Annotated in this window: 56 protein-coding genes (2 of these 56 cut by a window edge); 43 read left to right on the top strand and 13 right to left on the bottom strand. The window is 50.3% G+C overall.

The annotated features are described in order from the left end of the window. The 8 genes from HMPREF9473_RS22735 to HMPREF9473_RS22700 form a co-directional block, all read left to right on the top strand. Positions 1-386, top strand: the 3' portion of a protein-coding gene (locus tag HMPREF9473_RS22735; RefSeq protein WP_006782573.1) for a hypothetical protein. 271 nt of this gene lie to the left of the window's left edge; only the last 386 of its 657 coding nucleotides appear in the window; its start codon lies off the left edge, out of view; the stop codon is at positions 384-386. Further along, entirely contained in the window at positions 383-1660 is a 1278-nt protein-coding gene (locus HMPREF9473_RS22730; RefSeq protein ID WP_006782572.1) for a glycoside hydrolase family 28 protein, read from the top strand. The genes HMPREF9473_RS22735 and HMPREF9473_RS22730 overlap by 4 nt, the downstream gene beginning before the upstream one ends. A gap of 16 nt (positions 1661-1676) precedes the next feature. Next, positions 1677-3152 carry a sulfatase-like hydrolase/transferase gene (locus HMPREF9473_RS22725; RefSeq protein ID WP_006782571.1) on the top strand — a complete coding sequence of 492 codons (1476 nt, stop codon included), beginning with the start codon at positions 1677-1679 and terminating at the stop codon, positions 3150-3152. A gap of 161 nt (positions 3153-3313) precedes the next feature. After that, a complete protein-coding gene (locus HMPREF9473_RS22720; RefSeq protein ID WP_006782570.1) occupies positions 3314-3916 on the top strand; it encodes a hypothetical protein in 603 nt (200 codons plus the stop codon). A gap of 16 nt (positions 3917-3932) precedes the next feature. Next, on the top strand, positions 3933-4598 hold the full coding sequence (locus HMPREF9473_RS22715) for a DUF6709 family protein (RefSeq protein ID WP_006782569.1): 666 nt from the start codon (positions 3933-3935) through the stop codon (positions 4596-4598). 177 nt (positions 4599-4775) lie between these two features. Next, complete coding sequence (locus HMPREF9473_RS22710; protein WP_006782568.1) at positions 4776-6272, top strand: sensor histidine kinase; 1497 nt, start codon at positions 4776-4778, stop codon at positions 6270-6272. Further along, entirely contained in the window at positions 6269-6958 is a 690-nt protein-coding gene (locus HMPREF9473_RS22705; RefSeq protein WP_006782567.1) for a response regulator transcription factor, read from the top strand. Before HMPREF9473_RS22710 ends, HMPREF9473_RS22705 begins: the two co-directional genes overlap by 4 nt. Before the next feature lie 507 nt (positions 6959-7465). Next, positions 7466-9157, top strand: a complete 1692-nt coding sequence (locus HMPREF9473_RS22700) for a DEAD/DEAH box helicase (RefSeq protein ID WP_006782566.1) — start codon at positions 7466-7468, stop codon at positions 9155-9157. Positions 9158-9291: 134 nt separating this feature from the next. Here HMPREF9473_RS22700 and HMPREF9473_RS22695 read toward each other — a convergent pair whose 3' ends face one another. Continuing rightward, the gene (locus tag HMPREF9473_RS22695; protein WP_006782565.1) at positions 9292-10692 is read right to left on the bottom strand and encodes a glucosidase; all 1401 of its coding nucleotides are present in this window, start codon (positions 10690-10692) and stop codon (positions 9292-9294) included. A gap of 161 nt (positions 10693-10853) precedes the next feature. Between HMPREF9473_RS22695 and HMPREF9473_RS22690 the strand changes: the two genes are divergently transcribed. Beyond that, positions 10854-11711, top strand: a complete 858-nt coding sequence (locus HMPREF9473_RS22690) for an AraC family transcriptional regulator (protein ID WP_006782564.1) — start codon at positions 10854-10856, stop codon at positions 11709-11711. Here the strand turns inward: HMPREF9473_RS22690 and HMPREF9473_RS22685 are convergent. The 3 genes from HMPREF9473_RS22685 to HMPREF9473_RS22675 are packed head-to-tail and all read right to left on the bottom strand — an operon-like array spanning position 11708 to position 16129. Then, the gene (locus HMPREF9473_RS22685) at positions 11708-12820 is read right to left on the bottom strand and encodes a glycoside hydrolase family 88/105 protein (protein WP_006782563.1); all 1113 of its coding nucleotides are present in this window, start codon (positions 12818-12820) and stop codon (positions 11708-11710) included. The two genes, HMPREF9473_RS22690 and HMPREF9473_RS22685, sit on opposite strands and share 4 nt — an antisense overlap. Positions 12821-12851: 31 nt before the next feature. Next, positions 12852-14366, bottom strand: a complete 1515-nt coding sequence (locus HMPREF9473_RS22680; protein WP_006782562.1) for a response regulator transcription factor — start codon at positions 14364-14366, stop codon at positions 12852-12854. Next, positions 14360-16129, bottom strand: a complete 1770-nt coding sequence (locus tag HMPREF9473_RS22675; RefSeq protein WP_006782561.1) for a sensor histidine kinase — start codon at positions 16127-16129, stop codon at positions 14360-14362. Before HMPREF9473_RS22675 ends, HMPREF9473_RS22680 begins: the two co-directional genes overlap by 7 nt. Positions 16130-16323: 194 nt before the next feature. Here HMPREF9473_RS22675 and HMPREF9473_RS22670 point away from each other — a divergent pair, with 194 nt between their 5' ends. The 6 genes from HMPREF9473_RS22670 to nagA all read left to right on the top strand — a co-directional run bounded on the left by HMPREF9473_RS22670 (position 16324) and on the right by nagA (position 23113). Beyond that, positions 16324-17700, top strand: a complete 1377-nt coding sequence (locus tag HMPREF9473_RS22670; RefSeq protein ID WP_006782560.1) for an ABC transporter substrate-binding protein — start codon at positions 16324-16326, stop codon at positions 17698-17700. A gap of 107 nt (positions 17701-17807) precedes the next feature. Next, positions 17808-18617, top strand: a complete 810-nt coding sequence (locus HMPREF9473_RS22665) for a creatininase family protein (RefSeq protein WP_157140239.1) — start codon at positions 17808-17810, stop codon at positions 18615-18617. Beyond that, positions 18587-20077 (top strand): sulfatase-like hydrolase/transferase, encoded by a 1491-nt coding sequence (locus tag HMPREF9473_RS22660; protein ID WP_006782558.1) that lies wholly within the window; start codon positions 18587-18589, stop codon positions 20075-20077. Before HMPREF9473_RS22665 ends, HMPREF9473_RS22660 begins: the two co-directional genes overlap by 31 nt. Positions 20078-20098: 21 nt before the next feature. Beyond that, positions 20099-21004, top strand: coding sequence for a carbohydrate ABC transporter permease (locus tag HMPREF9473_RS22655; protein ID WP_006782557.1), 906 nt, complete (start codon positions 20099-20101; stop codon positions 21002-21004). Positions 21005-21006: 2 nt separating this feature from the next. Next, positions 21007-21858, top strand: coding sequence for a carbohydrate ABC transporter permease (locus tag HMPREF9473_RS22650; protein ID WP_006782556.1), 852 nt, complete (start codon positions 21007-21009; stop codon positions 21856-21858). A 115-nt stretch (positions 21859-21973) separates the two neighbouring features. After that, complete coding sequence (gene nagA, locus HMPREF9473_RS22645; protein WP_006782555.1) at positions 21974-23113, top strand: N-acetylglucosamine-6-phosphate deacetylase; 1140 nt, start codon at positions 21974-21976, stop codon at positions 23111-23113. 140 nt (positions 23114-23253) lie between these two features. Here nagA and HMPREF9473_RS22640 read toward each other — a convergent pair whose 3' ends face one another. Further along, on the bottom strand, positions 23254-23967 hold the full coding sequence (locus tag HMPREF9473_RS22640) for a phosphatase (protein ID WP_006782554.1): 714 nt from the start codon (positions 23965-23967) through the stop codon (positions 23254-23256). Positions 23968-24243: 276 nt separating this feature from the next. Here HMPREF9473_RS22640 and udp point away from each other — a divergent pair, with 276 nt between their 5' ends. The 8 genes from udp (at position 24244) to HMPREF9473_RS22600 (ending at position 32648) form a co-directional block, all read left to right on the top strand. After that, a complete protein-coding gene (udp, locus tag HMPREF9473_RS22635; RefSeq protein WP_006782553.1) occupies positions 24244-25038 on the top strand; it encodes a uridine phosphorylase in 795 nt (264 codons plus the stop codon). Then, a complete protein-coding gene (locus HMPREF9473_RS22630) occupies positions 25035-26459 on the top strand; it encodes an ABC transporter substrate-binding protein (RefSeq protein ID WP_006782552.1) in 1425 nt (474 codons plus the stop codon). Before udp ends, HMPREF9473_RS22630 begins: the two co-directional genes overlap by 4 nt. A gap of 58 nt (positions 26460-26517) precedes the next feature. Further along, a complete protein-coding gene (locus HMPREF9473_RS22625) occupies positions 26518-27390 on the top strand; it encodes a carbohydrate ABC transporter permease (RefSeq protein ID WP_006782551.1) in 873 nt (290 codons plus the stop codon). Between the two features lie 15 nt (positions 27391-27405). Continuing rightward, complete coding sequence (locus tag HMPREF9473_RS22620) at positions 27406-28245, top strand: carbohydrate ABC transporter permease (protein ID WP_006782550.1); 840 nt, start codon at positions 27406-27408, stop codon at positions 28243-28245. 1 nt (position 28246) lies between these two features. After that, positions 28247-29353 (top strand): ABC transporter ATP-binding protein, encoded by a 1107-nt coding sequence (locus tag HMPREF9473_RS22615; RefSeq protein WP_006782549.1) that lies wholly within the window; start codon positions 28247-28249, stop codon positions 29351-29353. After that, positions 29350-30075 carry a glycerophosphodiester phosphodiesterase gene (locus HMPREF9473_RS22610; protein ID WP_006782548.1) on the top strand — a complete coding sequence of 242 codons (726 nt, stop codon included), beginning with the start codon at positions 29350-29352 and terminating at the stop codon, positions 30073-30075. Before HMPREF9473_RS22615 ends, HMPREF9473_RS22610 begins: the two co-directional genes overlap by 4 nt. Before the next feature lie 44 nt (positions 30076-30119). Then, positions 30120-31553, top strand: a complete 1434-nt coding sequence (locus HMPREF9473_RS22605) for a cation:proton antiporter (RefSeq protein ID WP_006782547.1) — start codon at positions 30120-30122, stop codon at positions 31551-31553. A 90-nt stretch (positions 31554-31643) separates the two neighbouring features. Further along, complete coding sequence (locus tag HMPREF9473_RS22600) at positions 31644-32648, top strand: LacI family DNA-binding transcriptional regulator (RefSeq protein WP_006782546.1); 1005 nt, start codon at positions 31644-31646, stop codon at positions 32646-32648. A 73-nt stretch (positions 32649-32721) separates the two neighbouring features. Here HMPREF9473_RS22600 and HMPREF9473_RS22595 read toward each other — a convergent pair whose 3' ends face one another. The 6 genes from HMPREF9473_RS22595 to HMPREF9473_RS22570 are packed head-to-tail and all read right to left on the bottom strand — an operon-like array spanning position 32722 to position 37436. Further along, positions 32722-33081, bottom strand: coding sequence for a DUF1622 domain-containing protein (locus tag HMPREF9473_RS22595; protein ID WP_006782545.1), 360 nt, complete (start codon positions 33079-33081; stop codon positions 32722-32724). 19 nt (positions 33082-33100) lie between these two features. Beyond that, the gene (locus HMPREF9473_RS22590) at positions 33101-34189 is read right to left on the bottom strand and encodes an ABC transporter substrate-binding protein (RefSeq protein WP_034860039.1); all 1089 of its coding nucleotides are present in this window, start codon (positions 34187-34189) and stop codon (positions 33101-33103) included. Between the two features lie 4 nt (positions 34190-34193). Next, entirely contained in the window at positions 34194-34991 is a 798-nt protein-coding gene (locus tag HMPREF9473_RS22585; protein WP_006782543.1) for an ABC transporter permease, read from the bottom strand. Continuing rightward, a complete protein-coding gene (locus HMPREF9473_RS22580) occupies positions 34991-35803 on the bottom strand; it encodes an ABC transporter permease (protein ID WP_006782542.1) in 813 nt (270 codons plus the stop codon). Before HMPREF9473_RS22580 ends, HMPREF9473_RS22585 begins: the two co-directional genes overlap by 1 nt. Beyond that, on the bottom strand, positions 35796-36872 hold the full coding sequence (potA, locus tag HMPREF9473_RS22575) for a spermidine/putrescine ABC transporter ATP-binding protein (protein ID WP_006782541.1): 1077 nt from the start codon (positions 36870-36872) through the stop codon (positions 35796-35798). The genes HMPREF9473_RS22580 and potA overlap by 8 nt, the downstream gene beginning before the upstream one ends. Before the next feature lie 30 nt (positions 36873-36902). Continuing rightward, the gene (locus tag HMPREF9473_RS22570) at positions 36903-37436 is read right to left on the bottom strand and encodes a helix-turn-helix domain-containing protein (RefSeq protein WP_006782540.1); all 534 of its coding nucleotides are present in this window, start codon (positions 37434-37436) and stop codon (positions 36903-36905) included. 369 nt (positions 37437-37805) lie between these two features. Between HMPREF9473_RS22570 and HMPREF9473_RS22565 the strand changes: the two genes are divergently transcribed. From HMPREF9473_RS22565 to HMPREF9473_RS22550, 4 genes are all read left to right on the top strand, one after another. After that, positions 37806-38861, top strand: a complete 1056-nt coding sequence (locus tag HMPREF9473_RS22565) for a lactonase family protein (protein WP_006782539.1) — start codon at positions 37806-37808, stop codon at positions 38859-38861. A gap of 53 nt (positions 38862-38914) precedes the next feature. After that, positions 38915-40021, top strand: coding sequence for a chorismate synthase (gene aroC / locus HMPREF9473_RS22560; protein ID WP_006782538.1), 1107 nt, complete (start codon positions 38915-38917; stop codon positions 40019-40021). A 79-nt stretch (positions 40022-40100) separates the two neighbouring features. Then, positions 40101-40541 carry a ribose 5-phosphate isomerase B gene (gene rpiB / locus HMPREF9473_RS22555; RefSeq protein ID WP_006782537.1) on the top strand — a complete coding sequence of 147 codons (441 nt, stop codon included), beginning with the start codon at positions 40101-40103 and terminating at the stop codon, positions 40539-40541. 103 nt (positions 40542-40644) lie between these two features. Then, on the top strand, positions 40645-41508 hold the full coding sequence (locus HMPREF9473_RS22550) for an NAD(P)-dependent oxidoreductase (RefSeq protein ID WP_006782536.1): 864 nt from the start codon (positions 40645-40647) through the stop codon (positions 41506-41508). Positions 41509-41602: 94 nt separating this feature from the next. Here HMPREF9473_RS22550 and HMPREF9473_RS22545 read toward each other — a convergent pair whose 3' ends face one another. Then, positions 41603-42301 (bottom strand): GntR family transcriptional regulator, encoded by a 699-nt coding sequence (locus HMPREF9473_RS22545; protein ID WP_006782535.1) that lies wholly within the window; start codon positions 42299-42301, stop codon positions 41603-41605. A 403-nt stretch (positions 42302-42704) separates the two neighbouring features. On the opposite strand from HMPREF9473_RS22545, the gene HMPREF9473_RS22540 reads away from it, so the two are divergent. From HMPREF9473_RS22540 to HMPREF9473_RS22500, 9 genes are all read left to right on the top strand, one after another. Then, entirely contained in the window at positions 42705-43658 is a 954-nt protein-coding gene (locus HMPREF9473_RS22540; RefSeq protein ID WP_006782534.1) for an isocitrate lyase/PEP mutase family protein, read from the top strand. A gap of 21 nt (positions 43659-43679) precedes the next feature. Beyond that, positions 43680-44663, top strand: a complete 984-nt coding sequence (locus tag HMPREF9473_RS22535; protein ID WP_006782533.1) for an isocitrate lyase/PEP mutase family protein — start codon at positions 43680-43682, stop codon at positions 44661-44663. A gap of 75 nt (positions 44664-44738) precedes the next feature. Beyond that, the gene (locus HMPREF9473_RS22530) at positions 44739-46109 is read left to right on the top strand and encodes an ABC transporter substrate-binding protein (protein WP_006782532.1); all 1371 of its coding nucleotides are present in this window, start codon (positions 44739-44741) and stop codon (positions 46107-46109) included. Positions 46110-46201: 92 nt separating this feature from the next. Beyond that, positions 46202-47065 carry a branched-chain amino acid ABC transporter permease gene (locus HMPREF9473_RS22525; RefSeq protein WP_006782531.1) on the top strand — a complete coding sequence of 288 codons (864 nt, stop codon included), beginning with the start codon at positions 46202-46204 and terminating at the stop codon, positions 47063-47065. A 3-nt stretch (positions 47066-47068) separates the two neighbouring features. After that, positions 47069-48049: a branched-chain amino acid ABC transporter permease gene (locus HMPREF9473_RS22520; protein WP_006782530.1), complete on the top strand. Its 981-nt coding sequence runs from the start codon at positions 47069-47071 to the stop codon at positions 48047-48049. After that, positions 48049-48798 (top strand): ABC transporter ATP-binding protein, encoded by a 750-nt coding sequence (locus HMPREF9473_RS22515; RefSeq protein WP_006782529.1) that lies wholly within the window; start codon positions 48049-48051, stop codon positions 48796-48798. The genes HMPREF9473_RS22520 and HMPREF9473_RS22515 overlap by 1 nt, the downstream gene beginning before the upstream one ends. Beyond that, entirely contained in the window at positions 48795-49508 is a 714-nt protein-coding gene (locus tag HMPREF9473_RS22510) for an ABC transporter ATP-binding protein (protein WP_006782528.1), read from the top strand. Before HMPREF9473_RS22515 ends, HMPREF9473_RS22510 begins: the two co-directional genes overlap by 4 nt. 136 nt (positions 49509-49644) lie before the next feature. Beyond that, the gene (locus tag HMPREF9473_RS22505) at positions 49645-50004 is read left to right on the top strand and encodes a cupin domain-containing protein (protein WP_006782526.1); all 360 of its coding nucleotides are present in this window, start codon (positions 49645-49647) and stop codon (positions 50002-50004) included. Between the two features lie 13 nt (positions 50005-50017). Beyond that, the gene (locus HMPREF9473_RS22500; protein WP_006782525.1) at positions 50018-50482 is read left to right on the top strand and encodes a YhcH/YjgK/YiaL family protein; all 465 of its coding nucleotides are present in this window, start codon (positions 50018-50020) and stop codon (positions 50480-50482) included. A 92-nt stretch (positions 50483-50574) separates the two neighbouring features. Here HMPREF9473_RS22500 and HMPREF9473_RS22495 read toward each other — a convergent pair whose 3' ends face one another. Next, on the bottom strand, positions 50575-51135 hold the full coding sequence (locus HMPREF9473_RS22495) for a YdeI/OmpD-associated family protein (RefSeq protein ID WP_006782524.1): 561 nt from the start codon (positions 51133-51135) through the stop codon (positions 50575-50577). 222 nt (positions 51136-51357) lie between these two features. Here HMPREF9473_RS22495 and HMPREF9473_RS22490 point away from each other — a divergent pair, with 222 nt between their 5' ends. The 7 genes in view from HMPREF9473_RS22490 to HMPREF9473_RS22460 are tightly spaced (at most 20 nt apart) and all read left to right on the top strand, a layout consistent with a single transcriptional unit that may run on beyond the window. Continuing rightward, entirely contained in the window at positions 51358-52317 is a 960-nt protein-coding gene (locus HMPREF9473_RS22490) for a substrate-binding domain-containing protein (protein ID WP_006782523.1), read from the top strand. Positions 52318-52337: 20 nt separating this feature from the next. Continuing rightward, a complete protein-coding gene (gene pstC / locus HMPREF9473_RS22485) occupies positions 52338-53186 on the top strand; it encodes a phosphate ABC transporter permease subunit PstC (protein WP_006782522.1) in 849 nt (282 codons plus the stop codon). Beyond that, positions 53186-54058, top strand: a complete 873-nt coding sequence (gene pstA, locus HMPREF9473_RS22480) for a phosphate ABC transporter permease PstA (RefSeq protein WP_006782521.1) — start codon at positions 53186-53188, stop codon at positions 54056-54058. Before pstC ends, pstA begins: the two co-directional genes overlap by 1 nt. Next, entirely contained in the window at positions 54058-54807 is a 750-nt protein-coding gene (pstB, locus tag HMPREF9473_RS22475; RefSeq protein WP_006782520.1) for a phosphate ABC transporter ATP-binding protein PstB, read from the top strand. Before pstA ends, pstB begins: the two co-directional genes overlap by 1 nt. Before the next feature lies 1 nt (position 54808). Next, on the top strand, positions 54809-55459 hold the full coding sequence (gene phoU, locus HMPREF9473_RS22470) for a phosphate signaling complex protein PhoU (RefSeq protein ID WP_006782519.1): 651 nt from the start codon (positions 54809-54811) through the stop codon (positions 55457-55459). Positions 55460-55461: 2 nt separating this feature from the next. Continuing rightward, positions 55462-56133 (top strand): response regulator transcription factor, encoded by a 672-nt coding sequence (locus tag HMPREF9473_RS22465; RefSeq protein WP_006782518.1) that lies wholly within the window; start codon positions 55462-55464, stop codon positions 56131-56133. Beyond that, on the top strand, positions 56133-57671 hold the 5' portion of the coding sequence (locus tag HMPREF9473_RS22460) for a sensor histidine kinase (protein WP_006782517.1). 135 nt of this gene lie beyond the right edge of the window; 1539 of the gene's 1674 nt are visible here — the first part of the coding sequence; the start codon lies at positions 56133-56135; the stop codon falls past the right edge of the window. The genes HMPREF9473_RS22465 and HMPREF9473_RS22460 overlap by 1 nt, the downstream gene beginning before the upstream one ends.

Raw genomic sequence — 57671 nt, 5'->3', positions numbered from 1 at the left:
TGGACTGCGTCTATTACCACCGCAAGCCGGAGGCGGTAGAGGACTGGGAGGCAAAACGGAGCGGTAAACGGCGGGTTGGGCGGATTGCATTTTTGAAACCGGAGAAGATTGACTCCTATGTCTACTGGCACAGGGCGATTGTGGAAGAGGGGCTGTTTACCGGCGATAAGTATCAGTTTATCTCCCGCCAGGATTCGGTGCTATTCTCCTATTTTGAGGAGCCGAAGGAGATGGTCAATATCCGTGGCGTGGACATGGAATCGGAAGTGATAAAACAATGGAAGGAGCAGCTGCCGGAGACGCATTTTGAGAGGGAGAAGACAGGGGGAGAGAATTTTATGGTGATTCCGCCTCTGTTTACGGCAGGCAGGAGTGATTTGGGATGATATACAATATTTTGGAGTATGGAGCAGTGGGGGACGGGAAGACGGACTGTGCCGCGGCGATTCAGAAGGCCATTGACCGGTGCAGTGTTAAAGGCGGCAGAGTGGTGATTCCGGCCGGCCGGTTTCTGTCCGGGTTTCTTCAGTTAAAATCCAACGTGGAGCTTTATCTGGAACATGGGGCCGTTCTCGTGTCGGATTTGAGTGATGAGGAAGCAAAGTATTTTCTGTTTGCCTGTCATGGGGAAAATATCACGATTTCCGGAAATGGAACGATTGACGGGCAGGGGCGGCTGCGTTTTGTGGATGATAATGCGGATCATGGGGCTCATGAGTGCCCGCTGTTTGTGGCCGGGAACCGGCCGAGAACCAGTTATTTCGAGGATATTGAGAATCTTACGGTCCGGGATGTGACGTTTTATGATGCGGCATTCTGGACGTTACATATGGCGGGGTGCCGCAATGTGATGGTGGATGGCGTCCGCATTTTAAATAATGACCGAGGCCCCAATAACGATGGGATTGACCCGGACAGCTGTAAGAATGTGGTTATCAGAAACTGTATCATAGAGTCGGGGGATGACGCGATTGTTGTGAAATCCACGAAGGCGATGTCTGAGAAATATGGTTCCTGTGAAAATGTGGTGATTCAGGGGTGTATTCTGCATACCAGAGATTCGGCGTTGAAAATCGGGACGGAGAGCTTTGGGGATATCCGCAATATTCTGTTTTGCGACTGCATTGTCCGGGACTGCTCCCGGGCGGTGGGAATCTGGTCCAGGGACGGGGGCGTGATTTCGGATATTCAGATTCGCCATGTGACGGGGAATACCAGACGCTATGCCGACTGTCCGGAGCGGGAGTTTGCGCCGAGGTGGTGGGGGAAGGGAGAGCCGTTCTTTATCTCCGCCACGAAGCGAAAGGGCGCTGCGGAGATCCCTGGAGCTATCCGGAATATTTCGGTGGACCATGTCAGGCTGACGGCGGAGTCCTGCCTGTTCATGGGGGGAGAGTCCTATGCCCCAATTGAGTGCGTGCGGATGAAGGATATAGTGATTCAGTGGAAATGCCAGAGCCGCCACATGCCGGGACTTTTTGATGAGCAGCCTTCTGAGCGGGATGTCTATGCTCATGAGATACCGTGTATTTATGGACGGGATGCCCGTGATGTGAGGATTCAGGGAGAGTTTTCGGTTGATGAATCTTTAGCGCAGGTTATCCGGGAGAGGGAAATCCTTGATCACTGTACGGATTTTGTGGTTGACGGTTTTAGATGAGAGGAGGAGTGGGGCGATGAAAGAGAAGACCAATGTGCTGATGATATCCGTGGACCAGCTGGGGCGGAGCCATACGCCGCTGGGGGGAGACCCGGTGAGTATGATGCCGACGCTCCGTCACCTGGCGGAACATGGAATTGAGTTTGAGAATTGTTACAGTGAGTGTCCGGTCTGCATTCCGGCCAGAAGGAGCCTGATGACAGGTCTGTCGCCAAGAAGTCATGGCGACCGCATTTACAATGACACTCTTCCGATGCCGGAGGTGACCACGCTGGCCCAGGCGTTTCGCAATCATGGCTATCAGGCGTACAGTGTGGGGAAACTCCATGTCTATCCACAGAGAGACAGGATTGGGTTTGACGACGCGCTGATTGTGGAGGAGGGCCGATATGAGTTTGGCGAGGTGGATGATTATCAAATCTGGCTGGCCGAGCGGGGGTATACCGGCGAGGAGTTTATGCATGGCATGGGGAATAATGTCTATTACACCAGGCCGTGGCATCTGCCGGAGGAGGTGCATCCCACCAACTGGACGACGAAAAAGATGTGCGAGACTATCAAGCGCAGGAATCCGCTGAAGCCGGGATTCTTTTACGTGTCCTATCAGTTCCCCCATCCGCCGCTGGTGCCGTTGCAATGTTATCTGGAGCAGTACCGGGATGTTTCGCTGGAAATGCCTTTGGAGGGAGACTGGCTTGACAGCGCGGATGTGATAAAAGAGATGACAACGGCGGCAGGCAGGTATACGGAGCGGGAGGTGGAGCTGGCAAGGCGCGCCTACTATGCCCAGTGCACCCATATCGACCATCAGATTCGCCTGTTGATTGGAACGCTGCGGGAATGCAATATGATTGATAATACGCTGATTGTATTTTGGAGCGACCACGGGGATATGCTGTTCGACCACCGTATGGTGGCAAAACGGAGCTTTTATGAAAATGCCGCCAACATTCCCATGGTTCTGTCCGGCCGCCCTGTGATAGAGCATATGGGAGAGACGGACAGCCGGCTGTGCTGTCTTCAGGATGTGATGCCCACACTGCTAGAGCTTTGCGGCCTGGAGATTCCTGGGAGCGTCGAGGGCATCTCCATGGTGTCGTCCGGGAAACGGGAGTATCTGTACGGAGAAGTAGGGGAAGGGCGCAAAGCGTCCAGAATGATTCGCGACAGCCGCTATAAGCTTATCTATTACCCCTGGGGGAATGTGACACAGCTCTTCGATATGGAGAAAGACCGGAAAGAGCTGCATGACTGCTCCGAGGAAAAAGAGTACCGGGAGATTCGGGAGCGGTTGACAGAAGAATTGATAAAGAATCTATATGGCGAAGACATTTCCTGGCTGAAGGATGGCCGCCTTGCAGGCGCACTGCCCGCCCCCGCCAGCCAGAACAGCCAGAACCCAAAACCATCGCCGGATTACGGTCTGAACAACCAGAGAGGCTACCACTGGCCGCCGCCAAAGGGATATAATAATATTGGGAAAAATGCATAAGTACGAGAAAAGAGGCTGACAGATGTCGGTCTCTTGTATTTTCATGTCTAAGAAAATTTGAAAAATGGAAAAGTGATAGAATATTTATAAAAATATGGTAGAATTAAAACTATGTGGGGCGTTTGTTCCTTATACATAAAAATTTTCAGGGGGAAGAAATCATGTTACAGAAGGTCGCAGATATGATGGGCGTAAGCCCGGAGGTAGTTATTATTACTACGGTTATTCTCGTTATTTTGTTTATCTTTTTTTATGTAAAAATGACGATTGATGAGAAAAAAGGTGTGAACAGCCAGGAAAAAGCAGATGTTCGGAAAATTGTCACCAACTTAATACCGGATGGCCAGGAGTATACGGCAGTCTATGCCCACAGCAAAGAGGTATATGGTTCTGCACGTATGCGCAGAGAGGTCTATCACTATTACGCGGCAGGTTTTCATCCGGCCCGCACCGACCATTTGTGGGTCATTCCCATTGGCGTGGAGGGCGGAAAGATTGTTTATACAAAGCCGTTGAGGGCGAGTGCTGAGATTTTGTCTTACGTGGGCGGCAATGAGCGAAGGCTGGAACTCCATTTTCCGGGAACCAAGGATAAGTACATCCTGTCCGTAGAGGGCAGTAATACGAAGAGCGGAAAGGAATGCCAGGTCAATATTCAGCAGAAAGAAGAGGCAGAAACGTTCTATACGTTTGCTGCGGGTTTTCAGGAACGGGTGAATGCGGCGCTGGGGGTGGATAAAAAGGGACGACCGGTGAATAAATAAAAAAGGGGAAACGGGTATGAAGAGACTGTTTCGTGTATTTGGAAGAGATGTACTGGTGCTGCTGTTTTTTGGAGGCGTTATTATCTATACTTCATTTCCCAATTTTGTGATATCTTTAAAGCCGGCGGTCAGCTTTGTGGATATGCTGGAAGGGGTGAAAGTGGAAGCTGGCGACCGGGTGGCTGGTAATGTCCAGTATTGCTTTGACTATTTTGCTTCCCAGAGCAGTTACACACGTTATAAAGATGGTTCCAGAAGCGGTGACCGCAAATCGGGAAATTATTATCTGATTCCCGCAGGTGACGAAGGTTTTATCGGCTTAAAGAGCCGTGAGGCGGATACGGCGGCTCTGAATAAGCTGACGAAAGAAAGCTTTGAATATCTGGCCGGAGGAGCGGAACCGACTACGGTCATCTTCATGCAGGGTGCCGTGCATCCCTTGGAGGCAGAACTGACAGGGTACTATAACGAGTATCTGGAAAGCTTGGGCTTTACGGAAGAGGAGATAAAGGCTATGGGGGCTCCCCTCGTGATTGAATACACCAGCTTTCGGGCGGCACAGGTTATATTTGGGATAGGAATCGTATTGATTCTTCTGGCCATATGGATTCTGGTCCGCAGATACAAGAGAGACCTGAATGGTTCGGGGCTGCCGAAGGCGGAGGATCTTCCGGAATTGTAATGGATTAGAAAAATAAGAAGAATCATGAGACCCGGCAAGCTGCCAGTGTGAAGGCTTGCCGGGATTTTTTATTTTCAGTTAAATTTTAGAATTGTTTTATAAATAACAGGCGGAAATATGGTATACTGATAATGATATTTTATGACATTATGAAGTTTAATTTGGAGAGGTGCGACTATGAAGATTAAAACGCGTCTTGCCATTGCATTTCTAACCATCACCGTGGTGCCGATTATGTTAATCTGGGTAGCGGTGTGGGGGCTCAGTAATTATCAGATGAATGCTTTTCGCAAGGCCTACGGCCTGACGGAGCAGATAGACTTATTCAGTGGGAATTCCCTTCAGATATTTAACCGGCTGACGAAAGCGGCCCAGGAGGAAATCAGGGTGAATCTTCAGACCCATCCTGATGACTTTAAGGATGCGGCTTATCTGGCGAAGGTCAATGATGATTTGATGAAGAAGTATGCATATCTGATTGTCAGACGCGATGGCGAGATTATCTATGACGGAGATTTGAAACAGCAGGATGACAAGAGTATCTATGACGACCTTCTCGGCTACGGGGAGATGGAGAGTGAGATTGAGGGCGGTATTTATCTGGATGGAGATACCCAGCATCTGATTAAGCAGATGGACTTTAAGTACTCGGACGGCTCCTCCGGAAGTGTCTTTATTGTGTCTGGCGTGGATGACTACGTGCCTGAGATTAAATCCATGATTTGGGAAATGCTGTTCACAGGAATTCTGATTCTGTTGATGGCAGGGATTCTTCTGACGGCCTGGGTTTATAAATCCATGTTAAAGCCCCTGGGAATGCTTCAGAAGGCAACGAATGAAATTAAGAATGGCAACCTGGATTTTGCCTTGGAAGTGGAGGAAGAAGACGAGATTGGGCAGATATGCCAGGATTTTGAGGAGATGAGAATCCGGCTTAAGGAGTCCACGGAGGAGAAGATTCAGTACGACAAGGAGAATAAGGAACTAATCAGCAACATTTCCCATGACTTGAAGACGCCGATTACGGCCATCAAGGGGTATGTGGAAGGGATTATGGATGGGGTGGCTTCTTCGCCGGAGAAGCTGGATAAGTATATCAGAACCATCTATAATAAGGCCAATGATATGGACCGGCTGATTGATGAATTGACATTTTACTCGAAGATTGATACGAATAAGATACCGTACACATTTACGAAGATCAATGTGGCAAGCTACTTCCGGGATTGTGTGGAGGAAGTGGGACTGGATATGGAGTCCCAGAATATTGAGCTGGGGTATTTCAACTATGTGGATGAGGATGTGATGGTGATTGCGGACGCGGAGCAGATGCGGCGGGTTATCAACAATATTATCAGCAACTCAGTGAAATATCTGGATAAAAAGCGGGGCATTATCAATATCAGAATTAAGGATGTGGGCGATTTCATCCAAGTAGAGATTGAGGACAATGGCAAGGGCATTGCGGCCAAGGATTTGCCCAACATTTTTGACAGGTTTTACCGGACGGATTCCTCCAGAAATTCTGCAAAGGGAGGCAGCGGAATCGGGCTGTCGATTGTGCGGAAGATTATTGAGGATCATGGCGGACGGATTTGGGCCACCAGCAAAGAGGGGATCGGAACGGAGATTCATTTCGTATTAAGAAAATATCAGGAGGTTATACAGGAATGAGAAGGATACTGATTATTGAGGATGAAGAGAGTATTGCAGAGCTGGAAAAGGATTATCTGGAGCTGAGCGGGTTCGACGTGGACATTGAAAATGAAGGCACTGCGGGGCTTGAGAAAGCGCTTCATGAGGAATACGATTTGTTTATTCTGGATTTGATGCTGCCGGGGATGGATGGATTTGAAATCTGCCGGAAAATCCGTGAGGTGAAGAATACGCCGATTATTATGGTGTCGGCGAAGAAAGAGGATATCGACAAGATTCGTGGTTTGGGACTGGGGGCCGATGATTATATCACTAAGCCGTTCAGCCCCAGTGAGATGGTGGCGCGCGTAAAAGCCCATATGGCCCGGTATGAAAGGCTGATTGGAAGCGGAATGCCGGATAATGAAGTGATTGAGATTCGCGGTCTGAAGATTGATAAGACGGCGAGAAGAGTCTGGGTGAATGGGGAGGAGAAGAACTTTACGACAAAGGAGTTCGACCTTCTAACCTTCCTGGCCCAGAATCCGAATCATGTGTTCACGAAAGAGGAGCTGTTTAGCAGGATTTGGGATATGGAGTCGATCGGGGATATCGCTACGGTGACGGTGCATATTAAGAAGATTCGCGAGAAGATTGAGTTCAATACGGCGAAGCCGCAGTATATTGAGACGATATGGGGAGTTGGGTACCGGTTTAAGGTGTGATGTTGACATTGCACACTTAAGAGTGTATAATAAAAGTAACCGAAAAGAAAAAATATGTATTCCACTTGAGTACAAAGCGAAATCCCGTGTATGGCAGTACACGGGATTTCATTTGGGTTAGCTGTCTTTACGGTTTCGGTCTAACCACTTGCAGATATAGTAACCGACGATACCTGCCATAACCGAAACTGAAAAACTTAATATGTATTCCACAGGAGTCCACCTCCTTCCTGCTGGAAAGAGTCGACAGCATATTTATTATATCGTATTAGAATGAGAGTGTCTATGCCATATTTGCAACCTTGACAGCTGTCACGAAATCTGATATACTTAGTTCCTGTGTAAAACGAGAAGATTCAGGGTCTATCTTGAATGTTCTCGTTTTTTGTCGGATAAGACAGAGGGTGTCTCCGATACAGCGGGTGTGTGGATGTCGGGGGACATCTGTTAGCGGCCTTATTGCTTTTGAAAAGCGGAAGAAGGCGTGGGAAAGGAAATTAATAAAATATGGAAACAGTTAGATTCGAAGATTTACAGTTAGATGAGCGGATACTCCGTGCAGTGACGGACATGGGATTTGAGGCGGCTTCACCGATTCAGGCGCAGGCAATTCCAACCCAGTTAGAGGGAATGGACATTATAGGACAGGCGCAGACGGGAACCGGCAAGACAGCGGCATTTGGAATTCCGTTACTTCAGAAGATAGACCCGAAGAAGAAAAAGCTGCAGGCAATCGCACTCTGCCCTACCAGGGAACTGGCGATTCAGGTAGCAGAGGAAGTGCGTAAACTTGCTAAATATATGCATGGGGTGAAAGTGGTCCCCATCTACGGAGGACAGGATATTGTAAAACAGATTCGTTCTCTGAAGGATGGCACCCAGATTGTCATCGGTACGCCGGGACGTGTCATGGACCATATGAGACGAAAAACAATCAAATGTGACGGTGTGCACACCGTTATCATGGACGAGGCGGATGAGATGCTGAACATGGGATTCCTGGAAGATATGGAGACCATCTTAAGCCAGCTGCCGGAGGAGCGTCAGACCGTGATGTTCTCCGCGACCATGCCGTCAGCCATCCAGGATATCGCCAAGAAATTCCAGAAGAATCCTGTGATTGTCAAGGTAGTCAAGAAAGAACTGACCGTGCCGAAGGTGACACAGTATTACTATGAAGTAAAGCCGAAGACCAAGCTGGAGGTAATGTGCCGTCTGCTTGACTTGTACGCGCCGAAGCTGTCCGTGGCATTCTGCAATACTAAGAGACAGGTAGACGAGCTGGTGCAGGAGCTTCAGGGACGCGGGTATTTTGCAGAAGGTCTTCATGGAGACTTGAAGCAGATCCAGCGTGACCGGGTTATGAACAGCTTTAGAAACGGAAAGACAGAGATTCTGGTAGCCACGGACGTGGCGGCCCGCGGAATCGACGTGGATGATGTGGAAGCGGTATTTAACTATGACATTCCACAGGATGACGAGTACTATGTTCACAGAATCGGCCGTACCGGCCGTGCGGGCCGTGAAGGAATCGCGTTCAGCTTCGTGGTCGGGAAAGAGGTTTATAAACTTCGCGATATCCAGAGATACTGCAAGACCAAGATTGTGCCGCAGCCGATTCCGTCGCTGAATGATATCACGGCTATCAAGGTCGACAAGATTCTGGAGCAGGTTGCCGATATCATCAATGACAATGATTTGAGCGAGATGGTGAACCTGATTGAGAAGAAGCTGCTGGAGGAAGATTACACTTCCATGGATTTGGCGGCGGCCCTGCTGAAGATGAGTATGGGAGAGGACAACGAGGACATTATCGAGAACGGCAGAACCGCCCGCTCTCTGGATGATTTGGATAACTACGGTTATGGCGGCAGAGACGGTGGACGCGGAGGCCGGAGCGGCGGACGTGGAAACAGCGGCCGCAGAGACAGTGGACGCGACGGCGGCCGTGACGATATGGCCCGGCTGTTCATCAATATCGGAAAGAACCAGAATGTACGCCCCGGCGATATCCTGGGCGCCATCGCAGGTGAGTCCGGCATGCCAGGCAAGATGGTTGGAAGCATTGATATGTACGATAAGTACACTTTCGTGGAAGTACCGAGGGAAAATGCCGACGCTATTCTGGATGTGATGAAGAACGTGAAAATCAAAGGTAAGAGCGTTCATATGGAGAAGGCCAACGGTAAGGGAAGATAAGTCATTGAAAAAACTGGCTGTGGAGTAAGATGACGTTAGAATAAAACAATGACATAAGAAAGCACTGAAGAACAACAGGATTGAAAACCTGTGATACTGTTCCCCAGTGCTTTTTTAATTGCTTGTTTTATAATTTACTGTTTCCATCCCTCAGGAAGATAAGCCATAGTATTGGTAATCATATCATCGGCCAGTTTTTTGATATCCGCCTCACTGGCGCGTCCCTTCACTAGAGGATCGTTGGAAAATGCTTTGTAAACCAGCTCGCGGTCGCAGGTGAGGGCGGCTTTCAGCACCGTCTCGTGGTTTTCCACGTGTGGTGTGATGAGGTTGAGAATGTTGTCCGGTACTGTCCCTGCAATCAGCGGTTTGATGGAGTCGCGGCTGAATACGGCGTTGGTTTCTACCACGGCGCTGGCGGGGAGGTTGGGAATTTGCAGGCTGTTGTTTGGGATGTTGACATTGCTGACAACGCGTTCCAGGCCGCAGAGCGCTTTGATGAGCAGGATGCCTTCTTCACCGGATGGTTGTAATTCAATCTCTTCCTGGCCGGAGGACAGGCGGTGGCTTCTGTCCAGACGGTTCTGTAAATCTTCCTTTCGCCAGTCAACGGTGGTCAGAGCGAAATTCCAGTCTGCCACGGTCTTGGGGTCTTTTAAATACTCGGTGCCTGGCATAAACTCGGCCAGATGGCGGTCCCCGGCGGCGGCAATCAGGCCGAAGCGGTTGAATAGATCAAATTTTACCCGGTGCCGGCAGTCGAAACAGGCATTGGCCCAGTTCTTGTCTGGCTCGTCGTAGCCGTCCTCGTAATGTTTTTCAATATAATCCCGGTATACCGGAAATAAATCATATCCCTTGTAGGACGCCTGGTCAAACCAGGTGAAGTGGTTGATACCTAAAACATTGACAAAGATATCATGGCGGTCAATCTCTTCCAGACCGAAGGTCTCCTCGCAGATGCCTTTCAAAACCTTCTGTGTGCCAAAGACTTCATGGCAGCAGCCAAATGCCTTGATTTCAGGAAAGACGTGGTACAGAGTTTTCACGCACAGTGTCATCGGGTTGGTATAGTTGATGACCCAGCTGTCAGGGCAATAGGCTTTGATGGCCTTTGCAATCTCCACAAACATGGGAATGGTCCGCAGGGCCCGCACAATGCCGCCCGGTCCCGCCGTATCGCCTACGGACTGATAGATACCCAGGCGCTCCGGAAGATGGACGTCGGAGGCCATCTCGTCAAAGGTTCCAGGCAAAATGGAAATCACCACGAAGTCACAGCCGGTCAGCGCTTCTTCTAAAGACTTGCAGGTGGTGTAAGCCCATTTTCCCGAAGTATCCGGCCGCTCTGTCAGATGGTTTCCGATGATTTCATTATTCTTTGCGGCCGCTTCGTCAATGTCATAGAGACGGATGGTTCCGCTGATGGACGGGTCCATAGATAAATCTGTCATAAAGGTCCACGCCCATCCTCTGGACCCGCCGCCTATGTAGGCAATCTGTACATCACTTACTTTGTTGGATGCATAATTCATGATAATTCCTCCTCGTTATGTTATATTAAAATTACGGTACCTGCTATAACTGCTTCTACTTGACATATTACAACAATATAGTATTATAATCTCGTAGAATCACACATATTTTTCAAAAAATCATACTTTTGGCTACAAAGCAGATAAAAGGGGAGAGGCAAATGGAGCGTGTTGTTTTCCGGGAGGCAATCCAAGGACTGGAGGTGGAGCAGGTTGTACGGGATTTTGAGTATTCCATGACGACCCGTCATTTTCATGAGACCTACGAGCTTTATTTTCTGAAAGAAGGAGAGCGGTACTATTTCATTGACAAAGAGACCTATCTCGTGAAGAGCGGGGATGTGGTCTTGATTAAGCGGGACCAGATTCACAAGACCAGCATGGCGGGCAGTTCTTACCACAACCGGATTCTTCTCCAGATGCGGAGCGAAGTCTACAATCCTGTACTCCGGGCCAACGGGCTATTGAGCATTGAGGAATTCTATGAGCGGAGCGACCAGATTATCAGCTTGACGGAAGGTGACAGTAAAACGGTCGAAAACCTGCTTTTAACGATGAAGGATGAGATTCATAAGCGGCAGAAATACGGAGAGCAGATGGTCTATTTAAAACTGATAGAACTTTTTATCACTCTTTCACGTTATAAAAAAAGCACGGCATTTGTGAAGGAAAACCAGAAAGCCCGGACGGCAAAGTATCAAAAAGTCCATGAGGTGGCCGACTATCTCCTCAGCTGCCCGGAGACAAAAGAAGGGCTGGAGGAGCTGGCAAAACGTTTTTATATCAGTAAATCCTATCTGACGCGGATATTCAGAGAGGTGACCGGTTTCACCGTCAATGAGTATATGAATGTAGCCCGCATTAAAAAAGCCCAGAATCTTTTGATACACAGCGGCTATTCCATCACGGAGATAGCGGAGATTCTGGGCTTTGAAAGCATCACTTATTTTGAGCGGGTCTTTAAAAAGTACACGGATGACACGCCGCTGAAATACAAAAAAAGAATGAAAAACAGCTAGGTTAAAGCCTCGCAGAGAGCCAGCAGGGCGAGGGATTGACCGTAGGCCATAGGCATAATGGCAATATCCTTGTAGTGCTGGGCGTCATATCCCATACCGGTGCCTGCCGATACATTTTTTACGGTGCCGTCTTCGCCGATATTCCGGCAGATGGCTTCCACGGCATTTTGAGCACAGGGGCGATAGGTTTCGTCCAGAATCCCCAGCTTCAGCCCTTTCAGAATGCCAGCGGCAATGGCGGCGGAGCCGGACACCTCCTCATAGCTGGCCGGATCGGTCAGAACGGTATGCCAGAGTCCGGAGGGAGATTGAAGTTCTTTTAAAGCCTGCACCTGGGCCTTATAGGTATCCACTAAATATGCCGAGAGCCCCACATCCAGACTGCCCTGAAAGGTCTCTAAGTAGTCCATAATGCCAACGGTAAACCAGGAATTTCCCCGGCACCAGAAGATACCTCCAAAGTTGCTGTTCAGAGGAAAACTGAAGCCATGGTAAAACAGGCCGTTTTTCTTCTCGTACAGATATTTAATGTGAAGCAAAACCTGGTGGATGGATTCGCTGACCCACTCCTTTTCTCCGCAGCGCTGACCCATTTTGTTCAGAAACAGGACGGCCATGAACAGCGTATCAATCCACAGTTCTCCGTCATTTAAGATGACGCCGTTTCTGTCACCGATGGCGCTGGTTACATGTTGAAAGCCGCCTTCCGGTGTGCGGGGCATTTCCGTCATCAGCCACCGGGCCTGGCGGATGCACAACTCTTCATATTCCGGGTTATCCAGAACGTCCAGCAGATATGCCAGGGTCAGATAAGGCGCGGTGGTATTGATGTTGCGTGACGGCAGTCCCTTCTTCAGATTGCTGTCATACCAGTTTTTCAGAAATTCTAAATATCGCCCATCCCCATAAAAGTTCTGAAGTTTTAACAACCCATACAGTCCCACTCCCTGGGGCCAGTCCCACTCCTCAATGCCGAAATCGCGGGCAATCAGCCCTTTGCTTTTGTCCTCCGGGGACGCTGCTTTGTCGCTGTCATAGTCGGCGCCTCCTAAGTTCATCAGCCGGTCAACGACCAGATGGATGTATGGCAGCAGTTGGTTATTGTTCATACTATATTCCTCCATTCATGTCCTCAATTTTTCAATTTTTATTTCCATGTATCATCGCCGCGTAAGCGCTAGGTGTCATACCCGTATTCTTTTTAAATAATTTGGAAAAATATTGCGGGTTATTGCCGCATCCTACTGCGGTGGCCACGTTCACGATTTTTTCCGCTTCCCCGGAGGCCAGAAATTCCTTCGCTTTCTCAAGCCGGACACTGGTCAAGTAGGAAGAAAAGCGGACACCGGTATCTTTTTGAAATTTTTTGCTGACGTAGTCCGTATTCATAAACAGATACTGCTCGGCGATGTATTTCAGCGTCAGATTGGGGTTCTGAATATGTTCATCCACATAGCTCAGTATCTGCCGGGTCATGGAGCTGACTTCGCTTTGGGACGGGTGGTCTGCCAGGAGTTTTCGCAGATAACCGACCATCTCCAGTTTCAATTCCTGTAAGTCATCCATTTGATTGATAGCCAGGAGAGATTCGGTCAGTTGTACGGTGGACAGAGACGAATCGCTTGTGGTGATTTTCAGCAGCAGACTGCTGGTGAGCTGCTTCAAAAAACGTAGGTCATTGATTCCGCACAGCAGTTCAATGAGGGAGTCCAGAGCCGCTGCATTTCCCTCCATGACGGCTTGATACATTTTCTCGGACTCCGCCATCATGTAATTGTAGTTACAGCAAGAGAGTATTTGAAGCTGGTTGATGTAATAAATCATGCCATAGCGTCTGGCCTTGTCCAGAGCCGTGCAGAGCAGTGCACTTAGATTTTTGTAGCCGGTGTGCTCGATTTCCAGTGAGACACGCTGCCCCGCCGGCTGCATGGAGGAGAGAAAAACAATAAAATCATGATAGCTGCCTGAAAAATCTTTAAAAAACAGAAGCAGCGTATTGGTCACGTAAATGCCGTGTATGGTCACCATGGGAAAACGGTCGGCGCAGTATTCCCGTAAACGCCGGATGTACTCCTCAAGGCTGTCAGGTTCCAGAAAATAAACATAAAACAGGTGATAAGCCGTAAAATAGAAATCCATATATGGCTCATAAGTCTGAAAGGTTTCCGGGTACGGCCGGTTCTGGTAAACCGTATCGTTAATAATACTGAACATGACATGGTGGCACATACTGTCAGCCGTCTGAAAGGTATTTTCTTTTGTGTAGGACGATATCATGTTTTGATAGCAGGTCTTTGCCACATCTTTGATACTTTCTATAATCTGAAGCTCATTGCACGGCTTCAACAGATAATGTTTGACGCCGTATTTCATGGCCTTTTTTGCGTATTCAAATTCCCCGTAACCGGACAGAATAATAAACTGCGGATTTAAAGCGGACTCCGATACTTTTTTTATCAATTCCAGTCCATTTAACCCGGGCATCTTGATGTCAGTCAGGACGATATCAGGAGATTCATCCAGAATCATATCGTAGGCTTCCAGACCATTGCTGCACAATCCGGCCAGTTGAATATCATACTGTTTCCAGTCAATGAGCGTAGAAATCGTTTCGCGGATGACACGCTCGTCATCCGCAATGATGAGTTTTAGCATGAGGAACCTCCTTCGCTGTTAATTGGAATGAGCATGGCGGCAATGGCAAAATCATTTTCATTGGAAAGAAATACACCGTACTCCTGGCCGAACAGCAGACGTATTCTCTGGTTAATATTGATGAGACCAATTCCAAGACCCTGGGCTTCCCGCTCCGATGCCTGAAGTTTTTCCAGTAAATTATCTTCGAAAGCGGAGCCGTTATTTTTCACCTCAATCAGAAGCTGGTTCTCGGGGGTCCGTTTGGCGGATATGTAGACATGGCATTCGTCCAGCATTTCCTCCAGGCCATACTTGATGGCATTTTCCGCCAAAGGCTGAATGCTCAGAGGAGGAATCGGCAGCGACAGGAGAGAATCATCTATATGGAAGGAGTAGATGAGCCGCTCCTCATACCGGATTTTCTGAATCGTCAGATAGCATTGAACCAGCGCCAGCTCCTCCTTTAACGGAACAAGAGATTCCTTGTTGCTCAGTGTGGAACGAAGCAGTGTTCCCAGGGATTCCGCCATCTGGGATATCTCCACATTCCCGGCCGCCTTTGCCCTCCAATTGATGGATTCCAGCGTATTATAGAGAAAATGTGGGTTAATCTGGGCTTCCAGGGACTTTAACTGCATGTTTTTCATTTCAATTTTCAGCTTGTAATCGTTGTTAATCAGAGTCTCGATTTCTTTTGCCATGCTGTCAAAATACTGGTGGAGGAGCCCGATTTCGTCGGTCCGTCCCGTATAGTCGTAGGGTTCGGTGATGGTGTCCGCATTGTCACCGCGGAAATACTGCATCTTCCGGAACAGTACTCCGATATCCGCCGTGATTCTTCTGATTGAAAAGTGAATCAGAAAAATAGTTAATAGAATACTGATTAGGAATATGATAGAATACGATTGCAGAAGCGCTTTCTGGGACTCTGCAATCTCATCGTATGGGGTAAGCTGAAAATAACTCCAGCCCAGAGCCGGCAGATGGCCGCTCAGCACGAAATACCGTTTCCCGTTTAGGGTGACAGGGCCGTAGGGATTGGGGAGGCTGGGGAGTGATTCTAACTGGAGACTCTCAAGCTCAGGTGAGGAATAGATCAATTGATTGTCTTTGTAGAATATCCAGTCAATCCTTTGAAAGCTGCTGCTTTCTCTTGTGATTTCTTCCAGCAGGGCATCCATGTCAACGGCTATGGCAAGCGTTCCGATATCTGCCAGATCCAGATTTTCAATTTTTTTGATTTGCCGGACGAGGAAGAGATAATCTTCCCCCGCATATTTGGAAAACCAGACCGGGCCTCCTTTTCCTTCTCTGGCGGCCTCCTGAATTTCTGAAATCATGTTGTCGGACAGCTTCGTGTAGCCGAATCCATAGGTATAGGAAGTAAATTCCCGGTTGATGATGGCTGAGTAGGCCAGATAGCTTTTTTTATATCGCTGAAAATAGGTCTGCTGGGTAAGATATAAGTTATCATAAGACTTTTCCGTCCGGAAATCACCGCTATTATAAATAAGATTTAAGTGCTTCTGAATGGTCGGGTCAGCTCTCAGGACATCGGAGAGCAGTGTCATATTATTTAGATTATTGACAAGCTCATGGGTAATCAGCGCCGAGGATGCGGCCATAGATCGGTAAAGCATGGCCTCATAACGTCTCTTGACAATCTGAAAACTGAGCAGGCTGAATGTGCTGATAACTGTGATAATAATGATGCTCACAATGAGCACCAGTTTCTTTTCCAGCGAAGAGCGGGCTGGTATTTTTTTGAGTAATTTTGTCATAAATGAATCTCCAAAGATGTTATGTAGTGACAGCTACATTATAGCAAAAAAAGAATCCCATGAATAGAAGCGGCCGGCGGAACCCCGGTTTTTTTGCATGGGAACCCGGTTATTTCCATTTTAATTAGAGGGACAGTCCACTATAATAAACCCATCAAATAACACAGTAGGACAAAAAACAGGAGGTAAATGTTATGAAGAAAAAAGCAATGGCACTGGTGTTAACAACGGCGCTTGTATGCGGTCTCGCCGGATGCGGCAGTGGAAACACAACGAAAGCGCCGGAGGGAGAGACAGGGCAGACACAGACCACAAGTGCATCACAGACAGGTAACAATGATACGAAAGGAAACACTGAGGGAGCCAGGAATCTGGTCATTGGCTGGTGGGGCAATCAGGTGAGAAACGACAGAACTCAGGAAGTCCTGGATATGTACGCTGAGTCAAATCCGGGTGTAACCTTCGATTCACAGCCGGCAGAGTATTCAGATTACTGGACAAAGCTGGCCACAGCTGCGGCAGGCAATTCACTGCCGGACGTACTTCAGATGAATTACAGCTTCTATCTGAAGCAGTATGTAGAAAATGGACTGTTGGAGGATTTAACTCCTTACGTAGAACAGGGACTTCTGGATGTCTCGGAAATTGATAAGAAAATTCTGGATTCTGGCACTGTTGATGGAAAGCTGTATGCCATTTGCTCCGGCGTTAATGTCCCGGCGTTGATTTATAATAAAACGCTTACGGATGAGCTGGGGATTGAGATTAAAAATAATATGACCATCGAAGAGTTTATGGACGTCAGCCGGGAGATTTATGAGAAATCAGGTGTGAAGACGGATTTTGGCTACGGAAATGTGGAAAGTATCATGTATATCATGAGAGGTGAGGGCTTTTCGGACATATTCAAGGATGGGGGCTTTGATGTCCCTGGGGAAGATGCATTCCAGCCGTTTTTTGATATCTATGAGACAGGATATAAAGAGGGATGGATGCTGGATGCCGGTATCTATGCGGAATTGACGGTCAACTCTGTCGAGCAGTGCCCGTTGGTTTACTTCTCTTCTCCATCAACACAGTCTTGGTGTGCATGCTACTGGTCCAACCAGCTGACTGCTATGCAGCAGGCGGCGCCGGAAGGGATGGAACTGGAATATTCCACGTGGCCGGCTAAGGACCCTCAAAAGGCTAATTATCTGCACCCGAGTATGTTCTTCTCAGTAGCCTCCGGTTCTTCCAATAAGGAGGAAGCCGTAAAAGTCCTGAATTATCTGATTAATGACATTGACTGTAACAACGTTCTCCTTGCGGAGCGTGGTGTTCCGGCGCCGGTAAATGTGGCGGACGCGATTGCGCCATTGTTACCGGAGGAAAGTCAGAAAGAAATTAAGTTTATCAATGAAGTGGTGACACCAAATTCTTCCACAATGAGTCCATGTTCCCCGGTCGGCGCTGCGGAGGTATTCTCACTGATGGAGGACATGGTGGAGAAGATATTGTATGGCCAGCTGACTTCAGCGGAAGCGTCGTCAGAGTTTTATAACCAGGGAAATGCAATCCTTGCAAAATAAGGGTGAAAAAATAGTGTAAATGAACAGAGGCGCGCGGGATGCGCGGTGATGAAAGCTGGAGGTCCTTTGGACCGACAGCTTTTATCACAAAGAGAAAGGAGAAGACTATGGAATGGAAAAATATGCTCCCATACGAGTTTAACCAGGCATTGGAGGAGGGGCAGATTTGCATTCTGCCGGTGGGCTCTCTGGAGCGTCATGGAGAACATATCCCATACGGCTGCGATGCGGGAATTGCGGAAAAGATCGCTGTGGAAGCTGCCAGGCTGACGCCGGCGGTGGTATTTCCGACCTACTATTTTGGACAGATTCATGAGGCGGCCATGCACCGGGGCGCGGTCAATTTTCCTGCCGAGATGCTGGTGACGCACCTGCGGATGCTGCTGGACCAGATTGCCTATAACGGATTCCGGAAAATCATGATTATCAACGGACATGGGGGAAATCGTTTCTGGCTGCAGTTTTTGGAGAAAACGCTGCTGGATTATAAGAGAAATTACTGCCTTTATATCGTGGACACCGACTCGATTCTGAATGAGGAGGAACACCAGGCCCTGGATGAAATTTATGAGACAAAGGATGGCCATGCCGGTGAGACGGAGACGAGCGTCTGCATGGCGGCTATGCCGGGCTGTGTGGATTTAAGCAGACAGATATTTGAGGAGCCCATACACCGGATGGGCAGAATGGATGGGTTGAAAGGTATCTATACAGGCTATTATTTTAATGCGGACTGGGCGGAAGGCGTAACGGGTACTCCTTCTCTTGCAACCGAAGAGAAAGGGAAGGCCGCATTGGATATTATGATCAAGGCGGCTGCCCGGGCGGTGAAAACCGTACAGGAAGACCAGGAGATTCCGAAGCTGCAACAGGAGATACTGGAAAAATGCGGGAAGATGGAGGAAGGCAGACGTTGAATGTATTATTTATCTTAGCGGACCAGCACAATGCCAGTTTTACCGGCTGCTATGGTGGGATTACCCGCACGCCGAATCTGGATGAACTGGCCCTGGAGGGGACGGTATTTGAACGGGCGTACACGCCAAGTCCCATGTGCGCTCCGGCCAGAGCCTGCCTGTTCAGCGGTAGATATGTCCATGAGAATAGCTGTTGGGATAATTGCTTTCCCTACAACGGGGATGAGATTCCCGGGTGGGGCCATTATTTCAGGAAAAAGGGGGTACATCTGGCGACCATCGGAAAACTCGACTTTACGGCTGGGGCAGATTGCGGCGTAGATTCCGTTTACGAACCGGACAACAGGACCAGTTACGATGTGGTCTCTCTTTTTCGGGAAGCACCGCTTCTGTTGAGGCCCAGGTATCATATGGTGAATAACTGGGATGTTTCTCTGCGGGAGACAAGGGAGCATCTGGAGCAGAATATTGTGGAGGAGACGAGGCGGTGGTTCCGGGAGGAGATGCCGGAGGACCGGCCGTGGATATTAAATGTCAACTTTAGTAAGCCCCACTCCCCATGGCATCCGCTTCCGGAAAAGTACCGGTATTACAGAGACCGGATAGAACTGTCGCCAAAATACAGACAGCCGGAGTATGAGCTGAATCCCGTAGACCGGGAGCAAAGCCGCCATACCTGCGGATTTATTCTCGATGAAGAACATCTGAAAGACTGCCACGCCGCCTATCACGCGATTGTTGAGGAACACGATGAAAATGTGGGCGCGGTGATTCGGGCATTGAAAGAAACTGGGCAGTATCAGGACACACTGATTATCTATTCCGCGGACCACGGGGAGATGCTGCGGGCGCACGGTGCCTGGGAAAAGTCAACCATGTACGAAGACTCCATCCGCGTTCCCATGATTGTGAAGCTGCCTGGCGCTGGTACTGCAAATGGGCGGATGGCCCAGGAAACAGGAAGGCGGGTAAAGGCGCCGGTATCCTTGCTGGATGTATTTCCAACAATCAATGAATTCCTGGGTTTTGAAAAACAGGACCGCTTTCACGGAGACTCCCTGATTCCTCTGGTGCGGGGAATATCTGATGGAGAGGGACGGTACGTCGTCTCAGAGTCCCACGCCAATGGCAGAATTACCGGCACCTATGCCGTGATGAAGGACCAGTGGAAACTGATGTATTACGATGGATACGGGAAAATGCTGTTTTCCATGGAAGACGATGGGGAAGAAATGAATAATTTGGCGGAGAAGGCGGAGAGCGATGCGGAAATACGAAAAAAGATAGAGGAATTACAGAATATTCTCGGCGATGAAAATAGTTTACATAAAATATCACAGGAGGCCTTCCATGCACAATGGACGCTGAGGGAAGAACTATACCAAAGCGGGTGGCTTGAGAAGGAGTTAAAGAAAAGGGGCTTTCATTACGACGGGCAGGCTCTGTATTATTTACCATAAAAGATAGAGGAGACAGGCAGTATGAAGGATAGATTGACATTGCGGCAGCGGCTGAACAATGAAAAAATGGCAGGTCTGATATGTGTCTCACCATTTATCATAGGATTTCTTATGTTTATGCTGGTACCTATGGCGATTTCGCTGTACTATGCATTTTGCGATTATGATATCTTATCGCCGGCCAGATTTACCGGATGGAAGAATATAAAACGGATGCTGGCGGATGAGACTTTTTACCAGACGCTGAAAGTAACATTCAAATTTGCGTTGATATCGGTGCCGCTGAGGCTGGTGTTTGCCCTGGTCGTGGCTCTGATGCTGTTTCGCAGCACAAAGGTGACAGGGGTTTACCGGGCGCTTTACTATCTGCCGTCCATTATTGGCGGCTCGGTAGCGGTGGCAATCCTGTGGAAACGGTTGTTTGCCTCCAATGGGTTGATAAACGGACTGCTTCTGTCCATGGGCATCATTGACAAGGAGGTGCTGTGGCTTGGCAGCACGAAGACGGCTCTCTGGACGCTGATTATTCTGGCTGTCTGGCAGTTTGGCTCCTCCATGCTGATATTTCTGGCGGCATTGAAGCAGATTCCCACCAGTCTCTACGAGGCGGCGAGAGTGGACGGCGCCAACGGATGGCAGCAATTCTGGAAGATTACGCTGAAGCTGCTGACGCCCAACATTCACTTTAACTTGATTATTCAGATGATTAATGGTTTTCTGGCTTTTACCCAGTGTCTGATTATTACCCAGGGGAAGCCGATGAATTCCACTCTGTTTTACACGGTTTATATGTATCAGCAGTCCTTTGAGTTCGGCTCAACGGGATATGGCGCGGCCCTGGCCTGGGTGATGCTGATTATCATCGCATTGATTACCTGGTTTCTGTTTGCGACAAAACGGTTCTGGGTTTATGACGGAGGTATGTGATTATGGGAATGCATACGAAAAGGAGACTGGGAACCGTTGCCTACCATGTTATTGTGGGTGGAATCAGTCTGATTATGATATACCCGCTGGTCTGGATGGTGATGAGTTCCTTTAAAGAGACGTCGACCATATTTACAACGGCGACAAACTTGATTCCGGAGACATTTACACTGGAAAACTATGTGAACGGCTGGAAGGGATTTGCAAAGGTAAGTTTCAGTGTATTCTTTAAAAACTCTCTGTTCATCTCCGTGCTGGCGACGGTTGGAACGCTTTGTTCCTCCGCTATTGTGGCTTTTGGGTTTGCGAGATGCAAATTTCCGGGAAAAAAGTTCCTGTTTGCGGCCATGCTTGCTTCCATGATGCTGCCGGCCCAGGTGCTCATGATACCACAATATCTGTGGTATCAGAAGCTTCATTGGGTGAATACCTATCTGCCGCTTATCGTACCATACTGCTTTGCAGTGCAGGGCTTTTTCGTCTATATGATGACCAATTTCATTGAGGGAATCCCGACGGAACTGGATGAATCCGCAAAAATTGATGGCTGCTCCTATTACGGGATTTTTTTGCGGATTATTCTCCCGCTGTTGAAGCCGGCGCTGATTACGGGCTGCATTTTCTCCTTCATTTGGAGATGGGATGATTTTCTTGGCTCCCTGCTCTATATCAACTCCACGGAGAAGTATCCGGTAAGTCTGGCGTTAAAGCTGTTCAGTGATCCGGGTTCATCTTCCGATTACGGCGCTATGTTCGCCATGGCCGCGCTTTCCATCCTGCCGGCGGTTCTGATCTTTTTGTTTCTGCAAAAATATCTGGTGGAAGGAATTGCCACGTCGGGAATTAAAGGGTAGGAGATAATTCACAATGGCTTTTCCTTGCATTTATTCTGTGAAATGGGTATACTGTGACTAGACAGGCATTGCGGCAGTTCATGGAGGCGTGTGCCGTCTGGAAAGGAGAAGCATTATGATAATACAGAGTGAGAAAGTCTGGCTTGGGGGTCAGTTTCTGGCGCTTCAGCTGGAAGTGGTGGATGGTAAAATCGCATCCGTCTATCCTTATGGGACGAAGAACGCAGATGAAGATTACGGTGACAAGAGAATTGTGCCTGGGTTTATTGATGTACATACCCATGGCGCTTATGGATATGATACCAATGACGGGGAGCCCGAAGGGCTCCGGAACTGGATGGCGAAGATTCCGGAGGAAGGCGTGACCGGAATTCTTCCGACGACGGTGACACAGATGCCGGACGTGCTTTCCAAGGCTGTGGCCAACGTGGCTAAGGTTGTGGAGGAAGGTTACGAGGGCGCTGAGATTCTGGGGATTCACTTTGAGGGACCGTACCTGGATATGGATTACAAGGGGGCGCAGCCGCCGGAGGCCATTGCACAGGCGACGGTGGAGCAGTTTGAGATGTATCAGACGGCGGCGAAAGGATTAATCAAATATATCACCCTGGCGCCGGAGCATGACGGGGACTTTGCCCTCACCAAACACTGCAAGGAAACCGGTGTTGTGGTCAGCATGGGCCATTCCTCCGCAACCTTTGAGCAGGCCATGCTGGGGATTGCCAACGGGGCAACCTCTATGACCCACGTGTATAACGGTATGACGCCATATCATCACAGAAACCCGGGACTGGTTGGGACCGCGTTCCGTGTGAGAGATATTTACGGCGAGATTATCTGTGACGGCTGTCACTCTCATGTGGCGGCGCTCAATAATTATTTCGAGGCCAAGGGGAAAGACTTCACCATTATGATCAGCGATTCCCTGCGCGCGAAACACTGCCCGCCAGGCGGTAACTACGAGTTGGGCGGCCATCCGATTGAAATCAGCGAGAGCGGCCTTGCCTACTTAAAGGGAACCAACACCATCGCCGGCAGCACCCTGAACATGAACCGGGGACTGAAGATTTTGGTGGAGGAGGCTATGGTGCCGTTTGACGCCGCCTTAAATTCCTGTACCATCAACCCGGCCAGATGCCTGGGCGTGGATGACAGGAAGGGAAAACTGGTGGCTGGCTATGACGCGGATATGGTAGTGCTGGATGACAATTATGAGGTGATTCAGACTTACTGCCGCGGGAAGGCGATGCTGTAAGAAGGCGATACTGTCAGAAAAGAAGGCGTTACTATCAGAAGTGACAGAGATATAAAATTAAATATGTTTTGAGAACAAATGGGCGTCCTGTATGGATAAGATACGGGACGCCCATTTTTGTGCGCTTTTGCAGATATTATTTAACATACCACCTTATTGGAAAAGTAATGGGCCAGCCGTTCCATGGAGCTGTTAATCACCAATTCCTCCGGAAATTCCAGTTCCTCCAGCATTTGCAGCGCCGCGCCGTGGTTTCCGACGGAGTAGCAGGAGTGGGCGTCGGAACTGACAAGGACAGGTACCTGGTACTGCTGGCAGAGCTTGGCCACCTGCCTGCAGTTGGAGTCACTTCCGGGCCGGACGGAAAAGGAGTTTGAGTTTATCTCAATCAGTTTCCCGGTGAGCGCGCATTTTTTCACGACGGCCTCATAATCACACTGGAACACCGGATTGCCGATATGGCCCAGGCAGTCGACCAGCGGATTGTCCAGCAGGTGCAGCCAGCCCTCCGTGTGGGATTTCACATCGGTAGGGGAAATCGCTTCGACGTGGTAGGAGGCAATCACAAAATCCAGGTTTTTTAGAATCGACTCCGGCAAATCCACTCTCCCGTAATAATCTTTGAGATTTACCTCGGCCCCGGCGAAGAAACGCATGCCGCGAATCTCTTTTGGCAGTCCCTTTAAACACAGGAAATGGTGGGCAATGGCCCCGTCCATCATCTCCGGCCCGTGGTCCGTGATTCCAAAGGCCAGAAGCCCGGCTTCCTTCGCGGCTCTCGCCATCTCGTCCAGAGTGCTGTATGCGTGCTGGCTTACATTGGTATGCATATGTAAATCGGCTATGGTTCTCATAAGTTTCCCTCCATTATGTTTTTCTCTACTATTTTTCGTTATCATCCCGAATAATTCACTAAACTAATTATAATGTTTAGTAAACAAAAAAGCAACAAAAATTGTTAAAAATAGATAAAAATACGTGATAAATTTACAAAAAAACAATTGACAGATACGATGTGTATGCTATAATTTAAATAGAAATTATAGGTAAACTTTACAAAAACTTAACAAAACAAAGATGGTAAACTTTATGAGAGCTATGATAAGATGCAATGGAAGGGAGGAGTATGAATGGCAAATGTATATTCCGAGGGCTGTGAGTACCATATAAAAGTTTCCCCAGGCCAGGTTGGAAGATACGTGATACTTCCGGGAGACCCGGGGCGGTGTCAGGCGATTGCGGAATATCTGGATGATGCGAAACTGGTATCATCCAACCGGGAATATGTCACCTACACCGGCACGCTGTGCGGGGAGAAGGTGAGTGTCACTTCCACAGGAATCGGCGGACCGTCCGCGGCGATTGCGCTGGAGGAACTGGTGCACTGCGGCGCGGACACCTTTATCCGTGTGGGAACTTCAGGCGGTATGCAGCCGGAGGTTCTGGCCGGGGATTTGGTGGTGGCCACAGGGGCTGTCAGGATGGATGGAACCGGCAGGGAGTACGCTCCGGTGGAATATCCGGCGGTGGCCCATTATGATGTGGTGGAGGCGTTGAAACATGCGGGGGAAGCCCTGGGGAGAACCGTACATATCGGCGTGGTCCAGTGCAAGGATTCGTTCTACGGCCAGCATGAGCCGGAGAACATGCCCATCAGCCGGGAACTGGAGGCAGACTGGGAGGCGTGGAAACGCTGTGGCGCCCTGACTTCGGAGATGGAATCCGCCACCCTGTTTATTGTGGGCGGCGTCCGCCGGGTGCGGGTTGGTACGGTACTGCTGGTGATTGGCAATCAGACCAGGCGTGAGATGGGGCTGGAGGACATCCAGTGTCACGACACGACGCGGGCCATCGAGACGGCAATAGAAGCAATGAAGTTACTGATAACCAGAGATAAAAAGAAAAATGGAGGAAAGCAGTTATGAAAAAAACAGGAAAACGGGCATTGGCACTTGGACTTTGCGCAGCGGTAGTGCTGGCGGCAGCGGGCTGTGGCAGTAAGACGAAGGAGACAGAGCCGGCGGCTTCCACCACAGCGCCAGCAAAGGAAGAAACCACGGCTATGGCAGATACCGGAATGGCCGAGGGACCGGAGGAGGTCGGCGAGATTACCTTAAAGCTTGGTTTCAACGGTGATTTCCTCACCATGCCGGAGGCGGTTCTGGGCGCCGCGGAGCGTCTGAACGAGCGGTATGAGGCGGAAGGAAAGAATATCAAGATTAATTTTGAGACCGATTATCAGACCATCGCCAACAATGAGTATCATAACAATATCGTGTTTGCCCACAAGAGCGGCGACGCGCCGGATATTTTCATCTGCGACGCGGATGTGGCAGGTTTTGTGGATGCGGGATGTCTGCTGGATATCTCCGACGTGATGAGCGACGCGTTTGTGGACGGCGTCTTCACACCGGCCATGGTGGACGGCAAAGCCTACGCCATGCCATTTGATTTGCCGCTGCGTGTCATTTACTATTCCAACAAGGATTTGGCGGATATCGGCTGGAGCCAGGAGGACATCGACGCTCTGCCGAAGAAGATTGAGAGCGGCGAGTTTACGCTGGAGCAGTTCCTGGAGCTTTGCTCCGAGGTTGTGGAGAAGGGCGGAGCCAAATATGGCCTGGTTCACAGACCGGGAGCCGGCAACGACTTTTTCGATATGTTAAATGCTCTCGGCGGCGAGTACTACGATGAGAACGGCAAGCTGGTCTTTGATGAGCAGGGAATTCTCCGCTTCCTTCAGATGACTTATGACAATGCCAACACCACCAAAATCACACCTCCCAACTTAAATCAGCTGGGCTGGGATACCATCAACAAGATGGTTGGCAATGGAGAAGCATTTGCGTACTACGGTCCTATGTTCTCCGCGACTTATGTAGCCGAGGCGGCAGGACTTTCCACAGAGGAATTTGCCCAGAACGAGACCTTCGTACTGTTCCCGAAGTCCGAGCATACGGACAAACCCTTTGCAGTGGTAGCTCCTCAGATGATGTCCATCAGCGCGGACACCGAGTATCCGGAGATTTGCAAGGAGATCTTTAAGGAGCTGGCGGCCGGTTCCAGTGACTATCTTGGAAAACACGGCAGCACCATTTTCACCCTGTCCTGTATCAAGTCGGAAAATGAATCCGATGTGATTTTGAATAACCCGATTCTGAAAAATGTAACCTACATGGCTGATTATGCAAAATCCATTCCGGCAGTGGACGGCGTGGCGACATTGAAGAGTGAGCTGTTCACTCAGATTGTCAGCCTGGAACTGGGACAGATTACTCCGGAAGACGCGTTAAAGGCATTGAAGACGCAGATGGAATTAAATGTAGATGATATTGTATTCAAATAAGACTGACATGAGAGGGCACTGGAATCACGTGCCCTCTTTCTAAAGAGAGGGGTAACCTATGAAGCATAAAAATGGACAGGCGTATCTGTTTTTGACGCCTTTTCTGATTCTGGTCTCAATATTCTATGTGATTCCGGCGGTGCTGACGATTGCCATGTCGTTTACCGGCCTGGATTCCTCTTTTGTGTGGGAGTTCAACAATTTTAAAAACTTCCGAAAGATATTCCTGGACCCCAACACCATCACGATTGTGAGGAACACCTGCATTTTTGTGGGCGTTGCGATTGCGGCCACGGTGGTGCTGGATTTGATGTTTGCAATACTGACCACCTATTTTATCCGGACGGATAAATATTCCAGCATTTTTAAATCGATTCTGATGATTCCTATGATTACGCCGGCGGTGGTGTACTCGGTTTTGTGGATATGGCTTCTGGAAGCCAATGAGAACGGGGTTATCAATAAGATTTATTTGACGTTCAAGGATTCGGAGCCCATCAACTGGATAGCCAAGTACCCCATGCAGATTGTGTTGCTGGCTACGATTCTGACCAGTATCGCCTACGGGACGACGATCTTTTCCAGCGCCATCAAGAGCATACCGGACAACCAGTTCAAGGCGGCCCACGTGGACGGGGCCGGAGAGTGGGAGATTATCAAAAGCATCATCCTGCCTAATATCCGTTATCACATACAGTTTATCGCCCTATGGGAGACGCTGGGACTCTTGACCAACTATGTGACCATCCTGTTAATCACCAACGGCGGACCGGGGATTAAGACGGAGGTGTGGGCGCTGTCGGCTTACCACAAGGCATTTACGGACCAGCAGTACGGATACGGCGCGGCGATATCGCTGGTGCTGATTCTGATTGTTCTGGTATTGATGATACTGCTGAACAAAGTCATGCAGAAACAGAATGAACGGTAGGAGGGAGGATGTAGAATGATATCACTCAGTAAAACGGAAAAAAAGAAACAGCGGATTGCAATCATTGTCATGATACTGTTGTGCCTGCCGATTCTTTATCTGTATTTGAGCTTTTTCAAGCTGGCGTTTTTTGACGCTGACGGGCGGTTTACATTACATAATTTTGATTTCATGTATAAGGAAATGAAGTTAAAACAGACCACCATCAAGCCCATCGGGAAAGCATTTCGCAACACGGTATTGTTTACGGTGGTGGTGACGACCTGTGAGGTGGTAATCAGCTGTCTGTCAGGCTACGCTCTCTCCAGACTGGAATTTCGGGGGAGAAAGCTGATTCAGAACGCGCTTTTGGTACTCCGCATGTTCCCCAATCTGCTGCTGTTGATTGCGGTGCTGTACGTGCTGATGGCATTAAAACTGGTCAACACCCTGCTTGGAGTGGTGCTGGTGGCGATTGCATTTCGAATACCCGGCTCTACCTTTATTATCAAGAATTTCTTTGACGGAATTCCGAGGGATGTAGAGAACTCCACTCTAGTGGATGGGTGCAGCCGGCTGTCCGGGTTCTTCCAGGTGATTATCTATCTGGTGAAACCGGGTATCGCGTCAATCTCTATCTTTTCATTCTTAAGCGCGTGGTCCAACTATATTTTGTTTAATACGCTGATATTTAATTCCAAGACACCAGTGATTGCCACGTACCTGCGCTCTCTGTCACGAAGTGAGCAGATGATAGCGGATTATGGGGTGTTTGCGGCGATGGCGATTGTGTATATGCTTCCGGTATTCGTGTTCTTTATTATCTCTCAGAAACAGTTGATGGAAGGCAATATAGGCGGAGGAAAAGGAGTTTAATATGATAAAGATCAATAATTTGAGAAAAGAGTTTGACAGAGGTGTTGTGGCGTTGGACAACATCAACATTGAGATTCGTGACCAGGAGTTTATCGCGCTTTTAGGGCCGTCAGGATGTGGGAAATCCACAACCCTCAACTGTATCGCGGGGCTTTTGGACACCACCAGCGGAGAGATTTTATTCGACGGGGAAAATGTGACCGAGAAGGCGCCAAAGGACCGCAATATCGGTATGGTGTTCCAGTCCTACGCGCTGTATCCCCACCTGAAGGTGATTGATAATATTGCATTCCCGCTAAAGCAGAAAGGCGTGGGGAAGGAAGAGCGCCATCAGAAAGCCAGGGAGATGGCGAAGAAACTTCAGATTGAGCATCTGCTGGACAGAAGGCCCACCCAGCTTTCCGGCGGACAGCAGCAGCGTGTGGCCATGTGCCGGGCCCTGGTGAAGGAGCCGAAGATTCTGCTTCTGGATGAACCGATGTCAAACCTGGATGCCAGGTTGAAGATCGAGATTCGTGAGGTGATCAAGACCATTCAGCAGGAGCTGAAAGTAACCTCCATCATTGTGACCCATGACCAGGAGGAGGCCATGGCCATTGCGGACCGGATTGCGATTCTGGACAATGGCAATATCCAGCAGTACGACACGCCGGATATGCTCTATGAGTACCCGGCCAATCTGTTTGTGGCCAACTTTATGGGAAATCCGCCTATGAACTTTATTGACGCGGTGATTGAGAAACAGGATGGTGGCTGTGTCTATGTGATTGGGGACTGTCAGATACCGGTTTCCGGTGTTATGGAGGAACGGATGGAAATGCATGCCGGCAAGAAGGTGAAGCTGGGCGTCCGCTCCCATCAGATGACGGTTGAGAGGGAGCCGTCCCATGGAACCCTTCCGGTAAAGGTGCAGATGGTGGAGAACCTGGGAAAAGAACTTCTGGCTACCGGTGATATCGGGGAGAACCATATCCGTATTACGCTGGATGACACCTCCAGATTCCAGGAGTTGAAGGAAGAGGTGGCAAAAGACGGCGTGCTGTATGTCCGCCTGGCCGACAAAATCAATGTATTTGACGAGGAAACGAAGGTGAATCTGGTCTTATGAGAACACTGCTGGAAGGAGCAAAACAGGTATTGATAGGTGGGCACAGGGGATGTGCCTGCCAGTACGAGGAGAATTCCATCGCGGCCATGGAGGAAGGACTGAGGCAGGGAGCGGATTATCTGGAGATTGATATTCAGCTGACCAAAGATTCCATTCCCGTGGTGTACCACGATGTGCGCCTGGAAAAGAAAACGGCGTTGACCGGTTATGTCCATGAGCATACACTGGAAGAACTTCAGGCCGCGGTGCCAGGGCTCTGCACGCTGGCGGAGGCTATGGAGTGGGGATGCAGCCATGACGCGTATTTTGGGCTGGAGTTAAAGACGGTTCCGCTCAGGATGCAGGCGGTCAATTTAAAGCTGGTGGAACTCATGCTTCCGATGATAAAGCAGAGCGGGATGAGCGGCCAGGTGTTTCTGTTTGGTCAGGATTACCAGGTGCTGCGCCGGGTGAAGCAGTTGAGCCCGGGGACGGAGACTGGCCTGATCGTGCCATTTGTGCCGGAGGACCCGGTGGCATTGATGCGCTCCATGGACGCGCTGGTGTATTTGTCCTACGTCTACAATATGACGCCGGAGATTATCAGACGGCTGAAAGAAAACGGATATTATGTGAGCGGCGCCATCCTCCGGGAAGAGCAGTGGGAGCAGGCGGCTATGGAGCTGGGAGTCACCATGTTTGAATCGGATGAGCCGGGACGGGTCATCAAAAAGTGGAGGTAAGATAGAGAGAAACAGGAGAGGGGACGGTTGCAATACAGGGATTTATGAGTCAGTTGAGCGAGGGGACGGAGGTACTTCTTGTTCTTTCTATGATATTGTTTGCAGGTTTTGTGATGACCAGACTGACCAATACCTTGAATCTGCCAAAGGTTAGCGGTTATATTCTGGCCGGAATTCTGATTGGACCGTATGGCCTGAATCTGATTCCGGTGGACATCATCGGCCATATGGGCTTTGTCAGTGATATGGCGCTGGCATTTATCGCGTTCGGCGTGGGAAAATTCTTTAAAAAGGAAGTACTGTTAAGGACGGGAAAAAAGATTATCATCATCACCGTGTTTGAGGCATTGACGGCGGGGGTGCTGGTGACGCTGGCGGTCAAGGTGCTGTTTGGACTGGACTGGGATTTTGCACTGATTCTGGGGGCGATTGCCACGGCAACGGCGCCGGCCAGCACGATGATGACCATCAACCAGTACAAGGCCAAAGGGGAATTCGTCGACACGCTCCTGCAGATTGTGGCGCTGGACGATGTGGTCTGCCTGCTGGCCTTCAGCGTGGTGGCGGCGCTGGCAAGAGGACATGCGGCGGGGGCCGTGGCCATGAGCGACGTGGTGATGCCCATTGTCTACAATCTGCTGGCGCTGGTTCTTGGATTCTTCTGCGGCTACTTTTTGAGCCGCCTGCTGATACCGGCCAGGAGTAAGGACAACCGGCTGATTCTGGCTATTGCCATGCTGTTGGGAATCTCCGGGATATGCGCGGCGGCTGATATATCGCCCTTGTTGTCCTGCATGGTATTTGGAGCGGCTTACATCAATCTGACGAGGGATAAGAAGCTGTACCGGCAAATCAATAACTTCACCCCTCCGGTCATGTCCGTATTTTTTATCGTATCGGGGATGAACCTGGATATCCGGGCGCTGACCACGGTGGGGACGATTGGAGTAACTTATTTTATTGTCCGCATTATCGGGAAATATCTGGGAACGTATGTGAGCTGTCTGATAACCGGCACCAGCCGGGAGATTCGAAGCTATATGGGTCTGGCGCTGATTCCGCAGGCCGGGGTGGCCATCGGTCTGGCATTTCTGGGCCAGCGGATGCTGCCGGTGGAGACGGGAAATCTGATGCTGACGATTATTCTGTCGTCCTCCGTGCTGTATGAGATGGTGGGGCCTGTCTGCGCGAAGCTGTCCCTCTTTTTGTCCGGTGCGATTCCCATGGGCAGAAACATGGATGATATGAGTGGGGAAGGAGAGGAAAGCGAAACAGAGGAAGAAGGAACTGAGGATGCCGAGGAGGATTCAACCGGGGAGTCAGACGAATCTGATACGGAAGATACCGGCATCGTCGGGGAAATCAACGAGATGAGCGGTGGCGTCGAGGACTTTGAAGAATTTGATATCGAGGAAGAAGTAGTCCCGGAAAAGGCAAAGAAAGGCGAAAAAAATAAAAAGCGTCGAAAGAAAAAGTAAGGATGACGTTGGATAAATGATGCAGGACATGATATAATGTTGATAAACAGGCAGCGGGTTTAAGAAGCTGCGGAAAGAGAGGGGCGGGCCATGGCGACATTGCTTGATATCGCACGGGAAGCCGGAGTGGCAAAATCTACGGTATCCAGGGTTCTGCGCAAGGACCCATCGCTGTCAACCTCAGATGAAACCAGAGAAAAGATATTTGCGGCAGCCAGGGCACTTGGATATGAGATGAAACAGGAGAAGATGCTGAACCGCACCACAACCAACATCATGGTGGTTCACAAGGATACCCACTTTATGAACCAGGTTGACAATGCCTATTATTTCTCCGTCAGAACCGGGATTGAGGAGGCTTGTTACAAGAGGAAGTACAAGTTTACATTTACGCCGTTCCAGTTTATCGACTCGGTGGAGGAGAAGCCGGACGGAGCGCTGGTGGTAGGAAATTTTGAGAAGGCTCAGGTAGACCTGATTTTAAAGAAAATTAGGACATCCAACATCGTGTTTATCGGCAAGGTAAATTATTATCCCGATAAGATGGACTGGATTACCTATGATATTAAAGACTGTGTCTACAAAAATATGGATTATTTGAGAGAATGTGGACATAGGAGAATCGCTTACATGGGGGGTTATGACAACGAGGATACGCCTCCGGATTTCAGCAAGTCTGCATATTTTGAGCAGTATATGAAATCCCATCCGGAGCTGGAATTCGTGGGTTCCATGGTGGGAGAGCATGGCGTGGAGAGCGGCTGCCAGATGATGAACCGGTGGCTGGCCGAGGACAGGGAACTGCCGGACGCCTTCTTTATCTCCAACGACCCCATCGCAATCGGCGCAATCAAGGCGTTAAACGAGCACTCTATCGGGGTTCCCGATGTGGTAGCGGTCACGGCCATCAACGGTGACAGCTCCGGCACGTTTTCATTTCCCACGTTGACTACCGTGGATGTCCATACCTACGAGATGGGGAAGGAAGCGGTGGCTGTGCTGGAGGAGCGGATTCATCACAAGCGGACCCTGGCTAAGAAGGTGGAGTTTCAGGCGGAGCTGGTGAAACGGGGAAGCGTCAAAAAGACAGACTAACAATAAAAAGCAAGGCGTCCTAAGGCAGATAACCTGCGTCTGGACGCCTTGCTTTTCTTTTGTTTTTCTTGCGTTACACTTTTTCCGGAATTTCATGATGATGCTGCATTTCCTCGTCGGCCTTCTCCACCTTAATCTCCCAGTGAATCAGGAAGGTCAGCGCGGCCCGCAGGGCGATGATGGCGGCCACGGTGGCAATCTCGGCCAGCTCCCGGACCACAACGGTACGGAGAATCTCGCTGCCCAGCTTGAACTCCAGTCCCAGCGCCATGCCGGTGGCAAGGTTTAAGCGAATCTGTGGATTGTGTTTGATGTAATCCCAGACGCCTCTCGCGCCGGCGATGAGAATGACGAAAACACCTACAAACTCAAACAGGATAATCGCCAAATCCACCACATGGCGAAGCAGTAATTCCATCTCTTCCAAAATCATAAAAAACCCCCTCTGTATCTTATTTTGATTTCACTTCTTTCCACATATCATTGTAAATGGCATCCACATCGTCGCCTAAGTACTGGAATACCTCGGATTTGTCCAGGGAATCGATGTCCGGGAACACGGCCTTGTTGTTCTGAAGGTCCTCGTCCAGCAGTTCGAAGGCGCCCTTGTTGGGTGTGGCGTAGGTGATGTACTCAAAATTTCTCTTTGCAATGTCCGGGCGGCACAGGAAGTTAATCCATTTCTCCGCGTTCTCCTTGTTCTTGGCGTTGGCGGGAATCACCCAGGAATCCAGCCATACGTTGGTTCCCTCTTCCGGAAGCACGTACTCCAGCTTGTAGTCCAGGCCCAGATTCTCCACTTCCTCCTGGATGTAAAGCATTTCCCCGGAGTAAATGACGCCGATGGCCGCCTCGCCGCCTATCATCTTGTCGCGGACCTGGTCGATGACGTAAGCCTGAACCAGAGGCTTCTGTTCAATCAGCAAATCTCTCGCCTGCTGCAGCTCGGCTTCGTTGGTGGTGTTCATGGAATATCCCAGAGACTTTAATGCCACCATGAAGGCGTCACGGACGCTGTCCTGCATCAGAATTTCGCCGGAAAATTTATCGTTCCACAAATCGGACCACTTGGTCGGCACATCCTCCGGAGCTACCATGGAGGTGTTGTAGAGAATGCCCACGGTTCCCCAGCAGTAGGGAACGGAGTACTTGTTCTCCGGGTCAAAGCTCTTGGAGCGCTCCATAAATTCCGGGTCAATCTCGGAAATGTTGGGCACATTGTCAAAGTTAATCTCGGCCAGCAGGTTGTTCTCCCGCATTTTCTGAATCATGTAGTCGGAAGGGCAGATGGCATCGTAGGTCACGCCGCCGGCTTCCACAACCGGATACATTTCCTCGTTGGTCTCAAACATATCGTAGACCACCTCAATGCCGGTCTCCTCCTGAAACATGTCGATGACTTCATCGTCGATGTACTCGCCCCAGTTGTACACATATACTTTTCCGGCGCCATCGGAGGATTCGGATTTCCCGCAGCCGGAGAGGGCCAGGGAGGCCGCCAGAACTGTCACAAGGGACAGGGCTAATGCTTTCTTTTTCATCATCTTATTTCTCCTCTTTTTTCTTGTTTGGTACAAAGTTTGTGATTAACAGCAGTATCAGTACCACCAGGAAAATGACGGTGGACAGCGAGTACATGGAAGGACGGATGCCCCTGCGGACCTCGCTGTAAATCAGGGTGGACAGGGTGTTGATGCCCGCGCCCTTGGTGAAGTGGGTGATAATAAAATCATCCAGTGACATGGTAAAGGCCAGCAGAAAGCCGGACAAAACCCCGGGAAGGATATCCGGGAATACCACTTTGAAAAATGCATAGATTGGGGAAGCTCCCAAATCCATGGCGGCCTCGTAGGTACTCTTGCTGGTCTGCTTTAACTTCGGCATGACGCTGAGTATCACGTAGGGAATATTAAAGGTAATATGTGCAATTAAAATGGTTTTAAACCCCAGGGAGATGCCAAAGGCGATAAATGCCAGCATCAGCGAGATACCAGTGACGATATCCGCGTTCAGCATGGGGATGTTGGTGATGCCCATGACGATGGAGCGGGGCACCCGTTTCATGTTGTTGATGGCGATGGAAGCCGCCGTGCCGATGATGGTGGCCACAAGGGCCGATACAAAGGCGATGAGCAGCGTGTTGCCCAAAGCGTCCATGATGGTGGCGCTCTCAAACATCTGGCCGTACCATTTTAAGGTGAAACCGCCCCACTGGGTTCTGGACTTGGAGTTGTTGAAGGACAGAACCATCATGGTCAGGATGGGGGCGTACAGGAAGATTAAGATTAACACCAGATAGAAATCTTCCGCAATTCGTTTGATTCTCTTTTTTGCCGTGTTCATCAGAATGCCGTGCCCTCCCCCTGTTTGTCATATTTGGCGATGAGAGCCATACTGATCAGGATAAATACCATCAGTACCAGGGACAGGCCGGAGCCTAAATGCCAGTTGCTTCCCTTGGTAAATTCCTGCTCGATTACATTTCCAATCAGTAATATCTTGCTGCCACCCAGTAAGTTGGAGATGACGAAGGTGGTCAGCGCGGGTACGAACACCATGGTGATACCGCTGATAATGCCCGGAAGGCTTAAGGGTATCCAGATGCGCACCAGTGTCTGCGTGAAGTTGGCGCCCAAATCGTGGGCGGCGTTGATGGTGTTGTCATCAATCTTGCAGAGCACGTTGTAGATGGGAAGCACCATGAAGGGCAGGAAGTTGTATACCATACCCAGGATGATGGCGCCCGGTGTGTTGATTAAGGACTGGTTTGGCAGGTGGAGAGCGGTTAAAATGCCGTTGATAACGCCGCTCTTTTCCAGCAGTGTCTGCCACGCCAGTGTGCGGAGCAGAAAGTTCATCCACATGGGCAGGATGAAGATAAATACCACAAAGCTGCCTTTGCCGATGCCCCGGTTTCTCAGAATCATAGCCAGGGGGTAAGCCAGCAGCAGGCAGATAACGGTGCTGATGAGGGACAGTCCCAGGGACAGCCACAGGGCTTTGGAGTGCTCCGCCGTGGCGATGGCCATGACGTTGGCCATGGTGAAGGCGCCTGTCTTGTCCGTCAGCCCGTAATACACGATTAATGCCAGTGGAATGATGGTAAATGCCGCCATCCACAGAAGATACGGTCCGGATAATAATTTTTTACTCATTGACACCCACCGCCTCCTCATCTTCAGAAGCCGGTTTGTTCATAATCTGGATATCGAAGGGGTCCACATGGATGCCCACTTCCTGACCAACCGGACACATGTCTGTGCTGTGTACAAGCCACTCATAACCGTCGGGGGTTGTTACCTCCATCTCGTAGTGGACGCCCTTGAATATCAGGTGGGTGCAGACGCCCTTTAAGGTCCCGTTTTCCGGACTTACCAGATCGATGTCCTCCGGGCGGATGACCACGTCCACCGGCTTGTTGTTGCCAAAGCCTTTATCCACGCAGGCGAACCGGGAGCCGAATATCTCCACAAGCTCATCCCGGATCATGATGCCGGGAACGATGTTGCTCTCGCCGATAAAGTCGGCCACGAAAGCATTTTCCGGCTCGTTGTATATCTGCTCCGGGGAACCCATCTGCTGGATGTAGCCCTGGTTCATGACGACGATGGTGTCGGACATGGTGAGGGCCTCCTCCTGGTCGTGGGTCACATAGATGAAGGTGATGCCAAGTTCATTTTTCAGGCGGATTAACTCATACTGCATATCCTGGCGCAGCTTTAAATCCAGGGCGCCTAAGGGCTCGTCGAGAAGCAGAACCTTGGGCTCGTTGACGATGGCTCTGGCAATGGCGATTCGCTGCTGCTGGCCGCCGCTTAAGGAGTCCACGCTGCGTTTTTCAAAGCCGGATAAGTTCACCAGCTTTAAGGCGTATTTGATTTTGTCGTCAATGTAGGCTTTCGGCTTGTTTTTGATTTTTAGGCCGAAGGCGATGTTCTCCGCGATGTTCATGTGCGGGAACAGAGCGTATTTCTGGAATACGGTGTTTAACTGGCGTTTGTTGGGCGGAATGTTGCCGATGTCCTGGCCGTCGAAGATGACTTTGCCGGAATCTGCCTTCTCGAAGCCGCCGATGATACGCAGGGTTGTAGTTTTGCCGCAGCCGCTGGGACCAAGTAAGGTGACGAAGGTATTCTCCTTTACGGAAAGATTTAAATCGTCCAACACGATGTCGCCATCGAAGCTTTTGGTGATGTGCACCAAATCAATTAAAGACTGACCCATGACGTATGTCCTCCTGAATGTATGATAATGTTAAAAACTTGGCGGCGAGCTGACCCACAAAAGGGCGGCCCCTGTCTTGCTGGTTAAATAGTGCTTTTTATCCGGTATAAAGTAAAAGGATTCCCCTTTTTTGGCCCGATATGTCTTATTTCCTATATGAATGGAGATACTTCCCTGAAGAATGTAGCCGAATTCCTCCCCCTCATGGGGATTGTCCGGGTAGGTCTCCCCGCCGGCTTCCAAAGTCAGCATGATGGGCTCCATCACGTTTTTCTGGGCATTGGGGATAATCCACTTGATTTCATTTTTCAGTTCGGCATCGTGTTTCTCGAAATAGTCGGCTTTGCCGAATACAATCTGTTCCTCTGGCGTCTCGTTAAAGAATTCACCGATAGTGGTTCCCAGACACTGGAGGATATCCATCAGGGTGGCGATGGACGGTGAGGTCAAATCCCTCTCCAGCTGGGAGATAAATCCCTTGGAAAGCTCGGCTCTGTCGGCCAGCTCCTCCTGCGTCAGGCCCTTCAAGACCCGAAGTTCTTTCAATTTTGAACCAATATCCATATTGCCCCTCCCTGTTGGATATATTAAATCAAAAGTTTAGAAATACTAACTGATAATAAATATAACCAAAAAGTTTAGTAATAATAAACAAGCAGCAAGTTTTATTATACAGAAAAATATAGCGGTGTCAATAGATTTTTTAAGCATTTTGTGATATGATTATTTTAGTTTGCTTGTAACTGTTCAGGACAGCGGGAATATAGATGTTAAAAGCCGTGTCAAGCTTGCTTGTAAGCGGTTTTTGGCATCTATATTCACATCGGAGGAACCTCCGATGCTTCTTGTGTGGCCGAAGGCCATGCAAGAAGATGGCGTACGTTACCGATGAGTTACCCTGGCGAGAACGTAAGATTTTAGGAGGATTGACAGATGAAAGGGATGTATATGGCGTATGTGGGCTCGTATTCCTACACGGGCAGTGCGAAGGGGATAACCGTCTATGATGTGGACGTTGAGAATGGCAGATTTAAAGAGAGATGTCAGGTGGAGGTTGATAATTCGTCCTACCTGGTGCCGTCCAATGATGGAAAAACGCTGTACTCGATTGCGGATGAGGGAGTGGTGTCGTTCCGGATTCATGAGAATGGAAGCATTACCCGTCTCAACACGGCCAATATCAGGGGTATGAGAGGATGTCATCTGTCTACGGATTCTGAGGATAAATATCTGTTTATATCGGGATATCATGACGGCAAGGCCACGGTGATGCATCTGAATCCGGATGGCAGTATCGGGGATATCGCTGCCGGTGTGTATCACAAGGGGCTGGGCAGTGTGGCGGAGAGAACCTTCCGTCCCCACGTGAGCTGCTGCCGTATGACGCCGGACAGACAGTTTATTATGGTAGCGGACTTGGGGATTGACCAGGTGAAGGTGTACCGGTTCAGCGAGAATGACAAGGAGCTGATTCTAGTGGACACGATTCCCTGCGATTTGGAGTCTGCGCCGAGACATTTCATCTTCAGCCCGGACGGGAAGTTTATCTATCTGATGTATGAAGTGAAAAATGTGATTGATGTGTATACCTACGAGACCGGGAAGAAGGCGCCTGTGATTGAGAAGATACAGACAGTTTCCACCACCGGGAAGAAGAAGAGCCAGCTGACGGCGGCCTGTGCCATCCGGTTCTCCAGCGATGCGAAGTATCTGTTCTGTGGAAATGCGGGAGATGATACGGTCAGCATTTACAAGAGGGATGAGAAGACCGGGATGCTGGAGCAGATTACCTGTCTGCCAATCAGCGGGGAGTATCCGAAGGATATCGCGGTGTTCCCGGATGACAAGCATATCGCTTCGTTTAACCATGAGACGGGGAGTATTACGTTCTTTAAGGTGGATTATGAGGCGGGGCTGCTGGTGATGAGCAGCAAGGAAGTTAAGGTGGACGAGCCTAACTGCTGTGCGATTGTTAAGGTGGGGAAGTAAGCGCTGGAATAGAAGTGTTGAAATAGTAGGATTGAGATAGAAGAGGACAGAATATGGCAGGTTCAACATGGGGGACAATGTTTCGGATTACCACGTGGGGGGAGTCCCACGGGAAGGGCATCGGTGTGGTGATAGACGGGTGTCCGGCTGGACTGGAACTGTCGGAGGCAGATATTCAGGTCTACTTAGACAGGAGAAAACCGGGACAGAGCCGGTATACCACCATGCGCCAGGAGGGTGACCAGGTGGAGATACTGTCCGGCGTGTTTGAGGGAAGGACGACGGGAACGCCGATTTCCCTGCTGGTGCGCAACCAGGACCAGAGGTCTCACGATTACAGCGAGATTATGGACATCTACCGGCCGGGACATGCGGACTACACCTTTGATGAGAAATACGGATTCCGGGATTACCGGGGCGGCGGACGCTCGTCCGGCCGGGAGACCATCGGAAGGGTGGCGGCCGGCGCGGTGGCGGCAAAGCTGCTGGGCAGTCTGGGAGTTCAGGTGATGGCTTATACCCGCTCCATCGGCGGCATCGAGGTGGCGGCGGAGCGGTTTGATATGACGGAGACAGGGCGGAACCGGGTGTGCATGCCGGATGCGAAGGCGGCGGCATTGGCGGAAGCCTATCTGGATGAATTGATGGAGCAGAAGGACTCGGCTGGCGGCGTGGTGGAATGTGTGGTGGATGGCGTGCCGGCGGGGATTGGCGAGACGGTCTTTGACAAGCTGGACGCCAGACTGGCCCAGGCAGTGATGTCCATCGGCGCCGTGAAGGGCGTGGAGATTGGAGACGGATTCGCGGTAGCTAAGTCGTCGGGCTTCGGAAATAATGATGAATTTTACGCTGGCGCCGGTGGAGGCGTGGAGAAACGGAGCAACCATTCCGGGGGCATCCTGGGAGGCATGAGCGATGGAAGCAGGATTGTGCTGCGGGCGGCATTTAAGCCGACGCCGTCCATCGCGTCGGAGCAGCACACGGTGAACCGTGACGGCGAAAATGTGGACGTGGTTATCAAAGGACGCCACGACCCCATTGTGGTGCCGAGAGCGGTTGTGGTGGTGGAGTGCATGACGGCGTTGACGATACTGGATATGATGTTATGTGGTATGACCTCGCGGCTGGATCGGATTGTGAAGTTCTATGACAGGGGATGAGCCGCCGGGAGAATCATGGGCGGAACGAAATAGCAGACGGATAACGGACACTTAGAGTTGAACATAAAGGAGAGAGCTTATGAAAATTGCAATTGGAAATGACCATACGGCGATTGAGATGAAGAATGCGATTGTGGACCACTTGCTGGAGAGAGGGTTTGATGTGCTGAATCTGGGAACGGATTCCCCGGAGAGCTGCGATTATCCGGTGTACGGTGAGAAGGTAGGCCGGGCAGTGGTATCCGGCGAGGCGGATTTGGGCATTGCCATCTGCGGCACCGGAGTGGGGATTTCCCTGGCGGCCAACAAGGTGAAGGGAATCCGCGCCTGTGTGTGCAGCGAGCCTTACACGGCCAAATTGTCCAGGATGCACAATGATTCCAACGTTCTGGCGTTTGGCGCGAGAGTGATTGGGATTGAGATGGCCAAGATGATAACGGACGAGTGGCTGGACGCGGAATATCAGGGTGGAAGACACCAGCGGCGGGTGGATATGGTGATGGATATTGAGAACCGATAGAAGGATGGCTGTGGAATCAGTGGAATAACATTCTGAAGGTTGAAAATCAGTGGAATATCAACAGATAATAGAAGAGTATAACGACAGAAAAGGGGTATGAATGATGAAGAAAATTGGATTTATCGGTGTGGGTATCATGGGGAAATCCATGGTGCGCAATTTGAGAAAGGCAGGATATGAGGTCAGCATTTACACCAGAACCAAGGCGAAGGTGGAGGATGTGATTGCTGAGGGAGCCCGCTGGTGTGATACCGTGGCGGAGTGCGCCAAGGGACAGGACGTGGTCATCACCATCGTTGGATATCCGAAGGATGTGGAGGAGGTTTACTTTGGTGAGAGTGGAATCATTGCCAACGCGGACAAGGGAACCTATCTGATTGACATGACAACCACCAGCCCGAAGCTGGCAGTCCGCATCTATGAGGAAGCGATGAAAGCAGGACTGTACGCCTTGGATGCCCCAGTGACCGGCGGCGATACCGGCGCGAAGGCGGGAACGCTGACAATCCTGGCGGGCGGCGACAAAGAAGTGTTTGATGCCTGTCTTCCGGTGCTGGAAGCCATGGGTAAGAACATCAATTATGAAGGCAAAGCCGGCAACGGCCAGCACACCAAGATGTGCAACCAGATTGCCATTGCCGGTGCCCTGGCAGGCGCCTGCGAGGCCATGGTCTACGCTAAAAAGGTGGGGCTTGATGTGGATGTCATGCTGAAATCCATCTCCACCGGAGCCGCCGGAAGCGCCCAGATGAACAACGTGGCTTCCAAGGCCCTCGTCAATAACTTTGAGCCAGGATTCTTCTTAAAACATTTTATCAAGGATATGAGTCTGGCGGACGAAGAGGCGAAGGATGTGTCCGCAGAGCTGACAGTCCTGGAAGATGTTCTCTCCATGTGCAGGGAGCTGGAAGCGGAAGGCATGGGCGATTTGGGAACCCAGGCGTTGATTAAGCATTATAACTGGTAAACAAAACAAGGCCCTGACGAAGCTGTGTGGTAAGGTTTTTATCACACATATCGTCAGGGCGTTTTTTCTGCAATTTTATATCTTGTGATATTATCTAAATCTCCAGCTCCTGCAGCCGCTGCTTATAGGTGGGCGGCGGGGTGGAACTGAAGGCCTGGAGGGAATAGAAATAGTCTACGGCGGCCCGGCGGCAGGACTCGATGTGGGTCTGCATCATGGCGGCGGCTTTTTCGTATTCCTTGTCAATCAGGGTTTCGATGATTTCCAGGTGCTCGTGGCGGGCATCGTGAATCTGGACCTGGTTCTGCTTGCTGGCGATGATAACTCTCGTGTTGTCGTCGAACAGCTTGTGCATCATATCAATAATATAACGGTTGCCGCAGTGCTCGATGATGAAGAGATGCATGGCGGTGTCCAGGCGGTATCCATTCTGGATATCGGTCAAATCCCCCTGAAATTTCTTGCGGAATTCATATAACTCCTCCATAGGGAGGTGAGGCGCGGCCATGCGCAGGGCTACCGGCTCAATCTCATAGCGGGTCTGGAATATCTGGAGAACGTCGCTTAACTGGATGTCGGACACGTAGATTCCCTTCTTGGGAATGATTTTGATAAACCCGTCCATCTCCAGCCTGCTGATGGCTTCCCTCACCGGGGTACGGCTCAGCCCCAAATCGGTGGCGAGCTGCGCTTCATTTAACATGGTGCCCGGTTCGTATATGCAGTTGATTAATCGTTCTTTTAAAATCTGATAAGTGTGATTCTTCAAATCACGGTTCGCATTTGTTGGCATAGTTGACTCCTCTGTCCTGTAGTTATGGGTAAAATGGAAACCATAAAGTATACAACAGGAATATTAATAACACTATTGTATGACAAAAAATACAATCTGGCAACCTGAAAAATGCTTATTTATGAATTTCAAAATTGTATGATTTTGCTATATTTTTGGCTGGATGTAACGGGGTATCAAGGATTGGAGGCGAAAAGCCTGCTGGTGGATTTGGAAATTATGCACAAAAAATGGAATATAAATCTGTTATTAATGTGCATTGTATAAGTAAAAGAAGTGTTGTATACTACACGCATAACACAAGTTCACAACTAGCATAAATCGTTGTCGAATACAGTCGATACCGTCGGCTGTCAAATCGTGTTCCGAGCAAATTCAGAGTGAAAAGAGAGGGAGAGGAAAAATGTCTAGCAGAAAAACATTAAGACAGTTACTGGAGGAGAGCGACAAGTGCTTTCTCGTACCATGTGTGTATGACTGTGCATCCAACCGGGCGGTGGAGATGTGCGGTTTCCCAGCCAGTTTGTTGAGTGGAGGAGAGGTTTCCATCAGCTTAAACGGCGTCATTGATTACGGATTTACCAATTTAACCGATTTGGAGTGGGTGGTAAGCCGGGTTTCCCAGACCAGCTCCATTCCACTGATTGCAGATATAGAGGACGGATTTGGAGGACCGCTGGCGGTGTACCGCTCGGCGAAGCGCCTCTCAGCGGCGGGAGCTGCGGCGATTCAGCTGGAGGATGCGGGAGATATGGAAGACACCTGCAAGATTCTTCCGAGAGAGAAGTACCTGGCAAAGGTGAAAGCGGCGGTGGAAGCATTAAAAGGAACGGACTGCCTGCTGATTGCCCGCTCCAATGCGGACCCCTACGATCCAGAGCAGATGAAGGAAGGCTGTGAGAGACTCCGCATCGCCATGGAGATGGGAGCGGATATGGCGATGATGGTGCTGATCACGACACTTGACAAGGCGAAGGAGATGGCGGAGCTGGTACCGGGCTGGAAGATCTTTGCGGATGTCCGGGCGGACAACGGGGTTCCAGCCGTGACCATGGACGATTTGACACCGCTGGGATTCAAGATGTGTTCCACCCACTACACCATGAAAGCGGCGATGGAAGGCATGCTGGAGCATGGTCTTGCCAACTTCAGAGACCAGAGCGTGGCTTACACCTTCACCCATGCATCAGGAACCGGCCAGCCGGATTTCAGCGCCAGCCCATTATTTGCACCGCAGGATTACTTGGAACTGGAAAATTCCTTTACCGGGGAAGACAAGGAGTACACCATCGTGGGCCATAAGGTGGCGCCTTATCCGGACGAGTTCAAGAAGATTGATATCAAAGACAGACTGTAAATTCAGAGAGGAGACTTACTTATGTACAATGCAGCAGACCGATTGAGGGAGTTAGTCAGTGACGATAAGGTACGGATTGTGCCGGAGCTTCACGACTGTGCCTCTGCCAAGGCGGCGGAGATGAATGGATTTGAAGTGATTATGGTGAGCAGCGGGGATTTGGCGTGCGCGCTGACCGGAGTTCCGGATTTACAGCTGTTATCCATCGACGATTTCTGCCAGGTGACGGACCGGATTACCAATATGACACAGATGCCGCTGATTATTGATGCGGATGACGGATTTGGATTTGGCCGTGGACTGAATACCTATGTGGGATGTAAGAGAATCATGAAAGCCGGTGCGGCTGGCGTGCTGGTGACGGATACCAGCGAGTTGGGAAGAGCTGGGCAGCTTCCGATTGAGGATGCGGTGCTCCGCTTCAAAGCGGCAAGAGACGGTCTGGACGCGGATGGCCGCCATGGATTCCTGATTGCCCGGTGTGATACTAACCCGGAGGAAGATTTTGACGACTGTGTGGCCCGTCTGAAGGCCTACTGGGAGGCCGGGGCAGATATGCTTTGTATCCTCTGGATGCACAAGGTGAAGGGCGATAAATACGAGCTGTGCAAGAAGTTAAGAGACGCCTGCAACTGTCCGATGTGGTACCCGGATATCTGTGGCGCGGCCCATGATCCCCATGAGATTACCATGGAGCAGCTGAAGGATTTGGGCAACTACAAGCTGGTGGGGGTTCACTATTCCATGCACGCGGCGATGTTAGCCATGCTGGATGTGGGACGTCATGTGATGATGGAGCAGAACAACAACTATGTGGATTATCACTTTGATGATACCGGATATAAATGCTTTACGACCATGAGTATGTTTGGCCTGACTAACAAGTACTGGGTGGATTTGGAGAACAGCTATGTGAGAGAACCCCAGGATTCCATCGCCCAGAGAAATTATGATTATTTTGTGCGTCCGGACGATGTCCATGACCCGGATAAGAAAGAAAAATAAATAGTGCCAAAGCGGAGCAGTTCACTGGCGGGTAAGGGCCCGTTTTAATAAAAAGGTAAATGGAGGGTTTACAACATGAAAAAAAGATTATGGAGCGTAGTGCTTACAGGAGCAATGATTGCATCCCTGACAGGCTGTGGAGGCGGAACAGGTACGGAGAGCGCCGCCAACACCAATGCGGCCGGTGAGGCAGGAACCACGGCAGGGGAAGCGGGAACCACAGCGGCAGCAGGCAATGCGGCTTCCGGCGACACCGTGAAAATCGGTATTCTGACAGACCGTTCTTCCGCGGCGGCGGCCACGGTTGTGTGGGCAGAGGCAGGCGCGGAGCTGGCCGTACAGGAGATCAACGAGGCAGGCGGCGTCAATGGCAAGCAGGTGGAACTGGTTTACCGTGATACGGGTTCCGATTCCGCCAACGTGGCGCAGAAATCCACCGAGCTGGTCGGTGAAGGTGTGGTAGCGATTCTGGGACCGAAATCCGACGGCGAGGCGCCTACCGGTGCTCAGTGGGCGGAGACCAACAAGTTCCCCATGGTGACGCCTTGTACCATGAACACCCGTGTTACCATTGAAAATGCATCCCGCTATATGTTCTCCTGCGGTTTCAACGCGTGGGCGATTGCCAACATGAACGCGAAATACGCGGAGGAGCAGGGCTATAAATCGGCCTACTTCATCGGAAACGATGGCGGCGCATCCGGAGACAGCCGTGATTTCTTCTATGAGTATTTGGGCGACGGCTATACCAATATGGGTTCCAGCCAGGTAGCATCCAGTGCGACGGAATTTTCCAACATTATCAGCTCCATTGTTGGAAAGGACCCGGACGTTATCATCGGCGCCGTAGCAGGACCGAACTTCGTATCTTTGATTAACCAGGGCCAGCAGTTTGGTCTGTGGGATATGTGTGACTATCTTGGATGGTACACCTGTGACTCCACCAACACCACATCCCTGGCGGATGCGGGCAACTATCCTTACGGCAAGGTTCACGGCGTTGACTTATGGCCATTCTGGTTAAGCGACATCGAGGGCAATGACAAGCTGGTGGAAAACTACGGCGCTCTTGGACAGAAGTTATACAAACAGGATATTCTTCCGTCCGATATGGGCTATACCTGGTACATCGGTATCACCGCTATCTGCGAGGCATTAAAGACTACGGACGACTGGTCGCCTGAAGGCGTTACCACAGCCCTTGAAAATGTGAAGTTCGACACCATTTACGGCGAGGGCATCGGATTCCGCGATTTCGACCATGTGATGAATCACGCTTACTACTATGTAACCGCAGTGGAAGATACCACAGGCAAGTGGAAAATCCCGGTCGGCGACATTTACAAGGTATACATGGCGGAGGAAGTGCTGCCGACAAAAGAGCAGATGCAGGATTACGCGTCTAAGAACGGTTTGACCTTTACGGATTTGTCTACATTAAAATAAGGCGTATGACAGTGGATGGCAGGAGGGAATGAAAACTTCTTCCTGCCATCCGTGTGTCAGCAGAGAATGAGAGAAAAGACAGGAGAATGGATATGACAGTATCATATTTCTTACAAACATTGGTAACCGGGATATCCAGCGGTATGGTTTCTTACATGATGGTTGCCGGCATGTCGCTGATCATCAGCGGTATGAACATGGTAAACTTCGGGCAGGGCGCATTTTTCGTCCTGGGTACTTACCTTTGCTACTCACTGGTCCCGGTGGTTGGCTTTATTCCGGCACTGATTATCATCCCGTTTGTAGTGGGATTTTTGGGATGGTTCGTGGAGCGGGCGGTGAGACCGCTGTTTGGCAAAAACATGCTCTACATTATGCTTCTGACCTTCGGTGTGGCTTACATCGTGTGTGATGCTATGGTTATGGTATGGGGGTATTCCATCCGGTTATTAACACTGCCGAAGTTTTTAAATGGCTCCATCGCCATCTTCGGTATCCGCTTCCCGGTTTACTATCTGTTTATGATTGTCGTGGGCGCGCTGATTGCATTTGCGTTCTGGTTCATGATTAACAAGACAAAACTTGGCATGCTGATGCGTGCCATCATCAAGGACAGGGAAATGGTCGCCTGCCTTGGCATCAACGTGAACCGTCTGTTCTCCATCATGTTTATGATTGGTATGGGAATTGCAGGACTGGGCGGCGTGATCAATGCACCGATTACCGGTATGAGCCCCAAGGAGGGGTTGTCCATCTTTGGCAACATCATGCCGATTCTGATGATTGGCGGTATGCGCAACATGAACGGATGTCTCCCGGCGGCATTGCTGGTTGGTCTGGTCAATGCGTTCGGCGCCATTTTCTTCCCGCAGTTCTATAACCTGCTTCCGGCAGCGCTTATGGTTATCTGCATGTTCATCAGACCGAACGGTGTATTTTCTAAGAAGGAGGCATAAGGGATGATTGCAAAGTGGAAAAGTTTATCACAGATGAAGAGAGATGTCATATTTGGCTGCGTGACCGTGCTGTTAATCTCCCTCATCTCGTTTTCGGCCACGGACTCCGTGACAGAGTTTCTGTGCCGTACCGTTATCTACATGCTGTTTGCCTCCGCGGTAAATATTATTCTGGGATTTGGCGGACTGCGTCCTCTGGGACAGGGTACCTATTTTGGATTTGCGGCTTATGCCTATCTTTATATGGTGGTTCGTATGAAAATGCCTCTGGGAGCGGCTCTGCCGTTATCGCTGGTGTGTGTGCTGGTTTTGGCGGCGGTGATGGGCGTTTTGTGCCTGCGCTCTAACGATGATCTGGCGTTTGCATTTATGAACATGGGTCTTAATACGCTGTTGTGGACCATGGTGCAGAAGCTCCAGATTGTGGGAAGCGATACCGGTATTACCGGGGCGGTGAGACTGCCGTTTGCACTGAGCACGAAGGCGAATTTCTATCTGTGCTTCGCGGTTTGTACGGTTTGCATTATCCTGATTTATTTCTTCTTTAAATCACCGTTTGCGACGGTGTTAAAGGGAAGCCGGGAAAATATTGAGCGGTTGACATTTTTGGGAATCAATACGAGAAATGTCCGGCTGGTGGCTTACATGGTGTCAGCACTGTTTTGCGGAATCGCGGGTCTGTGTTATTCCATGAGAAATATGGGGGCGTTCCCGACTATGATTTCGACGAACGCGTCTCTGGATGCATTGATCATGTGTCTGATTGGCGGTATGTACAGCTTCTTCGGACCGATTCTTGGAGCGGCTATTGTTACGGTTATCAACGTGCAGCTGCCGATTTACACCCAGTATTACCAGGCGTTTGAGGGCGTTATCATTGTGCTGTGCGTGCTGTTCTTACAGGGCGGTCTGCTGACGGATAAGGCGACGAAGGAACTCAACGAGAGCAAGAAGAATTTAAAGAGGAAAGGGGAGGTCGTGTGATGAGTGAGCCTATTTTAAAAGTGGAGCATTTGAACCGGTTTTTTGGGGCGCTTCATGCGACCAATGATGTCTCCTTTGAGGTACCGGACGGACAGATGAGGGCGGTGATTGGGCCAAACGGCGCGGGAAAGAGCACGCTGATGGATTTAATCTGCAACCGCACGACGCCTTCCAGTGGAAAGGTTATTTTCCGCGGGGAGGATATCACGGGGCTGGCGCCCCACAAGATTGTCCGGAAGGGCATGTGTAAATGTTTTCAGATTACACAGATATTCTCGAATTTAACGGTTTACGAGAATGTTCAAATTGCTCGAATTAACATGAATAAAAAGGCATTTCATTTCCTGCCGGTGAAGGACACTTATCTCAAGGATGAGGTCATGAAGTATCTGGCCATGGTGGGAATTGAGGACAAGGCGGAGGAAATCGCCGGGTTTATGTCTTACGGCGACCAGAGAAGACTGGATATCGCCATCGCCCTGGCGCTGGAGCCGAAGCTGCTGATTCTGGATGAGCCGGCGGCCGGCGTGGCGAGAGAGGAAGCCTACAAGCTGATGGATTTGATTCGGAAGCTGGGGAAGGAACAGCATATGACCATCGTGTTCATTGAGCATGATATGGAGATTGTGTTCAACTATGCGGATGAGATATCGGTGATGAGCAACGGCGCGCTGATTGCGTCGGATACGCCGGAGAAAATCAGGCAGAATGAGTTTGTGCAGCAGGCATATTTAGGAGGTGCGGAATGATATTACAACTGGAAAATGTCAACTCTTATTATGATAAAAGCCATATCCTCTTTGATTTGAGCCTGGAGGTGGAGGAAGGCCATTCGGTCTGCCTGCTGGGGCGTAACGGCGTGGGGAAATCCACCACGATGAAGAGTATTATGGGAATGCTGAATCCGAAGGCCCATGCGACTACGGAAGGAAAAATCATGTTTAACGGGCAGAATATCTGCGGGCTCAACTCCTACAAGATTGCCCAGGCGGGTATTGCCTATGTGCCACAGGGGAGACATATTTTCCCTACGCTGACGACGAAGGAGAATCTGCTGATTGCGGAGCGCGTAGGCGTGGACGGGCGGAAGGACTGGACGCTGGAGAGAATCTATGATTTGTTTCCGAGATTGAAGGAGAGGGAGACGTCCAAGGGTGGCAAGTTGAGCGGCGGCGAGCAGCAGATGCTGGCGGTGGCCCGCGGGCTGATGCAGAACCCGAAGCTGCTGTTGATGGATGAGATTACGGAAGGTCTGGCGCCGATTATTGTGCAGCAGCTGGCGGAGATTGTGCAGGAATTGATTAAGCAGAAGGTGACGATTCTGCTGGCGGAGCAGAGTATCAAGTTTGCGCTGTCGGTCAGTGAGGACTGCTATATTCTGGAGAAGGGCTCGGTGGTGCATCATGAGCCGACGAAGGATTTGACGCAGGAGACGATTCAGAAATATCTGGGGACTTGATGGATGTGGGCGCTGTAGGCGAGAGGGCGACGCAGGTGCCGGAGAAGTGGCCGGTGCTAAAAGTGTGGCAGGTGACAGGGATGTGGCCGTGCTGTATGCAGCGCAGGCGTCATAGAGAAGAGGAGGTGACAGATTTATGGTAAGGCGGAAAGAGGATGTAGTGTCCACGTTGAAACCGAGTCCGTTTCAGGGGACTGGGGAGATCACGGTGCGGGATATCTTAAACGGGCCGGAGGAGCTGTATGAGAAGGGCAGGGTATTTGCGCACACCACCGTGTATCCCGGCTCGGGAATCGGCTACCATGTTCATGACAATGAGTCTGAGACTTATTATATTATCAGCGGAACAGGGACATTTAACGATAACGGAAAACTGGTGGAGATAGGACCTGGGGATGTGACATTCACCGGAGACGGGGAAGGCCACAGCATCGAGGCCACCAACGGGGAGCCGATTGAGATGATTGCGCTGATTCTGTACCACAATATTGCATAGAGGAGGAACATTCATGATTGCATCATCAATATATGCAAATGAAGATTTGAGCAAGTATCCGAAGTCGATTCAGACAGCGGTAGAGTATGTCAAGAGCCACGATTTCACGACAATGGAGCCAGGAGAATATCCCATTGACGGAGACAAAATCTACGCCAAGGTCTTTGACCTGACATCAAAAGAAATAAAGGACACCATGCCGGAAATACACAAAAAGTATATCGACGTCCAGTTCTGGGTAAGCGGACAAGAGATGATGGGCTACGCCCCCAAAAAAGCCGACTACCCAGTCCTGGAAGCCCACGAGGACCAGGACTTATATTTCCTTGGCAGCGTGCCGGACGAAATATTTATCAAAGCCATCCAAGGCGACTACATGGTCTTCTTCCCCAGCGATGTCCACCGCCCGGGAACGGTAGTGGCCGGGGCGGAGACGTACCGGAAGGTTGTGGTGAAAGTGAGTGTGGATACGTTATAGGCGTAAGTAGATAGCAGAGGGAACCGTGAAATCATCCTAAAAGATGATTTTTACGGCTCCCTCTTTTAGTTTAATCATATATCGGTTAAACATCACATCGGCTTTAAGTTTTTGTTAAGCCGTTCCACCATCCAGGCCAGGCGTTTCTCGCGGCCGGATTCTGTTTTGGCGTCGTAGTAGGCACGGGTGTAGGTCTTTTTTACGGACGGGGGCATTGATAGGAAATTGGTGTGGGCGGGCTCGTGGTTTTGTAATAGTTCTGTCAGGGCCGTGATTTGTTCCTCGGTGACGGCGGCTGGTTTGGGGGCATTCCACTGGCCGTTTTTCTTTGCTTCTTCTATTTTCTGGCGGCCGTAGTCGGTCATGAGTCCTTTTTGTTCCAGCTGTTTCACCAGAGTTTTGTTTTTCTCCGACCATTTACTGTTTTCCCTGCGTTGGGAAAAATATTTCCGGTAGGTCTTATCGTCAAGACTCTGCATCTGCCCGTCAATCCATCCAAAACAAAGCGCTTCTTCCAACGCCTCCCCCGCCTTCAATGTCTTCGGTCCGCCGGCCTTGCCAAACAGCAGCCAGAAGCCGTCCGTGGACAGGCAATTGTCACTTAGCCAATCTCTGAATTCAGTTCTGCTGGTAAATAATAATGGCTCGTTCATGGAATTCTCCTTTTTTATGGATAGTATACATCATGATGTATTTCCTGTATAGAAAGAAAATGAAATTCGATTTTACAAAACGCTGTAAATGTCCGAAAAATTTTACCCAGATTTAACATAACCGTTCCTGTGGATTTTACATTGACATTTTACAATTCACCTGTACTTAACAAAAGGACGGGAGAACTGAAAACGAGTCTTGATAAAAAGGAGAATGTTATTATGAAGAAATCTTTGGCAATGGTTTTGGCGCTTGGAATGACGGTGGTGAGTCTGGTGGGCTGTGGAAGCGGGACTTCTGAGACGGCGGCTCCGGATACGACGGCGGCACAGACAACGACAGCAGGGACTACGGCGGCAGACACGACGGTGGCACAGACAGAGGCTCCGGCGGCAGGGGCTGAGGGGCCGATTACGGTGGTATCCCGTGAGGACGGTTCCGGTACCAGAGGCGCGTTTATCGAGCTGTTTGGCGTGGAAGTGAAAAATGATGCCGGTGAGAAAGAGGACATGACAACGGAGGACGCGGAGATTACCAACAGCACCTCAGTTATGATGACGACCGTGGCCGGCAATATGGAAGCGGTCGGATACATTTCCCTGGGGTCTTTGAATGATACGGTGAAGGCTGTGAAGATTGACGGTGTGGAAGCTACGGTTGACAACATCAAATCGGGCAGCTACAAGATTGCAAGACCGTTCAACATCGCTACCAAAGAGGATATGAGCGAGGTGGCTGCGGACTTTATCAAATATATGATGAGTGAAGAGGGACAGAAGGTTGTTGAGGACAACGGCTATATCAGCCAGGGAAATGAAGGCGCCTACGAGGCCGCTGGCGTGTCCGGCAAGATTGTGGTGGCCGGTTCTTCTTCCGTGACACCGGTTATGGAAAAATTGAAGGAAGCCTATGTGGCTTTGAATCCTGATGTGACCATTGAGGTACAGCAGAGCGATTCCACCACCGGCGTGACTTCCGCGGTAGAGGGCGTGTGCGATATCGGTATGGCGTCCAGAGAGCTGAAGGATACGGAGCTTGAGAAAGGTATCAAGGGCACGGTTATCGCCATGGACGGTATTGCGGTTATCGTAAACAATGACAGTCCGATTGAGGAGTTAAGCAGCGAGACAGTAAAGGGCATCTACACTGGTGAGATTACAGACTGGGCTGACGCTCAGTAATTCATAGGAGTAACGTGCGGATGAAGCATATAAAAGAGAAAGGAGCGGAGCTGGTATTCTTAATATCAGCTCTTGCCTCCATATTAGCGGTAGCGATGATTTGCATTTTCTTGTTCGCCAACGGTGTGCCGGCGATTGGGAAAATTGGAATTTTTAAATTCCTGGCAGGTGAGACATGGAAGCCGGGCAATAATATCTACGGTATCCTTCCGATGATTCTCGGCAGTATCTATGTGACGGCGGGAGCCATTCTGGTAGGTGTTCCGATCGGGATACTGACAGCGGTCTTCATGGCAAGATTCTGTCCGAAACGGTTATATAAGGTAATGAAGCCGGCCATCGATTTGCTGGCGGGCATTCCATCGGTAGTTTACGGATTCTTCGGACTGGTGGTGATTGTGCCGGTAATGAGCGATTTGTTTGGCGGCAGCGGAAAGAGCATTGCCACGGCCTCGGTTCTGCTGGGAATCATGATTCTCCCAACGATTATCGGCGTGTCGGAGTCGGCCATCAATGCGGTACCGGACAGCTACTATGAGGGAGCGCTGGCATTGGGCGCCAGCCATGAGAGAAGCGTGTTCTTTGCCACACTCCCGGCGGCGAAATCGGGAATTTTGGCCGGCGTGATTCTGGGCGTAGGGCGGGCTATCGGCGAGACCATGGCGGTTATCATGGTGGCCGGCAACCAGCCCAGAATGCCCAAAGGAATCTTCCAGGGTGTGCGGACCCTGACAGCCAACATTGTGATGGAGATGGGATATGCAACCGATTTACACCGGGAGGCGCTGATTGCTACCGCGGTGGTGCTCTTTGTCTTTATCCTGCTGATTAATTTATCATTTTCCGTTCTAAACAGGAGGGCTGAATAATGGATGCGATAAACAGACAGTCTCTGAAACAACGGTTTCGTTCCTATTTGAGAAGCCCCCTGTCACTGGTATTGCTGCTGCTGGTTACGGCAGCGGCGGCAGTCACCGTGTTTGTGTTAATATTTCTGATTCTCTATATTTTGATGAAGGGAATCCCCTACTTAACCCCCAGCCTGTTTGCGTGGGAGTATAACAGCGAAAATGTGTCGCTGACCCCGGCGCTTGTGAACACCATTATGATGACGGTGCTGGCGCTGCTGATTGCGGCTCCTCTTGGCATCTTTGCCGCCATCTATCTGGTGGAGTATGCCAAAAGAGGCAACAAGGTAGTGAAGGTGGTCCGCGTGACAGCGGAGACCCTTTCGGGCATTCCGTCGATTGTGTATGGGTTGTTTGGCTTTCTTCTGTTTGGTGTGACTCTGAAATGGGGGTATTCGCTCATCGGAGGCGCGCTGACACTGGCGATTATGATATTGCCGCTGATTATGCGTACCACGGAGGAGGCATTAAAATCGGTTCCCGATTCTTACCGGGAGGGCAGCTTCGGACTTGGTGCTGGGCGCCTGCGGACTGTGTTTAAGATTGTTCTTCCCTCCGCCGTGCCGGGGATTCTGGCCGGTGTGATACTGGCAATCGGAAGAATTGTGGGAGAGACGGCGGCGCTTATGTACACGGCAGGAACCGTGGCCGGCATCCCGGACAATCTCATGGGCTCCGGCCGTACTCTGGCAGTACATATGTATGTGCTGACCAATGAGGGACTCTACACCAACCAGTCTTACGCCACGGCTGTGGTGCTGCTGGTTATCGTGGCTGCTATCAATGCTTTGTCCGGTTTTATTGCAAAACAGATAGGAAAGGGTAAGAACTGATGGATAAATTTACAATCGAAAATTTGGATTTATTTTACGGGGATTTTAAAGCTTTAAAGAGCATTAACCTGCATATTCAGCCGAGAGAGATTACGGCATTTATCGGGCCTTCCGGGTGCGGAAAGTCCACGCTGTTAAAATCCTTAAACCGGATGAATGACTTGGTGGAAGGGTGTAGGATTACCGGGACGGCGCTGTTGGATGGCGAAGACATTTACGGGGATATGGACATCAACCTGCTTCGGAAACGGGTGGGGATGGTGTTTCAGAAGCCGAATCCATTTCCCATGAGTGTCTATGATAATATTGCGTTTGGGCCCCGCACCCACGGGATTCACTCCAAGGTGAAGCTGGACGATATTGTGGAGAAATCCCTTCGCGACGCGGCGATCTGGGAGGAGTTGAAGGACCGTTTGAAAAAGAGCGCGCTGGGGCTGTCTGGCGGGCAGCAGCAGAGACTGTGTATTGCGAGGGCGCTGGCGGTGCAGCCGGATGTGCTGTTGATGGATGAGCCAACCTCCGCGCTGGACCCCATTTCCACATCAAAGATAGAAGACCTTGCTGTGGAACTGAAAAAAGATTATACTATTGTCATGGTAACTCACAACATGCAGCAGGCGGCCAGAATTTCTGATAAGACAGCATTTTTCCTGTTGGGAGAAGTGGTGGAGTATGGGGAGACGGAAACCATTTTCTCCATGCCGAAGAACAAGAAAACTGAGGACTATATTACAGGGAGGTTTGGTTGATATGCGCAATCGTTTTGACGAGCAGCTGGAGTTATTGAATGTGGAATTAATCCGCATGGGTTCCCTTTGCGAGGACGCGATTCAGGGTGCGTCCAAGGCGCTGGCGGGGGAGTCGGCATTTGCGGAGCAGGTATATGCCATTGAGCATGAGATAGACCAGAAGGAGCGGGATATCGAGAATCTGTGTTTTAAATTGTTATTGAAACAGCAGCCGGTGGCGAAGGATTTGCGGCTGGTGTCGGCGGCGCTTAAAATGATATCGGATATGGAGCGCATCGGCGACCAGGCTTCGGATATAGTGGAAATTGCCGCTTATTTAAAGGACAGCGAGGTGGAGAGCAAGGTCCACATCAATGATATGGCGGAGGCCACCATGAAGATGGTGACGGCCAGCATTGACTCGTTTGTGAAGAAAAATCTGGAGATTGCCAGGGAGGTTATCAAAAGCGATGACGTGGTGGATGACCTGTTTGACAAGGTGAAAGAGGAGTTAATCGGGTTGATTGGGGAGAACCGTGTGAACGGGGAGTTCTGTATTGACCTGTTGATGATAGCAAAATATTTTGAGCGGATTGGGGACCATGCGACCAATATTGCGGAGTGGGTGGAGTATTCGATTACGGGAACCCATATTACCACACAAGGAGAGTAATTATGATTTTTCTGGTTGAGGATGACAACAGCATACGGGAACTGGTGATATATACGCTGCAGAGTACGGGGATTCCGGCTACCGGGTTTGCCTGCGCGAAGGATTTCTGGGATGTGATGAGGAGCAGTACGCCTTCTTTGGTGCTGTTGGATATCATGCTGCCGGACGAGGACGGTCTGACGATATTGAAAAAACTTCGGACTTCCTCGGTGACAGAGAAAATACCGGTAATCATGCTGACGGCCAAAGGCACGGAATACGACAAGGTGATTGGTCTGGATAGCGGCGCGGATGACTATATTCCCAAGCCCTTCGGCATGATGGAGCTGGTGAGCCGGGTGAAGGCGGTGCTTCGGCGGACGGAGCCGGAGCAGAAAGCCAGTCTATATCAGGTGGGCCCCATCCGGGTGGATGTGGGCAAGCATGCCGTGACGGTGGACGGCAATCCGGTGGTGCTGACCTTTAAGGAGTTTGAACTTCTGTGTTATCTCATGGAAAATGAGGGCATTGTGCTGACAAGAGACCAGCTGCTGTCCAAGATATGGGGCTACGATTTCGACGGGGAGACCCGGACGGTGGACGTTCATATCCGGACTCTCAGGCAGAAACTGGGGCTTGGCGGCAATTACATTGAGACCATCCGCGGCGTCGGCTACAAGATGGAGGAAATCTGATGAAGAAAAAGATATATTGGAATATGTGTCTGATTGCGCTGGTGGCGATTGTGCTCTCCTCTGTCTTAAGTACGGTGGTGTATTATAACCGGCTGGAAATGCAGATGAAGCGGGAGGTTATCACGGAGGCCAAATATCTCCAGAGCGGGATGGAACTGTCGGGAAATGATTATCTGACGGCCATCGCCGGGAGGATAAGGGGCGGCAGCCAGAACCGCATCACGTTAATCGGGGCTGATGGCACGGTGCTGTACGACAATTATGCGTCCAACGATGAGATGGAGAACCATGGGGACCGGCCGGAGGTGCTGAGCGCATTTGAAAAGGGAAGCGGGGAGAATACCCGGTTTTCCGAGACATTGGCGGAGAAGACCTATTATTATGCGGTACTTTTAAATGACGGCACGGTGGTGCGTGTGGCGAACACCACCAAGAGCGTGCTGGCGTCGGTGCTGCAGCTGATTCCGTTTATGGCAGTGCTGGCCGTGGCGGTGCTGGCGCTGAGCATGGCGCTGGCGGACTGGCAGACGAAACGGATTGTGAAGCCGATCAATGAGCTGGATTTGGATCATCCGGAGGAAAATCATATCTATGACGAGCTGGCCCCGCTGGTTGGCAAGGTGGAACGGCAGCAGAGGACGATACAGAACCAGATTGATACGTTAAAGGCGAAGCAGAAGGAGTTTGCGGCCATCACGGAGAATATGAGCGAGGGCTTTATCGTGGTGGGAAAGAAGGCGGAGGTGGCCTCCTACAATACCAGCGCCATGCGGATTCTGGGCGTGGATGAGCAGTATGCAAAGGAAAATGGGGTCAATATCCTGAACTTTAACCGCAGCCAGATCTTCCGCAAAGCGGTGGATGACGCGCTGGACGGGATGCACAGTGAGCATTATATGGATATCGCCGGCCGCTGTTACCAGATTATCGCCAACCCTGTGATGGATGGGGGCGAGGTGAGCGGAGCCATTATCGTGATTCTGGATGTGACGGAGAAGCAGGAGAGAGAGGGACTTAGAAGAGAGTTCTCGGCCAATGTCTCCCATGAGCTGAAGACACCGCTGACGTCCATCTCCGGCTATGCGGAGATTATGAAGAACGGGCTGGTGAAACCGGAGGACATGAAGCGTTTCTCGGAAAATATCTACCATGAGGCCCAGCGGATGATTACGCTGATTGGGGATATCATCAAGCTGTCCCAGCTGGATGAGAACCAGGTGGATTTGGATAAGTCCCAGGTGGATTTGTATCAGATTGCATTTGGGGTGACGGAGCGGCTGAAAGGTCATGCGAAAAACCAGAATGTGAAGCTGGAGCTGAAAGGGGAGTCTGCGGTGGTGAACGGAACCGGGCAGATTCTGGATGAGATGATTTACAATCTCTGTGACAACGGGATTAAGTATAACCGGAAGGACGGCTCCGTGACTGTTACGGTCGGATGGGAAAATGAGCGTGCCTATATCTCCGTGTCCGACACGGGAATCGGGATTCCGGAGGCCGATAAGGACCGGGTGTTTGAGCGGTTCTACCGGGTGGAC

It is taken from the genome of Hungatella hathewayi WAL-18680, from assembly GCF_000235505.1.
GTDB classification, from domain to species: domain Bacteria; phylum Bacillota; class Clostridia; order Lachnospirales; family Lachnospiraceae; genus Hungatella_A; species Hungatella_A hathewayi_A.
This window is presented reverse-complemented; position numbering and strand designations above follow the sequence as displayed.

Bases quoted from the DNA above. Each gene is read 5' to 3' on its own strand.
- HMPREF9473_RS22730 (WP_006782572.1), top strand. From the start codon at position 383: ATGATATACAATATTTTGGAGTATGGAGCAGTGGGGGACGGGAAGACG.
- HMPREF9473_RS22725 (WP_006782571.1), top strand. From the start codon at position 1,677: ATGAAAGAGAAGACCAATGTGCTGATGATATCCGTGGACCAGCTGGGG.
- HMPREF9473_RS22720 (WP_006782570.1), top strand. From the start codon at position 3,314: ATGTTACAGAAGGTCGCAGATATGATGGGCGTAAGCCCGGAGGTAGTT.
- HMPREF9473_RS22715 (WP_006782569.1), top strand. From the start codon at position 3,933: ATGAAGAGACTGTTTCGTGTATTTGGAAGAGATGTACTGGTGCTGCTG.
- HMPREF9473_RS22710 (WP_006782568.1), top strand. From the start codon at position 4,776: ATGAAGATTAAAACGCGTCTTGCCATTGCATTTCTAACCATCACCGTG.
- HMPREF9473_RS22705 (WP_006782567.1), top strand. From the start codon at position 6,269: ATGAGAAGGATACTGATTATTGAGGATGAAGAGAGTATTGCAGAGCTG.
- HMPREF9473_RS22700 (WP_006782566.1), top strand. From the start codon at position 7,466: ATGGAAACAGTTAGATTCGAAGATTTACAGTTAGATGAGCGGATACTC.
- HMPREF9473_RS22695 (WP_006782565.1), bottom strand. From the start codon at position 10,692: ATGAATTATGCATCCAACAAAGTAAGTGATGTACAGATTGCCTACATA.
- HMPREF9473_RS22690 (WP_006782564.1), top strand. From the start codon at position 10,854: ATGGAGCGTGTTGTTTTCCGGGAGGCAATCCAAGGACTGGAGGTGGAG.
- HMPREF9473_RS22685 (WP_006782563.1), bottom strand. From the start codon at position 12,820: ATGAACAATAACCAACTGCTGCCATACATCCATCTGGTCGTTGACCGG.
- HMPREF9473_RS22680 (WP_006782562.1), bottom strand. From the start codon at position 14,366: ATGCTAAAACTCATCATTGCGGATGACGAGCGTGTCATCCGCGAAACG.
- HMPREF9473_RS22675 (WP_006782561.1), bottom strand. From the start codon at position 16,129: ATGACAAAATTACTCAAAAAAATACCAGCCCGCTCTTCGCTGGAAAAG.
- HMPREF9473_RS22670 (WP_006782560.1), top strand. From the start codon at position 16,324: ATGAAGAAAAAAGCAATGGCACTGGTGTTAACAACGGCGCTTGTATGC.
- HMPREF9473_RS22665 (WP_157140239.1), top strand. From the start codon at position 17,808: ATGGAATGGAAAAATATGCTCCCATACGAGTTTAACCAGGCATTGGAG.
- HMPREF9473_RS22660 (WP_006782558.1), top strand. From the start codon at position 18,587: ATGCGGGAAGATGGAGGAAGGCAGACGTTGAATGTATTATTTATCTTA.
- HMPREF9473_RS22655 (WP_006782557.1), top strand. From the start codon at position 20,099: ATGAAGGATAGATTGACATTGCGGCAGCGGCTGAACAATGAAAAAATG.
- HMPREF9473_RS22650 (WP_006782556.1), top strand. From the start codon at position 21,007: ATGGGAATGCATACGAAAAGGAGACTGGGAACCGTTGCCTACCATGTT.
- nagA (WP_006782555.1), top strand. From the start codon at position 21,974: ATGATAATACAGAGTGAGAAAGTCTGGCTTGGGGGTCAGTTTCTGGCG.
- HMPREF9473_RS22640 (WP_006782554.1), bottom strand. From the start codon at position 23,967: ATGAGAACCATAGCCGATTTACATATGCATACCAATGTAAGCCAGCAC.
- udp (WP_006782553.1), top strand. From the start codon at position 24,244: ATGGCAAATGTATATTCCGAGGGCTGTGAGTACCATATAAAAGTTTCC.
- HMPREF9473_RS22630 (WP_006782552.1), top strand. From the start codon at position 25,035: ATGAAAAAAACAGGAAAACGGGCATTGGCACTTGGACTTTGCGCAGCG.
- HMPREF9473_RS22625 (WP_006782551.1), top strand. From the start codon at position 26,518: ATGAAGCATAAAAATGGACAGGCGTATCTGTTTTTGACGCCTTTTCTG.
- HMPREF9473_RS22620 (WP_006782550.1), top strand. From the start codon at position 27,406: ATGATATCACTCAGTAAAACGGAAAAAAAGAAACAGCGGATTGCAATC.
- HMPREF9473_RS22615 (WP_006782549.1), top strand. From the start codon at position 28,247: ATGATAAAGATCAATAATTTGAGAAAAGAGTTTGACAGAGGTGTTGTG.
- HMPREF9473_RS22610 (WP_006782548.1), top strand. From the start codon at position 29,350: ATGAGAACACTGCTGGAAGGAGCAAAACAGGTATTGATAGGTGGGCAC.
- HMPREF9473_RS22605 (WP_006782547.1), top strand. From the start codon at position 30,120: ATGAGTCAGTTGAGCGAGGGGACGGAGGTACTTCTTGTTCTTTCTATG.
- HMPREF9473_RS22600 (WP_006782546.1), top strand. From the start codon at position 31,644: ATGGCGACATTGCTTGATATCGCACGGGAAGCCGGAGTGGCAAAATCT.
- HMPREF9473_RS22595 (WP_006782545.1), bottom strand. From the start codon at position 33,081: ATGATTTTGGAAGAGATGGAATTACTGCTTCGCCATGTGGTGGATTTG.
- HMPREF9473_RS22590 (WP_034860039.1), bottom strand. From the start codon at position 34,189: ATGAAAAAGAAAGCATTAGCCCTGTCCCTTGTGACAGTTCTGGCGGCC.
- HMPREF9473_RS22585 (WP_006782543.1), bottom strand. From the start codon at position 34,991: ATGAACACGGCAAAAAAGAGAATCAAACGAATTGCGGAAGATTTCTAT.
- HMPREF9473_RS22580 (WP_006782542.1), bottom strand. From the start codon at position 35,803: ATGAGTAAAAAATTATTATCCGGACCGTATCTTCTGTGGATGGCGGCA.
- potA (WP_006782541.1), bottom strand. From the start codon at position 36,872: ATGGGTCAGTCTTTAATTGATTTGGTGCACATCACCAAAAGCTTCGAT.
- HMPREF9473_RS22570 (WP_006782540.1), bottom strand. From the start codon at position 37,436: ATGGATATTGGTTCAAAATTGAAAGAACTTCGGGTCTTGAAGGGCCTG.
- HMPREF9473_RS22565 (WP_006782539.1), top strand. From the start codon at position 37,806: ATGAAAGGGATGTATATGGCGTATGTGGGCTCGTATTCCTACACGGGC.
- aroC (WP_006782538.1), top strand. From the start codon at position 38,915: ATGGCAGGTTCAACATGGGGGACAATGTTTCGGATTACCACGTGGGGG.
- rpiB (WP_006782537.1), top strand. From the start codon at position 40,101: ATGAAAATTGCAATTGGAAATGACCATACGGCGATTGAGATGAAGAAT.
- HMPREF9473_RS22550 (WP_006782536.1), top strand. From the start codon at position 40,645: ATGAAGAAAATTGGATTTATCGGTGTGGGTATCATGGGGAAATCCATG.
- HMPREF9473_RS22545 (WP_006782535.1), bottom strand. From the start codon at position 42,301: ATGCCAACAAATGCGAACCGTGATTTGAAGAATCACACTTATCAGATT.
- HMPREF9473_RS22540 (WP_006782534.1), top strand. From the start codon at position 42,705: ATGTCTAGCAGAAAAACATTAAGACAGTTACTGGAGGAGAGCGACAAG.
- HMPREF9473_RS22535 (WP_006782533.1), top strand. From the start codon at position 43,680: ATGTACAATGCAGCAGACCGATTGAGGGAGTTAGTCAGTGACGATAAG.
- HMPREF9473_RS22530 (WP_006782532.1), top strand. From the start codon at position 44,739: ATGAAAAAAAGATTATGGAGCGTAGTGCTTACAGGAGCAATGATTGCA.
- HMPREF9473_RS22525 (WP_006782531.1), top strand. From the start codon at position 46,202: ATGACAGTATCATATTTCTTACAAACATTGGTAACCGGGATATCCAGC.
- HMPREF9473_RS22520 (WP_006782530.1), top strand. From the start codon at position 47,069: ATGATTGCAAAGTGGAAAAGTTTATCACAGATGAAGAGAGATGTCATA.
- HMPREF9473_RS22515 (WP_006782529.1), top strand. From the start codon at position 48,049: ATGAGTGAGCCTATTTTAAAAGTGGAGCATTTGAACCGGTTTTTTGGG.
- HMPREF9473_RS22510 (WP_006782528.1), top strand. From the start codon at position 48,795: ATGATATTACAACTGGAAAATGTCAACTCTTATTATGATAAAAGCCAT.
- HMPREF9473_RS22505 (WP_006782526.1), top strand. From the start codon at position 49,645: ATGGTAAGGCGGAAAGAGGATGTAGTGTCCACGTTGAAACCGAGTCCG.
- HMPREF9473_RS22500 (WP_006782525.1), top strand. From the start codon at position 50,018: ATGATTGCATCATCAATATATGCAAATGAAGATTTGAGCAAGTATCCG.
- HMPREF9473_RS22495 (WP_006782524.1), bottom strand. From the start codon at position 51,135: ATGAACGAGCCATTATTATTTACCAGCAGAACTGAATTCAGAGATTGG.
- HMPREF9473_RS22490 (WP_006782523.1), top strand. From the start codon at position 51,358: ATGAAGAAATCTTTGGCAATGGTTTTGGCGCTTGGAATGACGGTGGTG.
- pstC (WP_006782522.1), top strand. From the start codon at position 52,338: ATGAAGCATATAAAAGAGAAAGGAGCGGAGCTGGTATTCTTAATATCA.
- pstA (WP_006782521.1), top strand. From the start codon at position 53,186: ATGGATGCGATAAACAGACAGTCTCTGAAACAACGGTTTCGTTCCTAT.
- pstB (WP_006782520.1), top strand. From the start codon at position 54,058: ATGGATAAATTTACAATCGAAAATTTGGATTTATTTTACGGGGATTTT.
- phoU (WP_006782519.1), top strand. From the start codon at position 54,809: ATGCGCAATCGTTTTGACGAGCAGCTGGAGTTATTGAATGTGGAATTA.
- HMPREF9473_RS22465 (WP_006782518.1), top strand. From the start codon at position 55,462: ATGATTTTTCTGGTTGAGGATGACAACAGCATACGGGAACTGGTGATA.